Annotated in this window: 50 protein-coding genes and 1 pseudogene (2 of these 51 cut by a window edge); 28 read left to right on the plus strand and 23 right to left on the minus strand. The window is 52.0% G+C overall.

The window, feature by feature from the left end; genetic code table 11:
* The 9 genes and pseudogenes from yhdJ to QZF50_RS00095 form a co-directional block, all read right to left on the minus strand.
* Nucleotides 1–35: pseudogene (yhdJ, locus tag QZF50_RS00055) on the minus strand (adenine-specific DNA-methyltransferase) (it extends 836 nt beyond the left edge of the window).
* A gap of 85 nt (nucleotides 36–120) precedes the next feature.
* Complete coding sequence (fis, locus tag QZF50_RS00060) at nucleotides 121–417, minus strand: DNA-binding transcriptional regulator Fis (protein WP_000462905.1); 297 nt, start codon at nucleotides 415–417, stop codon at nucleotides 121–123.
* A gap of 25 nt (nucleotides 418–442) precedes the next feature.
* Nucleotides 443–1,408 (minus strand): tRNA dihydrouridine synthase DusB, encoded by a 966-nt coding sequence (dusB, locus tag QZF50_RS00065; RefSeq protein ID WP_001219652.1) that lies wholly within the window; start codon nucleotides 1,406–1,408, stop codon nucleotides 443–445.
* Between the two features lie 328 nt (nucleotides 1,409–1,736).
* Nucleotides 1,737–2,618, minus strand: coding sequence for a 50S ribosomal protein L11 methyltransferase (gene prmA / locus QZF50_RS00070; RefSeq protein WP_001145827.1), 882 nt, complete (start codon nucleotides 2,616–2,618; stop codon nucleotides 1,737–1,739).
* Nucleotides 2,619–2,629: 11 nt separating this feature from the next.
* Nucleotides 2,630–4,081, minus strand: coding sequence for a sodium/pantothenate symporter (gene panF, locus QZF50_RS00075; protein ID WP_001175728.1), 1,452 nt, complete (start codon nucleotides 4,079–4,081; stop codon nucleotides 2,630–2,632).
* Complete coding sequence (locus QZF50_RS00080; protein ID WP_000381170.1) at nucleotides 4,071–4,313, minus strand: YhdT family protein; 243 nt, start codon at nucleotides 4,311–4,313, stop codon at nucleotides 4,071–4,073. Before QZF50_RS00080 ends, panF begins: the two co-directional genes overlap by 11 nt.
* Before the next feature lie 108 nt (nucleotides 4,314–4,421).
* Entirely contained in the window at nucleotides 4,422–5,771 is a 1,350-nt protein-coding gene (accC, locus tag QZF50_RS00085) for an acetyl-CoA carboxylase biotin carboxylase subunit (protein WP_000884620.1), read from the minus strand.
* Nucleotides 5,772–5,781: 10 nt separating this feature from the next.
* Nucleotides 5,782–6,252 carry an acetyl-CoA carboxylase biotin carboxyl carrier protein gene (gene accB, locus QZF50_RS00090; protein ID WP_000354622.1) on the minus strand — a complete coding sequence of 157 codons (471 nt, stop codon included), beginning with the start codon at nucleotides 6,250–6,252 and terminating at the stop codon, nucleotides 5,782–5,784.
* 977 nt (nucleotides 6,253–7,229) lie between these two features.
* On the minus strand, nucleotides 7,230–8,204 hold the full coding sequence (locus tag QZF50_RS00095) for an MDR family oxidoreductase (protein WP_001148478.1): 975 nt from the start codon (nucleotides 8,202–8,204) through the stop codon (nucleotides 7,230–7,232).
* A gap of 151 nt (nucleotides 8,205–8,355) precedes the next feature.
* On the opposite strand from QZF50_RS00095, the gene csrD reads away from it, so the two are divergent.
* From csrD to tldD, 8 genes are all read left to right on the plus strand, one after another.
* A complete protein-coding gene (csrD, locus tag QZF50_RS00100) occupies nucleotides 8,356–10,296 on the plus strand; it encodes an RNase E specificity factor CsrD (protein WP_001241436.1) in 1,941 nt (646 codons plus the stop codon).
* Between the two features lie 304 nt (nucleotides 10,297–10,600).
* Nucleotides 10,601–11,644: a rod shape-determining protein MreB gene (gene mreB, locus QZF50_RS00105; RefSeq protein WP_000913396.1), complete on the plus strand. Its 1,044-nt coding sequence runs from the start codon at nucleotides 10,601–10,603 to the stop codon at nucleotides 11,642–11,644.
* Between the two features lie 65 nt (nucleotides 11,645–11,709).
* Complete coding sequence (gene mreC / locus QZF50_RS00110; protein WP_000802516.1) at nucleotides 11,710–12,813, plus strand: rod shape-determining protein MreC; 1,104 nt, start codon at nucleotides 11,710–11,712, stop codon at nucleotides 12,811–12,813.
* Nucleotides 12,813–13,301 carry a rod shape-determining protein MreD gene (gene mreD / locus QZF50_RS00115; RefSeq protein WP_000179409.1) on the plus strand — a complete coding sequence of 163 codons (489 nt, stop codon included), beginning with the start codon at nucleotides 12,813–12,815 and terminating at the stop codon, nucleotides 13,299–13,301. Before mreC ends, mreD begins: the two co-directional genes overlap by 1 nt.
* Before the next feature lie 8 nt (nucleotides 13,302–13,309).
* Complete coding sequence (yhdE, locus tag QZF50_RS00120) at nucleotides 13,310–13,903, plus strand: nucleoside triphosphate pyrophosphatase YhdE (RefSeq protein ID WP_000203096.1); 594 nt, start codon at nucleotides 13,310–13,312, stop codon at nucleotides 13,901–13,903.
* Entirely contained in the window at nucleotides 13,893–15,362 is a 1,470-nt protein-coding gene (rng, locus tag QZF50_RS00125) for a ribonuclease G (RefSeq protein WP_000123197.1), read from the plus strand. Before yhdE ends, rng begins: the two co-directional genes overlap by 11 nt.
* Before the next feature lie 67 nt (nucleotides 15,363–15,429).
* On the plus strand, nucleotides 15,430–19,230 hold the full coding sequence (gene yhdP / locus QZF50_RS00130) for an AsmA2 domain-containing protein YhdP (RefSeq protein ID WP_001253559.1): 3,801 nt from the start codon (nucleotides 15,430–15,432) through the stop codon (nucleotides 19,228–19,230).
* 155 nt (nucleotides 19,231–19,385) lie between these two features.
* Nucleotides 19,386–20,831: a metalloprotease TldD gene (gene tldD / locus QZF50_RS00135; protein ID WP_000055909.1), complete on the plus strand. Its 1,446-nt coding sequence runs from the start codon at nucleotides 19,386–19,388 to the stop codon at nucleotides 20,829–20,831.
* 127 nt (nucleotides 20,832–20,958) lie between these two features.
* Here tldD and aaeR read toward each other — a convergent pair whose 3' ends face one another.
* Nucleotides 20,959–21,888, minus strand: coding sequence for an HTH-type transcriptional activator AaeR (gene aaeR, locus QZF50_RS00140; protein WP_000440317.1), 930 nt, complete (start codon nucleotides 21,886–21,888; stop codon nucleotides 20,959–20,961).
* Between the two features lie 182 nt (nucleotides 21,889–22,070).
* On the opposite strand from aaeR, the gene aaeX reads away from it, so the two are divergent.
* The 4 genes from aaeX (at nucleotide 22,071) to QZF50_RS00160 (ending at nucleotide 25,551) form a co-directional block, all read left to right on the plus strand.
* On the plus strand, nucleotides 22,071–22,274 hold the full coding sequence (gene aaeX / locus QZF50_RS00145; protein ID WP_000051841.1) for a p-hydroxybenzoic acid efflux pump operon protein AaeX: 204 nt from the start codon (nucleotides 22,071–22,073) through the stop codon (nucleotides 22,272–22,274).
* 7 nt (nucleotides 22,275–22,281) lie between these two features.
* Nucleotides 22,282–23,214, plus strand: a complete 933-nt coding sequence (gene aaeA / locus QZF50_RS00150; protein WP_000854033.1) for a p-hydroxybenzoic acid efflux pump subunit AaeA — start codon at nucleotides 22,282–22,284, stop codon at nucleotides 23,212–23,214.
* Nucleotides 23,215–23,219: 5 nt separating this feature from the next.
* Entirely contained in the window at nucleotides 23,220–25,187 is a 1,968-nt protein-coding gene (gene aaeB / locus QZF50_RS00155; protein WP_290388807.1) for a p-hydroxybenzoic acid efflux pump subunit AaeB, read from the plus strand.
* Nucleotides 25,188–25,278: 91 nt separating this feature from the next.
* Nucleotides 25,279–25,551, plus strand: a complete 273-nt coding sequence (locus QZF50_RS00160; protein WP_001029013.1) for a barstar family protein — start codon at nucleotides 25,279–25,281, stop codon at nucleotides 25,549–25,551.
* A 55-nt stretch (nucleotides 25,552–25,606) separates the two neighbouring features.
* Here QZF50_RS00160 and yhcN read toward each other — a convergent pair whose 3' ends face one another.
* Complete coding sequence (gene yhcN / locus QZF50_RS00165; RefSeq protein WP_000695690.1) at nucleotides 25,607–25,870, minus strand: peroxide/acid stress response protein YhcN; 264 nt, start codon at nucleotides 25,868–25,870, stop codon at nucleotides 25,607–25,609.
* A 364-nt stretch (nucleotides 25,871–26,234) separates the two neighbouring features.
* Nucleotides 26,235–26,705, minus strand: a complete 471-nt coding sequence (gene argR / locus QZF50_RS00170) for a transcriptional regulator ArgR (RefSeq protein ID WP_001257846.1) — start codon at nucleotides 26,703–26,705, stop codon at nucleotides 26,235–26,237.
* Between the two features lie 434 nt (nucleotides 26,706–27,139).
* Here argR and mdh point away from each other — a divergent pair, with 434 nt between their 5' ends.
* Entirely contained in the window at nucleotides 27,140–28,078 is a 939-nt protein-coding gene (mdh, locus tag QZF50_RS00175; protein WP_001297453.1) for a malate dehydrogenase, read from the plus strand.
* A 62-nt stretch (nucleotides 28,079–28,140) separates the two neighbouring features.
* Here mdh and degS read toward each other — a convergent pair whose 3' ends face one another.
* The 3 genes from degS to zapG form a co-directional block, all read right to left on the minus strand.
* Nucleotides 28,141–29,208, minus strand: a complete 1,068-nt coding sequence (degS, locus tag QZF50_RS00180) for an outer membrane-stress sensor serine endopeptidase DegS (RefSeq protein ID WP_000497723.1) — start codon at nucleotides 29,206–29,208, stop codon at nucleotides 28,141–28,143.
* An 89-nt stretch (nucleotides 29,209–29,297) separates the two neighbouring features.
* Entirely contained in the window at nucleotides 29,298–30,665 is a 1,368-nt protein-coding gene (degQ, locus tag QZF50_RS00185; RefSeq protein ID WP_001295271.1) for a serine endoprotease DegQ, read from the minus strand.
* Between the two features lie 153 nt (nucleotides 30,666–30,818).
* Entirely contained in the window at nucleotides 30,819–31,217 is a 399-nt protein-coding gene (gene zapG, locus QZF50_RS00190; protein ID WP_001295270.1) for a Z-ring associated protein ZapG, read from the minus strand.
* Between the two features lie 193 nt (nucleotides 31,218–31,410).
* Between zapG and zapE the strand changes: the two genes are divergently transcribed.
* From zapE to sspB, 5 genes are all read left to right on the plus strand, one after another.
* Nucleotides 31,411–32,538 (plus strand): cell division protein ZapE, encoded by a 1,128-nt coding sequence (gene zapE / locus QZF50_RS00195; RefSeq protein ID WP_001192340.1) that lies wholly within the window; start codon nucleotides 31,411–31,413, stop codon nucleotides 32,536–32,538.
* A 218-nt stretch (nucleotides 32,539–32,756) separates the two neighbouring features.
* Nucleotides 32,757–33,185 carry a 50S ribosomal protein L13 gene (gene rplM, locus QZF50_RS00200; protein WP_000847559.1) on the plus strand — a complete coding sequence of 143 codons (429 nt, stop codon included), beginning with the start codon at nucleotides 32,757–32,759 and terminating at the stop codon, nucleotides 33,183–33,185.
* A gap of 15 nt (nucleotides 33,186–33,200) precedes the next feature.
* Nucleotides 33,201–33,593 carry a 30S ribosomal protein S9 gene (rpsI, locus tag QZF50_RS00205; RefSeq protein WP_000829818.1) on the plus strand — a complete coding sequence of 131 codons (393 nt, stop codon included), beginning with the start codon at nucleotides 33,201–33,203 and terminating at the stop codon, nucleotides 33,591–33,593.
* 394 nt (nucleotides 33,594–33,987) lie between these two features.
* The gene (gene sspA / locus QZF50_RS00210) at nucleotides 33,988–34,626 is read left to right on the plus strand and encodes a stringent starvation protein SspA (RefSeq protein WP_000257293.1); all 639 of its coding nucleotides are present in this window, start codon (nucleotides 33,988–33,990) and stop codon (nucleotides 34,624–34,626) included.
* A 5-nt stretch (nucleotides 34,627–34,631) separates the two neighbouring features.
* A complete protein-coding gene (sspB, locus tag QZF50_RS00215) occupies nucleotides 34,632–35,129 on the plus strand; it encodes a ClpXP protease specificity-enhancing factor (protein WP_000366129.1) in 498 nt (165 codons plus the stop codon).
* A 42-nt stretch (nucleotides 35,130–35,171) separates the two neighbouring features.
* On the opposite strand, the gene dcuC is transcribed toward sspB, so the two are convergent.
* Nucleotides 35,172–36,539 carry an anaerobic C4-dicarboxylate transporter DcuC gene (gene dcuC / locus QZF50_RS00220; protein WP_000467002.1) on the minus strand — a complete coding sequence of 456 codons (1,368 nt, stop codon included), beginning with the start codon at nucleotides 36,537–36,539 and terminating at the stop codon, nucleotides 35,172–35,174.
* 379 nt (nucleotides 36,540–36,918) lie between these two features.
* On the opposite strand from dcuC, the gene nanR reads away from it, so the two are divergent.
* From nanR to nanQ, 6 genes are all read left to right on the plus strand, one after another.
* A complete protein-coding gene (gene nanR / locus QZF50_RS00225; protein ID WP_000523844.1) occupies nucleotides 36,919–37,710 on the plus strand; it encodes a transcriptional regulator NanR in 792 nt (263 codons plus the stop codon).
* A 121-nt stretch (nucleotides 37,711–37,831) separates the two neighbouring features.
* On the plus strand, nucleotides 37,832–38,725 hold the full coding sequence (gene nanA / locus QZF50_RS00230) for an N-acetylneuraminate lyase (protein ID WP_000224721.1): 894 nt from the start codon (nucleotides 37,832–37,834) through the stop codon (nucleotides 38,723–38,725).
* A gap of 108 nt (nucleotides 38,726–38,833) precedes the next feature.
* Nucleotides 38,834–40,324 (plus strand): sialic acid transporter NanT, encoded by a 1,491-nt coding sequence (gene nanT, locus QZF50_RS00235; RefSeq protein ID WP_000108459.1) that lies wholly within the window; start codon nucleotides 38,834–38,836, stop codon nucleotides 40,322–40,324.
* A 47-nt stretch (nucleotides 40,325–40,371) separates the two neighbouring features.
* Complete coding sequence (locus QZF50_RS00240) at nucleotides 40,372–41,061, plus strand: N-acetylmannosamine-6-phosphate 2-epimerase (protein WP_000054239.1); 690 nt, start codon at nucleotides 40,372–40,374, stop codon at nucleotides 41,059–41,061.
* Nucleotides 41,058–41,933 (plus strand): N-acetylmannosamine kinase, encoded by an 876-nt coding sequence (gene nanK / locus QZF50_RS00245; RefSeq protein WP_000209003.1) that lies wholly within the window; start codon nucleotides 41,058–41,060, stop codon nucleotides 41,931–41,933. Before QZF50_RS00240 ends, nanK begins: the two co-directional genes overlap by 4 nt.
* Nucleotides 41,930–42,394, plus strand: a complete 465-nt coding sequence (gene nanQ, locus QZF50_RS00250; RefSeq protein WP_000979882.1) for an N-acetylneuraminate anomerase — start codon at nucleotides 41,930–41,932, stop codon at nucleotides 42,392–42,394. Before nanK ends, nanQ begins: the two co-directional genes overlap by 4 nt.
* A 59-nt stretch (nucleotides 42,395–42,453) precedes the next feature.
* On the opposite strand, the gene QZF50_RS00255 is transcribed toward nanQ, so the two are convergent.
* From QZF50_RS00255 to gltB, 3 genes are all read right to left on the minus strand, one after another.
* Nucleotides 42,454–43,581, minus strand: a complete 1,128-nt coding sequence (locus QZF50_RS00255; protein WP_000445144.1) for a PDDEXK nuclease domain-containing protein — start codon at nucleotides 43,579–43,581, stop codon at nucleotides 42,454–42,456.
* A 183-nt stretch (nucleotides 43,582–43,764) separates the two neighbouring features.
* Nucleotides 43,765–45,183 (minus strand): glutamate synthase subunit GltD, encoded by a 1,419-nt coding sequence (gene gltD, locus QZF50_RS00260; RefSeq protein ID WP_000081674.1) that lies wholly within the window; start codon nucleotides 45,181–45,183, stop codon nucleotides 43,765–43,767.
* A 12-nt stretch (nucleotides 45,184–45,195) separates the two neighbouring features.
* Entirely contained in the window at nucleotides 45,196–49,656 is a 4,461-nt protein-coding gene (gene gltB, locus QZF50_RS00265) for a glutamate synthase large subunit (protein WP_001364217.1), read from the minus strand.
* Between the two features lie 674 nt (nucleotides 49,657–50,330).
* Here gltB and QZF50_RS00270 point away from each other — a divergent pair.
* The 4 genes from QZF50_RS00270 to mtgA all read left to right on the plus strand — a co-directional run bounded on the left by QZF50_RS00270 (nucleotide 50,331) and on the right by mtgA (nucleotide 55,300).
* Entirely contained in the window at nucleotides 50,331–51,260 is a 930-nt protein-coding gene (locus QZF50_RS00270; protein WP_001176896.1) for a TIGR01212 family radical SAM protein, read from the plus strand.
* Between the two features lie 95 nt (nucleotides 51,261–51,355).
* Complete coding sequence (gene arcB, locus QZF50_RS00275; RefSeq protein ID WP_061892546.1) at nucleotides 51,356–53,692, plus strand: aerobic respiration two-component sensor histidine kinase ArcB; 2,337 nt, start codon at nucleotides 51,356–51,358, stop codon at nucleotides 53,690–53,692.
* A gap of 229 nt (nucleotides 53,693–53,921) precedes the next feature.
* Entirely contained in the window at nucleotides 53,922–54,575 is a 654-nt protein-coding gene (gene elbB / locus QZF50_RS00280; RefSeq protein ID WP_001299134.1) for an isoprenoid biosynthesis glyoxalase ElbB, read from the plus strand.
* Nucleotides 54,572–55,300, plus strand: coding sequence for a monofunctional biosynthetic peptidoglycan transglycosylase (mtgA, locus tag QZF50_RS00285; protein ID WP_000047091.1), 729 nt, complete (start codon nucleotides 54,572–54,574; stop codon nucleotides 55,298–55,300). The genes elbB and mtgA overlap by 4 nt, the downstream gene beginning before the upstream one ends.
* Here the strand turns inward: mtgA and yrbL are convergent.
* From yrbL to ptsN, 4 genes are all read right to left on the minus strand, one after another.
* On the minus strand, nucleotides 55,297–55,929 hold the full coding sequence (gene yrbL / locus QZF50_RS00290; protein ID WP_000620387.1) for a PhoP regulatory network protein YrbL: 633 nt from the start codon (nucleotides 55,927–55,929) through the stop codon (nucleotides 55,297–55,299). The two genes, mtgA and yrbL, sit on opposite strands and share 4 nt — an antisense overlap.
* Before the next feature lie 213 nt (nucleotides 55,930–56,142).
* Nucleotides 56,143–56,415: a PTS phosphocarrier protein NPr gene (gene npr, locus QZF50_RS00295; RefSeq protein ID WP_000216791.1), complete on the minus strand. Its 273-nt coding sequence runs from the start codon at nucleotides 56,413–56,415 to the stop codon at nucleotides 56,143–56,145.
* A complete protein-coding gene (rapZ, locus tag QZF50_RS00300; protein WP_000243741.1) occupies nucleotides 56,412–57,266 on the minus strand; it encodes an RNase adapter RapZ in 855 nt (284 codons plus the stop codon). The genes npr and rapZ overlap by 4 nt, the downstream gene beginning before the upstream one ends.
* A 45-nt stretch (nucleotides 57,267–57,311) precedes the next feature.
* Nucleotides 57,312–57,671: the 3' portion of a PTS IIA-like nitrogen regulatory protein PtsN gene (gene ptsN, locus QZF50_RS00305; protein ID WP_000183676.1), read on the minus strand. The gene runs 132 nt beyond the window's last position; the window shows 360 of its 492 coding nt (coding positions 133–492); its start codon lies beyond the right edge, outside the window — the gene reads right to left on this strand; it ends in the stop codon at nucleotides 57,312–57,314.

Genomic DNA, 57,671 nt, shown 5'->3' on the forward strand with positions numbered 1-57,671 from the left:
TTACCAAACCGGGTCGGTTCACATCCTGTTCTCATGGTCACTCCCTTTGTGACACCTATAAAAAAGGCGCTTCCCCATGCCGAGTAGCGCCTTTTTAATCAAGCATTTAGCTAACCTGAATTAGTTCATGCCGTATTTTTTCAATTTTTTACGCAGCGTACCACGGTTGATGCCCATCATCAGCGCAGCACGGGTCTGGTTACCACGGGTGTATTGCATCACCATGTCCAACAGGGGCTGTTCTACTTCAGCCAGTACCAGCTCATAGAGGTCATTCACATCCTGACCATTCAGTTGAGCAAAATAGTTCTTCAGTGCCTGTTTAACCGAGTCACGCAGGGGTTTTTGGGTTACCTGATCCTGAGAGTTAACGGTAGAAACGGTCAGTACGTCAGAATTTACGCGTTGTTCGAACATAGTTCTGTCAGCTCTTTATTTCTGTTTACGCAAAATTTTCGAAGTATGCCTCCAACGCCTCCAGCTGTTCGCTGGCATCCTCAATGGCGTTGAATGTGCGCCGAAACTGGTCATTTGGAGCGTGTTCCTGGAGATACCAGGAAACGTGTTTACGTGCAATTCGGTACCCTTTTGCCGGACCATAAAAGTCATGCAGTTCCCGAACGTGCGCGCAAAGCAAGCGCTTAACCTCTGCCAAAGGCAGCGGGGGCAGCAACTCCCCAGTGTCCAGATAATGCTGGATTTCCCGAAAGATCCAGGGTCTTCCCTGAGCTGCGCGGCCTATCATCAGGGCATCCGCCCCTGTATAGTCGAGCACAGCTCTGGCTTTAAGCGGGTCAGTAATGTCGCCATTCGCGATAACCGGAATGGAAACTTTCTGCTTAACTGCCCGAATACTGTCGTACTCAGCTTCTCCATTGAACAAACAGGCGCGTGTACGGCCATGAATGGTCAGAGCCTGAATGCCACAGTCTTCAGCCAGTTGGGCAATCTCTTCGCAGTTACGGTGTTCCGGTGCCCAGCCGGTGCGAATCTTCAGGGTAACAGGAACGTCCACTGCATTGACGACCTCGGTAAGGATCGATTTAACGACATCCGGGTACTGCAAGAGGGCTGAACCTGCGAGCTTGCGATTCACTTTTTTAGCCGGGCAACCCATATTGATATCAATAATCTGGGCACCGCTTTCCACGTTAATACGTGCTGCATCTGCCATTTCTTTCGGATCGCTACCAGCAATTTGCACGGTGCGAATACCGGGTTCATCAATGTGCACCATCCGTAAACGAGATTTGTCGCTTTCCCAAACCTGTGGGTTAGAAGACATCATCTCGGATACTGTCAATCCGGCTCCCATCTCGTAGCACAACGTCCGAAAAGGTCTGTCTGTAATGCCAGCCATGGGCGCTGCGATCAGGCGATTTCTGAGCTGATATTGTCCGATGCGCATGAGTTAAGAAATGACCATACTGTGACTGCAAGGCGGCGTATATTACGCATTTTTTGCACGAGATGAAAGGCCAAACTTTGACCAATCCTCTGAGATGGATCAAAGAATTGCATTTAAAATGAGCGTGGTGCGATAATTACTCATAAAAATCATCATATTAGAAAATAGTGACTAAAATTTACACTCAAAGAAATTTGAGTAAGTTCTCAATTTTTCTTTATGAATGAAAATTTTGGCACGCAAATTTGCGTAAATAACCGGCAAATTTACGTGCCTTTTGTGAGCTTGCTCGCACTTCGCCCCGCGTCACCCTACGGCGATGCGAAGGTTAATTCTTACGACCGGTAATACGGCACCACTCTTCTTTTTCCACGACCGGGTCCAGTGCGAAGCTATCGGCATAAGCTTCACAAACGCTCTCTGCCTGGCTTGCCAGAATACCGGAAAGGCCCAGCAAACCGCCTGAAACCGGCAGGACGCTGATTAACGGTGCCAGTTCACGTAATGGGCCTGCAAGGATGTTAGCGACCACCACGTCGGCTTTCATTTCTTCTGGCTGATCTTTCGGTAAGTAGAGTTCCAGACGGTCAGAAACGCCATTACGTTCGGCGTTGTCGCGGCTGGCCTGAATCGCCTGCGGATCGATATCAATACCAATGGCTTTTGCTGCACCCAGTTTCAGCGCCGCGATCGCCAGAATGCCGGAACCACAGCCAAAGTCGATGACTGTTTTACCGGTTAAATCGAGGCTGTCGAGCCATTGCAGGCACAGAGAGGTGGTTGGATGGGTACCCGTACCAAACGCCAGCCCTGGATCTAACATCACGTTGACGGCGTTTTCGTCCGGCACATCACGCCAGCTAGGGCAGATCCACAGTCGTTCACCAAAGCGCATCGGGTGGAAATTATCCATCCATTCGCGCTCCCAGTCTTTATCTTCTAGTTGTTCGATTTTATGCGCGAAGCCTGCGCCGAGCAGCGGATGGTTTTCCAGAATCGCCACCACGTCGTTCATATCGGTTTCAGCGTCGAACAGACCAATCACATCGGTGTCGCCCCACAGGCGCGTTTCGCCCGGCAGCGGCTCAAATACTGGCGTATCGTGGGTATCCTGAAAAGTGATAGAAACGGCACCCGCTTCCATCAGCGCATCGCTAAGATCTTCCGCGTTCGCGCCGGTGGTGTTCAGTTTCAGTTGGATCCAAGGCATGGCAAAACTCTTTATTTATCAGTAGTCAAAACGGTAGCTTGCGGGACGGATGTACCGAAACGGTTTCCGACCAGGAAAGCCAGCAAACTTAGTAGTAACGAGGGCACAATAGGGTGGAAGCCCAGGTACTGAATATTCAGCGTCGCGAGTACGGCATACAGCACGCCGCCAACGATCATCGCACTTAGCGCGCCTTTGGCGTTGGCGCGTTCCCAGTAAAGACCCAGCACCAGCGGCCACAGGAAAACGGCTTCCAGCCCACCGAAGGCCAGCAAATTCAGCCAGATGATCATTTCTGGCGGCTTCCAGGCGGCAAGCAGCAGCAACGCGCCGAGAACTAACGTAATTACCGCCGACATCCGCTTCAGACGCGTCTCGTTTTGCATTTGATCCGGACGGATATTCAGATAGAGATCTTTAATGATCGTAGCGGAACTTTGCAGCAGTTGGGCGTTAATTGTCGACATGATCGCAGCCATAGGTGCAGCCAGAAAGATCCCGGCAGCAAAAGGTGGCAGCACTTTTACCATTAACGTCGGGATCACCAGATCCGGTACGGTGAGATCGGGGATCACTGCACGACCTAACGCTCCGGCCAGGTGCATACCGAACATCAGGATTGCGACTACAATCGTACCGATGATGATCCCCCGGTGTACTGCTTTGCTGTCTTTATAAGAGATACAGCGCACCGCAGTATGCGGCAGGCCAATCACGCCAAAGCACACCAGTACCCAGAACGACGTCATAAAGGCAGGCGACAGAATATCGTCAGCGCCTTGTGGCGTAACCAGTTGCGGATCGATGGTTTGCAAGGTCTGTACTGCGTTGCTTAAGCCGCCAGCGGCATGTACCACGCCAATAAGCAGCACAACGGTGCCAATCAGCATCACAAGCCCTTGCATGGTGTCGTTCAGCACGCTGGCGCGAAAGCCACCAAAGGCGGTATATAACGCAATGCTGATACCAAAAATCAGCAGCCCGGTTTCATAAGGAATACCCGCCGCGGTTTCCAGCAGGCGCGCACCGCCGATAAACTGCACGGTCATCGCACCAACGAACGCAACCAGCAAACTCAAACTCGCCAGCCACACCAGAAGACGACTCTGGTAGCGGGCAAACAGCATATCGTTCAGCGTCACTGCATTGTAGCGGCGCGCAAGAATCGCAAACTTCTTGCCGAGAATACCGAGTGAAAGCCAGACTGCAGGAAGCTGAATCATCGCCAGCAATACCCAGCCCAGGCCGTATTTATAAGCAGCTCCTGGCCCGCCGATAAACGAACTGGCACTGATATAGGTCGCGGTGAGCGTCATCGCCAGCACAATACCGCCCATAGAGCGGCTGCCGAGGAAATACTCATTAAGGAAGGTGCCGGTGCTCCGTTTACGCATCGCATAAACAGAGATACCGAACACCACCACCAGATAGGCGACCAGCGGTAGAATTACTTCAAGCTGCATCGTCATCCTCCAGTGGGATATCGCGATAGATAAATTTCACCATCGCCCAGCACAGTCCAATAAACAGTAGCGGCGTCAGGATGCAGGCCATCTCAAACCAGCGCGGAAAGCCGGTAAAACCGGGGGCAACGCCAGGTAAGTAAGCGGCTACTAACCAAACTGCCAGATACAAAAGGGTCAGCCCCAGCGCCCAGCGCGCCTCTTTATGGGCCTGAACAAAACGAGTGTCCATTTTTTGTCCCTGATGGGTGAAGAAAGCGAGGATTGTACCTTATGGGGGTTGTCGATCCCCAGTAATAAAAAAGGCCGGAAAATCCGGCCTTTTGACGCTTTTGCAGTCTTATTTTTCCTGAAGACCGAGTTTTTTCTCCAGATAGTGGATGTTAGTGCCACCATGCTGGAAGTTCTCGTCATTCATGATGCGGATCTGCAGATCAACGTTGGTTTTGATACCGTCGATGATCAGCTCCTGCAGCGCATTCTTCATGCGAGCAATCGCCACGTCACGGTTTTCACCGTAGCAAATCAGCTTACCGATCATTGAGTCATAGTACGGCGGTACGGTGTAGCCCGCGTAGATATGAGACTCCCAACGCACTCCAAAACCGCCAGGTGCGTGGAAACGGGTGATTTTGCCTGGGCTTGGCAGGAAGGTGTTCGGATCTTCGGCGTTGATACGACATTCCACCGCATGGCCGCGAACGTGAACTTCTTCTTGCTTGATCGACAGCGGTTGACCGGCAGCGATACGCAGCTGTTCTTTGATCAGGTCAACGCCGGTGATCATTTCTGTAACCGGGTGTTCTACCTGAATACGGGTGTTCATTTCGATGAAATAGAACTCGCCGTTTTCGAACAGGAACTCGAAAGTACCTGCACCGCGATAGCCGATATCAACACACGCTTTAGCACAACGTTCGCCGATGTAGCGACGCAGTTCCGGTGTAATTCCCGGTGCTGGTGCTTCTTCGACCACTTTCTGGTGACGACGCTGCATAGAGCAGTCACGTTCCGCCAGATAGATAGCGTTGCCCTGACCGTCAGCCAGTACCTGAATCTCGACGTGGCGAGGATTTTCCAGGTATTTCTCCATGTAAACCATATCGTTATTGAATGCGGCTTTCGCTTCCGCACGGGTCATGGAGATGGATTGTGCCAGTTCAGCGTCGCCGCGCACTACACGCATACCACGACCGCCGCCGCCGCCGGAGGCTTTGATAATCACCGGATAACCTATGCGTTTAGCAATGGCACGGTTTTTATCCATATCGTCGCCCAGCGGGCCGTCAGAACCTGGTACGCAAGGAACGCCCGCTTTTTTCATCGCCGCGATTGCCGACACTTTGTCACCCATCAGGCGAATAGTGTCTGCTTTCGGGCCAATGAAGATAAAGCCGGAGCGTTCAACCTGCTCGGCAAAGTTGGCGTTCTCGGAGAGGAAGCCGTAACCCGGATGGATTGCTACTGCGCCGGTGATTTCAGCGGCGCTTATGATTGCCGGGATGTTCAGATAACTTTTTACTGACGGAGCAGGGCCAATACAGACCGTTTCATCTGCCAGTAATACGTGTTTTAGATCGCGATCCGCGCTGGAGTGCACAGCGACAGTCTTGATGCCCAGTTCTTTACAGGCACGAAGAATACGCAATGCAATCTCGCCGCGGTTGGCAATAACAATTTTATCCAGCATGTTCGCCTCGTTACTCGATGACGACCAGCGGCTCGTCAAATTCTACCGGTTGTCCACTTTCGACCAGAATTGCTTTCACGGTACCGGATTTGTCCGCTTCGATCTGGTTCATCATTTTCATGGCTTCAACGATGCACAGGGTATCGCCCACGTTGACTTTCTGACCCACTTCGATGAACGCTTTTGCGTCCGGGCTTGGGGTGCGGTAGAAAGTACCAACCATCGGGGAGCGTACGATGTGACCACTGATTTCCGCTGCTGCTGGCGCTTCCATGGAAGGAACGGTCGCCGGAGCGGCTGCGTTAGATTGAGCTGGCTGCTGCATCATTGGTGCAGCGTAAGCTTGTTGCATCACAGGGAAACTTGCGGCAGGAGCTGCACGGCTGATGCGTACTGACTCTTCGCCTTCGGAGATTTCCAGTTCGGAGATGCCTGATTCTTCAACCAGCTCGATCAGTTTTTTAATCTTACGAATATCCATGAGTGGGTTCCGTACTCTTTGTTTAGTGTGATTGTGACAGGCGTTTCACCGCCGTCTGTAAAGCGTATGCCCCGACAGCTGTATGCATAGCGATAAATTCCAGCAGGCCGGGACGCCGGTCTATTTTGCCCCAGAGTGTCAATGTTAGACTTGACGGACATTGTGCAGCGATCTGCTGCTATCCTCCGGCAAAAAACAAAATATACCTTCGTTGCGCCAATGTCACCTTTTCCGCAGCGCAAAAACTGCGTCAGGGAGGACGAGGTCGCACATTATAACGATTTCGTAGCAATTGGCAGCTAAATACTGGTCTTATCAGGGAAGATAATCAACAGCTAACATGTAAATAACCTTCAACACCGTGTAATTTGCAACAAGCCGCACAATTCACGAAATTAGCGCCATCATCGACGGAACTTCTTATAACGTAAGGTGAAAAGCTGAAAAGCCAGCCCTGCGAAGATGAGGGGCTGCAATGAGATAATCTTCACAGACCACAAATAATGTAGGGATGCCAGGATCGCGACAAGATAGACGACATTACGCAGCGGTTGCTGGGGATTACCCAATTTTCACTGCATCGTCTGGATAGATGTGAATGCTAAAGCACGCAAAATCAACCGACTGACAATTCTCAGCATTAAATAGGTTCGAGTGGTTAATTTGTAGTCAAATAAAATCAGATTATTCACCCCATGGGACCAGAAATCAGTAACAGGTTAAGCGTAGTGTCGCCCAGGCAAAGCACCATAAACCTAACAGGCGACGGAGGCATATCAATAATGGCTGTTTAGAGGAGTATCAATGCGCATCAATTTGTGGTCAGTCGAAATCATGACTTTCCAGTTTGGATGATGTTGTACAACTTCCTGACCAAGGTGTTCGACGAAAGCTGTCCGGCTAACCGCTTTTCCCGTTAACCGATTGAATAATGATGTCAAAATGAGTTCCCTCTCTTATTATTCCTTGCTAAATGGTTAGTTAACCTTCACCAGCGTGCGACCCTGGATCTGGTTATTAATGATGGCCTCGGCAAAGTTCGGTGCCTCTGACAGAGATATCTCTTTTGCCGCCTGGGTATAGAATGATTCCGGTAAATCGGCGACCAGTCGCTGCCAGGCTTGTGCGCGGCGTTCTGGTGGCGTCATTACTGAATCCACCCCTTGCAAACGGACATTACGCAGAATAAATGGCATGACCGTGGTTGGCAGAGTAAAACCACCCGCCAGACCACAGGCCGCCACGCAGCCGCCGTAATTCATTTGCGCCAGCACTTTTGCCAGCACTTTGTCGCCAACAGTGTCAATTGCCCCAGCCCAGACTTGTTTTTCCAGAGGACGGGATTCGGCAAACTCATCACGAGGGAGAATACGACTGGCACCTAAACTTTTCAGATATTCATGGGTACTTTCGCGACCGGAAACGGCAACGACCTGATAACCCAACTTATGCAGCAGCGCCACGGCGGTACTGCCGACGCCACCACTGGCACCCGTCACGACAATCTCCCCGTCCTGCGGGCGAACACCGGCATCTTCCAGCGCCATCACACACAGCATGGCGGTAAAACCGGCAGTACCGATAATCATTGCTTTACGCGCGTCCAGCCCTTGCGGCATGGCAACCAGCCAGTCACCTTTCACTCGCGCCTGCTCCGCCAGCCCACCCCAGTGGTTTTCACCAACGCCCCAGCCAGTGAGTAACACCTCCTGACCGGCATGAAAACGCGGATCTTCGCTGGTGCGTACAGTTCCGGCAAAATCGATCCCAGGAATCATCGGAAAATTACGGATGATTTTTCCCTTACCGGTAATCGCCAGCGCATCTTTATAGTTCAGGCTCGACCAGTGAACATCAACCGTGACATCGCCCTCCGGCAGGCGACTTTCGTCAAGTGTCTGTACCGATGCGAGAGTTTTGCCGTCCTGCTGTTCTAAAAGTAACGCCTGCATAAGTGGTCCTCATGTGCATGATGGATTGGAAAATAATTTCTGAAGACTATACTCGCTAATGGAAAAGCAAAGCCGATGAAGCGCAATAAATTGCGAGATAAATCTGATTTGCTAGTATGCCCGCTTCCTCACTATCGGAGTTAACACAAGGATGAGATTAACGACGAAATTTTCGGCCTTTGTTACGCTGCTCACCGGGTTAACAATTTTTGTGACTTTGCTGGGCTGTTCGCTAAGTTTCTACAACGCAATTCAGTATAAGTTTAGTCATCGCGTTCAGGCGGTGGCGACGGCGATTGATACCCACCTTGTGTCGAATGACTTCAGCACATTAAGGCCACAAATTACCGAATTAATGATGTCGGCAGATATCGTTCGTGTAGACCTGCTCCATGGTGATAAACAGGTTTATACCCTGGCCAGAAATGGTAGTTATCGTCCGGTTGGCTCCAGCGATCTGTTTCGCGAACTGAGTGTTCCGTTGATAAAGCATCCGGGGATGTCGCTGCGTCTGGTTTATCAGGATCCGATGGGCAACTATTTCCATTCTTTAATGACTACCGCGCCGCTCACGGGGGCGATTGGCTTTATCATTGTTATGCTCTTTCTGGCGGTACGCTGGTTACAACGGCAACTTGCCGGGCAAGAATTGCTGGAAACCCGGGCTACTCGTATCTTAAACGGTGAGCGTGGCTCTAATGTGTTGGGAACCATCTATGAATGGCCGCCCAGAACCAGCAGTGCGCTAGATACGCTGCTTCGTGAAATTCAGAACGCACGCGAACAACACAGCCGTCTTGATACGCTGATCCGCTCTTATGCCGCCCAGGACGTGAAAACCGGCCTCAATAACCGACTCTTTTTCGATAATCAGTTAGCAACGTTACTGGAAGATCAGGAGAAAGTAGGTACCCACGGGATCGTGATGATGATTCGTCTGCCGGATTTCAATATGTTGAGCGATACTTGGGGGCACAGCCAGGTTGAAGAACAGTTCTTCACTCTGACGAATCTGCTGTCGACATTTATGATGCGCTACCCTGGCGCACTGCTGGCGCGTTACCACCGCAGTGATTTTGCTGCGCTGTTACCGCACCGGACGTTAAAAGAGGCAGAGAGCATCGCCGGTCAGTTAATCAAAGCCGTCGATACCTTGCCGAACAATAAAATGCTCGATCGCGACGATATGATCCACATTGGTATCTGCGCCTGGCGTAGTGGTCAGGATACCGAGCAGGTAATGGAACATGCAGAGTCTGCCACGCGTAATGCGGGATTGCAGGGCGGCAATAGCTGGGCTATTTACGATGACTCGTTGCCTGAAAAAGGACGCGGTAATGTTCGCTGGCGTACGCTTATCGAGCAAATGCTCAGTCGCGGCGGCCCGCGCCTTTATCAAAAACCGGCGGTTACTCGCGAAGGTCAGGTTCATCATCGCGAACTCATGTGCCGCATCTTCGATGGTAATGAAGAGGTTAGCTCGGCGGAGTATATGCCGATGGTCTTGCAGTTTGGCTTATCGGAAGAGTATGACCGTCTGCAAATCAGCCGTCTTATTCCACTATTGCGTTACTGGCCAGAGGAAAATCTGGCGATTCAGGTTACCGTTGAGTCGCTGATTCGCCCGCGTTTTCAGCGTTGGCTGCGCGATACGTTAATGCAATGTGAAAAATCACAACGAAAACGCATAATTATTGAACTTGCAGAGGCCGATGTAGGTCAACATATCAGTCGTTTACAACCTGTTATTCGTTTAGTGAATGCTTTAGGGGTACGGGTAGCCGTCAACCAGGCTGGTTTGACGCTGGTAAGCACCAGTTGGATCAAAGAACTTAATGTTGAGTTACTCAAGCTCCATCCGGGGCTGGTCAGAAACATTGAGAAGCGAACGGAGAACCAGCTGCTGGTTCAAAGCCTGGTGGAAGCCTGCTCCGGGACCAGCACCCAAGTTTACGCCACCGGTGTGCGTTCGCGAAGCGAGTGGCAGACCCTGATTCAGCGCGGTGTTACAGGCGGGCAAGGGGATTTTTTCGCGTCCTCACAGCCACTTGATACTAACGTGAAAAAATATTCACAAAGATACTCGGTTTAACCTGCCGTTTAATCTGTTTTCACGTAGAATAACGCGCGCTGCGTCTCATGGGAGTGTGCTTGTCTGCTCGCCAGATTGTTGCAGCACATATGCAGATGAATGACCTTACGCGGTTGCAAACAGGCGAGGAATGCTGCTGATGCATTAAGCCTTTCTGGACTCAGGCAGAGATTTGTAACAAAGGAAACGAACTGCACTAATTTTCACCGTAGCAGATGATTTTTGCGCCTTGTCGCTGCTGCGTGTGGTTGGTAAAGTAAGCGGATTTTCTTTTCCGCCCCAGCTTTCAGGATTATCCCTTAGTATGTTGAAAAAATTTCGTGGCATGTTTTCCAATGACTTGTCCATTGACCTGGGTACTGCGAATACCCTCATTTATGTAAAAGGACAAGGCATCGTATTGAATGAGCCTTCCGTGGTGGCCATTCGTCAGGATCGTGCCGGTTCACCGAAAAGCGTAGCTGCAGTAGGTCATGACGCGAAGCAGATGCTGGGCCGTACGCCGGGCAATATTGCTGCCATTCGCCCAATGAAAGACGGCGTTATCGCCGACTTCTTCGTGACTGAAAAAATGCTCCAGCACTTCATCAAACAAGTGCACAGCAACAGCTTTATGCGTCCAAGCCCGCGCGTTCTGGTTTGTGTACCGGTTGGCGCGACCCAGGTTGAACGCCGCGCAATTCGTGAATCCGCGCAGGGCGCTGGTGCCCGTGAAGTCTTCCTGATTGAAGAACCGATGGCTGCCGCAATTGGTGCTGGCCTGCCGGTTTCTGAAGCGACCGGTTCTATGGTGGTTGATATCGGTGGTGGTACCACTGAAGTTGCTGTTATCTCCTTGAACGGCGTGGTTTACTCCTCTTCCGTGCGCATTGGTGGTGATCGTTTCGACGAAGCTATCATCAACTATGTGCGTCGTAATTACGGTTCTCTGATCGGTGAAGCCACCGCAGAACGTATCAAGCACGAAATCGGTTCGGCTTACCCGGGCGATGAAGTCCGTGAAATCGAAGTTCGTGGCCGTAACCTGGCAGAAGGTGTTCCACGCGGTTTTACCCTGAACTCCAACGAAATCCTCGAAGCACTGCAGGAACCGCTGACCGGTATTGTGAGCGCGGTAATGGTTGCACTGGAACAGTGCCCGCCGGAACTGGCTTCCGACATCTCCGAGCGCGGCATGGTGCTCACCGGTGGTGGCGCACTGCTGCGTAACCTTGACCGTTTGTTAATGGAAGAAACCGGCATTCCAGTCGTTGTTGCTGAAGACCCGCTGACCTGTGTGGCGCGCGGTGGCGGCAAAGCGCTGGAAATGATCGACATGCACGGCGGCGACCTGTTCAGCGAAGAGTAATCGGATGCAGGCAGGGGAAATGTCTGTTTACCCTGCCTGGTCTGATACGAGAATACGCATAACTTATGAAGCCAATTTTTAGCCGTGGCCCGTCGCTACAGATTCGCCTTATTCTGGCGGTGCTGGTGGCGCTCGGCATTATTATTGCCGACAGCCGCCTGGGGACGTTCAGTCAAATCCGTACTTATATGGATACCGCCGTCAGTCCTTTCTACTTTGTTTCCAATGCTCCTCGTGAATTGCTGGATGGCGTATCGCAGACGCTGGCCTCGCGTGACCAACTAGAACTTGAAAACCGGGCGTTACGTCAGGAACTGTTGCTGAAAAACAGTGAACTGCTGATGCTTGGACAATACAAACAGGAGAACGCGCGTCTGCGCGAGCTGCTGGGTTCCCCGCTGCGTCAGGATGAGCAGAAAATGGTGACTCAGGTTATCTCCACGGTTAACGATCCTTATAGCGATCAAGTTGTTATCGATAAAGGTAGCGTTAATGGCGTTTATGAAGGCCAGCCGGTCATCAGCGACAAAGGTGTTGTTGGTCAGGTGGTGGCCGTCGCTAAACTGACCAGTCGCGTGCTGCTGATTTGTGATGCGACCCACGCGCTGCCAATCCAGGTGCTGCGCAACGATATCCGCGTAATTGCAGCCGGTAACGGTTGTACGGATGATTTGCAGCTTGAGCATCTGCCAGCGAATACGGATATTCGTGTTGGTGATGTGCTGGTGACCTCCGGTCTGGGCGGTCGTTTCCCGGAAGGCTATCCGGTCGCGGTTGTCTCTTCCGTAAAACTCGATACCCAGCGCGCTTATACTGTGATTCAGGCGCGTCCGACTGCAGGACTGCAACGTTTGCGTTATCTGCTGCTGCTGTGGGGCGCGGATCGTAACGGCGCTAACCCGATGACGCCGGAAGAGGTGCATCGTGTTGCTAATGAACGTCTGATGCAGATGATGCCGCAGGTATTGCCTTCGCCAGACGCGATGGGGCCAAAGTTACCTGAACCGGCAACGGGGATCGCTCAGCCGACTCCGCAGCAACCGACGACAGGAAATGCAGCTACTGCGCCTGCTGCGCCCACACAGCCTGCTGCTAATCGCTCTCCACAAAGGGCTACGCCGCCGCAAAGTGGTGCTCAACCGCCTGCGCGTGCGCCGGGAGGGCAATAGTGGCGAGCTATCGTAGCCAGGGACGTTGGGTAATCTGGCTCTCTTTCCTCATTGCGCTGTTGCTGCAAATCATGCCCTGGCCGGATAACCTGATTGTTTTCCGGCCAAACTGGGTGTTACTCATCTTGTTGTATTGGATCCTGGCCTTGCCTCATCGCGTAAATGTGGGCACAGGTTTTGTGATGGGTGCCATACTGGATCTGATCAGCGGCTCGACGCTTGGCGTACGCGTATTGGCGATGAGCATCATTGCTTACCTGGTGGCGCTGAAATACCAGCTTTTCCGCAACCTCGCATTATGGCAGCAGGCGCTGGTCGTCATGTTGCTTTCGCTGGTGGTGGATATTATTGTTTTCTGGGCAGAGTTTTTAGTGATTAACGTCTCTTTCAGACCGGAAGTGTTCTGGAGTAGTGTAGTCAATGGGGTGCTCTGGCCGTGGATTTTCTTGCTGATGCGTAAAGTCCGTCAGCAGTTTGCAGTGCAATAAAGGTTTCTATGACTTCTCTGTATTTAGCTTCCGGTTCTCCGCGTCGTCAGGAGTTACTTGCGCAACTTGGCGTGACCTTTGAACGTATTGTTACAGGCATTGAGGAGCAGCGTCAGCCGCAGGAGAGCGCGCAGCAGTATGTTGTGCGTCTGGCGCGCGAGAAAGCACAGGCGGGTGTCGCGCAAACGGCGCAGGATCTCCCGGTGCTGGGTGCGGATACTATCGTTATCCTGAATGGAGAAGTGCTGGAGAAACCGCGCGACGCAGAGCATGCGGCGCAGATGTTGCGCAAATTATCGGGTCAGACCCATCAGGTGATGACGGCAGTGGCGTTGGCCGACAGCCAGCACATTCTCGATTGCCTGGTGGTCACCGATGTGACTTTCAGAACGTTAACAGACGAAGACATCGCGGGCTATGTCGCCAGCGGTGAACCGTTAGATAAAGCAGGTGCATACGGTATTCAGGGGCTGGGTGGCTGTTTTGTCAGGAAGATAAATGGCAGCTATCACGCCGTAGTCGGCTTACCGCTGGTTGAAACGTATGAATTATTAAGTAATTTTAACGCACTGCGTGAGAAAAGGGATAAACATGACGGCTGAATTGTTAGTAAACGTAACGCCTTCGGAAACGCGAGTGGCGTATATTGATGGCGGTATTCTGCAGGAAATTCATATTGAACGTGAGGCGCGACGCGGAATAGTAGGCAATATCTACAAGGGTCGTGTAAGTCGTGTACTTCCGGGTATGCAGGCGGCTTTTGTAGATATTGGGCTGGATAAAGCCGCGTTTCTTCATGCATCCGATATCATGCCGCACACCGAATGTGTGGCGGGTGAAGAACAAAAGCAATTCACGGTGCGCGACATCTCGGAACTGGTTCGTCAGGGGCAAGATCTGATGGTGCAGGTGGTGAAAGATCCGCTTGGCACTAAAGGTGCGCGCCTGACCACCGATATCACGCTGCCTTCTCGCTATCTGGTGTTTATGCCAGGGGCTTCTCACGTTGGGGTTTCCCAACGTATTGAAAGCGAATCAGAACGTGAACGCCTGAAAAAAGTGGTCGCAGAGTATTGCGACGAGCAGGGCGGGTTTATCATCCGTACCGCAGCGGAAGGGGTTGGCGAGGCTGAACTGGCCTCCGATGCCGCTTATCTGAAACGCGTCTGGACCAAAGTTATGGAGCGTAAAAAACGCCCGCAGACCCGTTATCAGCTGTACGGCGAACTGGCGCTGGCGCAGCGTGTTCTGCGTGATTTCGCCGACGCCGAACTGGACCGCATTCGCGTTGACTCACGCCTGACTTACGAAGCATTGCTGGAGTTTACCTCGGAGTACATTCCCGAGATGACCAGCAAGCTGGAGCATTACACCGGACGCCAGCCGATTTTCGATCTCTTTGATGTCGAAAACGAAATCCAGCGAGCGCTGGAACGCAAAGTAGAACTGAAATCCGGTGGTTATCTGATTATCGACCAGACCGAAGCGATGACCACCGTGGACATCAATACCGGGGCGTTTGTCGGTCATCGCAATCTGGACGACACCATTTTCAATACCAATATTGAAGCGACGCAGGCTATCGCTCGCCAGTTACGGTTGCGCAATCTGGGCGGGATTATCATTATTGATTTCATCGATATGAATAATGAAGATCACCGCCGACGCGTGCTGCACTCGCTGGAGCAGGCATTGAGCAAAGACCGGGTGAAAACTAGCGTTAATGGTTTTTCGGCGCTGGGGCTGGTGGAGATGACGCGTAAACGCACCCGCGAAAGCATTGAGCACGTACTGTGTAACGAATGCCCAACCTGCCACGGTCGCGGAACGGTGAAAACCGTGGAAACGGTATGCTATGAAATCATGCGCGAGATTGTTCGTGTCCACCATGCTTACGACTCCGACCGTTTCCTGGTCTATGCTTCTCCGGCAGTAGCTGAAGCCTTGAAAGGCGAAGAGTCACACTCGCTGGCGGAAGTGGAAATTTTCGTTGGTAAACAGGTTAAAGTACAAATTGAACCGCTCTATAACCAGGAGCAGTTTGACGTCGTAATGATGTAAACAGATGCTGGGCCGCCATCCGGCAAAGGGTTTTTGAGTCACATTTTTAGCAGACAAGGAGTGACGGGTGAGGCGATTGCCGGGGATTTTACTGCTTACTGGAGCCGCGCTCGTTGTGATCGCTGCCCTGCTGGTTAGCGGCCTGCGTATTGCTTTACCGCATCTTGACGCCTGGCGTCCGGAAATCCTCAACAAAATAGAATCCGCGACTGGCATGCCGGTAGAAGCCAGTCAGCTCTCAGCCAGCTGGCAGAATTTTGGCCCGACGCTTGAAGCACACGACATCCGTGCAGAACTAAAAGATGGCGGCGAATTTTCGGTTAAACGCGTTACTCTGGCGCTGGATGTCTGGCAGAGCTTGTTACATATGCGCTGGCAGTTTCGCGACCTCACTTTCTGGCAGCTGCGCTTTCGCACCAACACTCCTATCACCAGCGGTGGTGGTAATGATAGCCTGGAAGCCAGTCACATCAGCGATCTGTTTCTTCGTCAATTTGACCATTTCGATCTCCGCGACAGTGAAGTCAGTTTTCTGACGCCATCTGGTCAGCGCGCCGAGCTGGCGATCCCACAACTCACCTGGCTGAACGATCCACGTCGACACCGTGCGGAAGGCCTGGTAAGCCTCTCCAGCCTTACCGGACAGCACGGCGTGATGCAGGTGCGCATGGATTTGCGCGATGATGAGGGGTTGTTAAGCAATGGTCGCGTCTGGCTACAGGCGGATGACATCGACCTGAAGCCGTGGCTCGGTAAATGGATGCAGGACAATATTGCTCTGGAAACGGCACAGTTCTCCCTTGAAGGCTGGATGACGATCGACAAAGGCGATGTAACCGGCGGTGACGTCTGGCTGAAACAGGGCGGTGCCAGCTGGTTGGGCGAGAAGCAAACGCATACGCTGTCGGTGGATAATCTGACCGCGCATATTACGCGTGAAAATCCGGGCTGGCAGTTCTCTATTCCCGATACACGGATCACGATGGACGGCAAACCCTGGCCGAGCGGAGCATTGACGCTGGCCTGGATACCGGAACAGGACGTTGGCGGCAAAGACAATAAACGCAGTGACGAACTCCGGATTCGCGCCAGTAATCTGGAGCTGGCAGGCCTGGAGGGCATACGCCCGCTGGCCGCGAAACTTTCACCTGCACTGGGTGATGTTTGGCGCTCCACACAACCGAGCGGCAAGATTAACACTCTGGCGCTGGATATCCCGCTTCAGGCGGCAGACAAGACCCGTTTTCAGGCATCGTGGAGCGATCTGGCCTGGAAGCAATGGAAATTATTACCGGGTGCGGAACACTTCTCCGGGACGCTTTCCGGCAGCGTTGAAAATGGTTTGCTTACCGCGTCGATGAAGCAGGCAAAGATGCCTTACGAAACGGTATTCCGTGCGCCACTGGAAATCGCCGACGGCCAGGCAACTATAAGCTGGCTGAACAATGACAAAGGTTTCCAGCTGGATGGGCGTAATATTGACGTTAAAGCCAAAGCCGTCCATGCGCGCGGCGGTTTTCGTTACCTGCAACCTGCTAACGATGAACCCTGGCTGGGTATTCTGGCTGGCATCAGTACCGATGATGGTTCACAAGCCTGGCGCTATTTCCCGGAAAACTTGATGGGTAAAGACCTGGTTGATTACTTAAGTGGCGCGATTCAGGGCGGTGAAGCGGATAACGCGACGCTGGTTTATGGTGGCAATCCGCAACTCTTCCCCTATAAACACAACGAAGGTCAGTTTGAAGTGCTGGTGCCGCTGCGCAACGCGAAGTTTGCCTTCCAGCCGGACTGGCCTGCATTAACTAACCTTGATATTGAACTGGACTTTATTAACGACGGTTTATGGATGAAAACCGATGGCGTTAATCTGGGCGGCGTGCGCGCGAGTAATCTCACCGCAGTGATCCCTGACTACTCGAAAGAAAAACTGCTGATTGACGCTGACATTAAAGGTCCGGGTAAAGCCGTTGGCCCTTACTTTGATGAGACACCGCTGAAAGATTCTCTGGGTGCGACCCTGCAAGAACTCCAGCTCGACGGCGATGTGAATGCTCGCTTACATCTTGATATCCCGCTGAACGGCGAACTGGTAACCGCGAAAGGTGAAGTGACGCTGCGTAATAACAGTCTGTTTATCAAACCACTCGACAGCACCCTGAAAAATTTGAGCGGTAAATTCAGCTTTATCAATGGCGATCTGCAAAGTGAACCACTGACAGCAAGCTGGTTTAATCAGCCGTTGAACGTGGATTTTTCCACCAAAGAAGGGGCAAAAGCCTACCAGGTTGCGGTGAATCTCAACGGTAACTGGCAACCGGCGAAAACCAGCGTTCTGCCTGAAGCGGTGAACGAAGCATTGAGTGGCAGCGTGGCGTGGGATGGTAAAGTGGGCATTGATCTGCCTTATCATGCTGGCGCGACCTATAACGTAGAGATGAACGGCGATCTGAATAATGTGAGTAGTCACTTACCTTCACCGTTAGCCAAACCTGCGGGTGAACCACTAGCGGTAAACGTTAAGGTTGATGGCAATCTCAACAGCTTTGAATTAACCGGACAGGCTGGTGCGGATAACCATTTCAATAGCCGCTGGTTGCTTGGTCAAAAGCTGACGCTCGATCGTGCTATTTGGGCGGCAGACAGTAAAACGCTCCCGCCGTTGCCGGAACAAAGTGGCGTTGAACTCAATATGCCGCCGATGAATGGTGCCGAGTGGCTGGCCCTGTTCCAGAAAGGCGCTGCGGAGAGTGTCGGTGGTGCAGCGAGTTTCCCACAACACATAACGTTACGTACGCCTATGTTGTCACTGGGAAATCAGCAATGGAATAACCTGAGTATTGTTTCGCAACCGACGGCAAATGGCACCCTGGTTGAGGCGCAAGGGCGTGAAATCAACGCCACGCTAGCGATGCGTAATAACGCGCCGTGGCTGGCGAATATCAAATATCTTTATTACAACCCGAGCGTGGCGAAAACTCGTGGTGATTCAACGCCGTCATCACCTTTCCCGACAACGGAGCGCATTAACTTCCGTGGCTGGCCGGACGCACAAATACGATGCACAGAGTGCTGGTTCTGGGGGCAAAAATTCGGTCGCATTGACAGTGATATCACCATTTCTGGCGATACGTTAACGCTGACCAATGGACTGATTGATACTGGTTTCTCGCGGCTTACTGCCGATGGTGAATGGGTTAATAATCCGGAGAATGAACGTACCTCGCTGAAAGGAAAACTGCGCGGGCAGAAAATTGATGCCGCCGCAGAATTTTTTGGTGTCACGACGCCCATACGCCAGTCGTCATTTAATGTGGATTACGATTTACACTGGCGCAAAGCACCCTGGCAACCAGATGAGGCGACGTTGAATGGCATCATTCATACTCAACTGGGTAAAGGCGAAATTACCGAAATCAATACCGGACATGCCGGGCAATTGCTGCGCTTATTGAGCGTTGATGCCCTGATGCGTAAGCTGCGTTTTGATTTCAGAGACACTTTTGGCGAAGGGTTCTATTTTGACTCCATTCGCAGCACCGCGTGGATTAAAGACGGGGTTATGCACACCGACGACACGCTGGTGGATGGCCTGGAGGCGGATATCGCCATGAAAGGGTCGGTAAATCTGGTACGTCGCGACCTGAATATGGAAGCGGTTGTCGCACCAGAGATTTCTGCGACGGTGGGCGTGGCTGCGGCTTTTGCGGTTAACCCCATTGTTGGCGCGGCAGTATTTGCAGCCAGTAAAGTGCTGGGGCCGCTGTGGAGCAAAGTCTCCATTTTGCGCTATCACATTTCGGGTCCGCTGGACGATCCGCAAATCAACGAAGTGTTGCGCCAACCGCGTAAAGAAAAAGCGCAATGATTTGACGAGGGCGCGTAATTGCCCCAATCTCATATGATAATCGTTGCCAAAGGCCAACGAGCCGGAACATAACTGTAGGCCGGATAGGGCGTTCACGCCGCATCCGGCAGCCGTAAAAAATCCTCTACTGCAGTAACTAACGAGTAGCAAAAACGATGAGTCTGAACCTGGTAAGTGAACAATTGCTAGCGGCGAACGGCCTGAAACATCAGGACTTGTTCGCGATCCTCGGTCAACTGGCCGAACGTCGCCTTGATTATGGCGATCTCTATTTTCAGTCGAGCTATCACGAATCCTGGGTTTTAGAAGACCGCATTATTAAAGATGGTTCTTACAACATCGATCAGGGCGTTGGTGTGCGTGCAATCAGTGGTGAAAAAACCGGATTTGCTTACGCTGACCAAATCAGCCTGCTGGCGCTGGAACAGAGTGCGCAAGCGGCGCGCACCATCGTCCGTGATAGTGGTGATGGCAAAGTACAGACGCTGGGCGCGGTAGAGCATAGCCCGTTGTATACCTCGGTAGATCCGCTGCAAAGCATGAGCCGTGAAGAGAAGCTGGATATCCTGCGTCGCGTCGATAAGGTTGCCCGCGAAGCGGACAAGCGCGTACAAGAAGTGACTGCCAGCCTCAGCGGCGTTTATGAATTAATTCTGGTTGCGGCCACCGACGGCACGCTGGCGGCGGATGTTCGTCCGCTGGTGCGTCTTTCCGTGAGCGTTCTGGTCGAAGAAGATGGCAAACGCGAACGCGGTGCCAGTGGCGGCGGCGGTCGTTTTGGTTATGAGTTCTTCCTTGCCGATCTTGACGGCGAAGTCCGTGCGGATGCATGGGCAAAAGAAGCAGTGCGTATGGCGCTGGTCAATCTTTCTGCCGTTGCTGCACCAGCGGGCACCATGCCGGTAGTACTTGGCGCAGGTTGGCCGGGCGTGCTGTTGCATGAAGCGGTAGGTCACGGTCTGGAAGGCGACTTCAACCGCCGCGGCACTTCAGTATTTAGTGGGCAGGTCGGGGAGCTGGTGGCTTCAGAACTGTGTACCGTGGTTGATGACGGCACGATGGTCGATCGCCGTGGTTCGGTGGCGATTGATGACGAAGGTACGCCAGGCCAGTACAACGTGCTGATTGAGAACGGCATTCTGAAAGGCTACATGCAGGATAAACTCAACGCGCGTTTGATGGGGATGACGCCGACTGGCAACGGTCGCCGTGAATCCTACGCCCATCTGCCCATGCCGCGTATGACCAACACCTATATGCTGCCGGGTAAATCGACCCCGCAGGAAATTATTGAATCCGTTGAGTACGGTATCTATGCACCGAACTTTGGTGGCGGTCAGGTGGATATTACATCCGGCAAATTCGTTTTCTCCACTTCAGAAGCGTATCTGATTGAAAACGGTAAAGTAACGAAGCCGGTGAAAGGCGCGACGTTGATTGGTTCCGGTATCGAAACCATGCAGCAGATTTCGATGGTTGGCAACGACCTGAAACTGGATAACGGCGTGGGTGTCTGCGGTAAAGAAGGGCAAAGTTTGCCGGTTGGCGTGGGCCAGCCAACGCTGAAAGTTGATAACCTGACTGTTGGCGGTACTGCGTAATAATTTCATTATTTTCAGAAGGATAATTAATCTTTCTACGTGCACGAACGGTCCCCTCGCTCCTCTGGGGTTAGGGTGAGGGGAACCCGTTGGCACAGGTTTGAACAACGTAACAGTACAATATGAATTACTTCTCTTTCCCGCGCCCATGCATCTCCTGAAACAATTTACCGACCTCAACAAAATAATCCGTCAGCGAGTTGATCACGACCTGTACCTTCAGCGGCAGTTTATCTTTTTCGGTATACAACGCATAAACCGGGCGTGGATCTGACTGGTAACGCGGCAGCAGGATCTCCAGCTCCCCACGATTGATCTCGTTGATCACCCACATCAGCGGCACGTAGGCGATCCCGGCACCCGCCGTCAGCCAGCGCACCAGCGTCATCGGATCATTAGTCACAAATCTTCCTTGTGGGATCAGGCGAGTCGAGATCCCTTCCGGTGCGATCAGTTCAAATTCATTGTCGGGCCGCACGCTGTATTCAAGCCATGAATGACTACTCAAATCGGCGGGTTTTTCCGGTATGCCGTATTGTGTGAGATAGCTTTTCGCGGCGCACACCACCATCGGCATCGCGCCCAGACGGCGGGAAAACAGGCTGGAATCCTGCAACGCGCCGACGCGGATTACCACATCCAGACCATCGGCAATCAGGTCGGGGGCAGGAATTCCGGTAACCAGATTGACGCTCAAACCTGGGTATTCTTTCAGCATTTTTGCTGTCAGCCCGGCGAGAACATTTTGTGCCATAGTTGAAGAACAGCCAATGCGCAGCGTCCCGATGGGGGTGTTATTGAAGGCATACAGTTGCTCATGAACATCCTGCACTTCATGGAGCATCCGACGGCAGCCCTGGTAGTAAATTCTGCCGGCTTCAGTCAGACCAATGCTGCGTGTACTACGGTTTAACAGCTTTACCTGCAACTCATCTTCCAGTTTTGACACCGTCTGACTGATGGACGAAACGCTCATCTGTAGCTGTCTGGCGGCGGCGGTAAAAGAGCCAAATTCAACTACTTTGGCAAACACCGACATGCGTTTTAGTCGTTCCATTATTCACTCTGACTTAAAAGTGATTTAGATCACATAATATAGATAACAGCATAACAGTTACGCTAATATATTAAATATCAATCTACAGCAATGTTGCTCTCGCCCGGCTTTCCATGCCCTTCTCTGCGGCGACAGATGCTGAAAATAATAACGCCTGCTCTCTCTATACAACCAAGGTCGACATGAGTCTGTTTCCCGTTATCGTGGTGTTTGGGCTGTCCTTCCCACCGATATTTTTTGAATTGCTTTTATCACTGGCGATTTTCTGGCTGGTGCGCCGGGTACTTGTGCCAACAGGTATCTACGACTTTGTCTGGCATCCGGCGTTGTTCAACACCGCGCTCTATTGCTGCTTGTTTTATTTGATATCGCGACTGTTCGTTTGAGGTTGAAGTGAAAACACTAATAAGAAAATTCTCCCGTACGGCCATCACGGTCGTATTAGTCATTCTGGCCTTCATCGCAATTTTTAATGCCTGGGTCTATTACACCGAATCCCCGTGGACGCGTGACGCGCGCTTTAGCGCTGATGTCGTTGCGATCGCGCCGGACGTTTCTGGACTCATTACCCAGGTGAATGTTCATGATAACCAGCTGGTGAAAAAAGGACAGGTACTGTTCACCATCGACCAGCCGCGCTATCAAAAGGCGCTTGAGGAAGCGCAAGCCGATGTTGCTTATTATCAGGTACTGGCACAGGAGAAACGCCAGGAGGCCGGACGTCGTAATCGTCTCGGTGTGCAGGCGATGTCTCGCGAAGAGATCGACCAGGCCAACAACGTACTACAAACGGTTCTGCATCAGTTAGCGAAAGCGCAGGCGACCCGCGATCTGGCAAAACTGGATCTTGAACGCACGGTGATCCGCGCGCCAGCGGATGGCTGGGTGACCAACCTCAACGTCTATACCGGTGAGTTTATTACTCGTGGATCAACGGCGGTTGCGCTGGTGAAACAGAACTCTTTCTATGTACTGGCCTATATGGAAGAAACTAAGCTGGAAGGGGTGCGCCCTGGGTATCGTGCAGAGATCACGCCGCTTGGCAGTAACAAAGTGCTGAAAGGGACTGTTGATAGTGTTGCCGCTGGGGTCACCAACGCCAGCAGCACGCGTGACGACAAAGGGATGGCGACCATCGACTCTAACCTTGAATGGGTGCGTTTGGCGCAACGTGTTCCGGTTCGTATTCGTCTCGACAACCAGCAAGAGAACATCTGGCCTGCGGGCACCACTGCTACAGTGGTGGTCACTGGCAAACAAGATCGCGACGAAAGCCAGGATTCGTTCTTCCGTAAAATGGCCCATCGCCTGCGTGAGTTTGGTTAATCACGATGGGTATTTTCTCCATTGCTAACCAACATATTCGCTTTGCGGTAAAACTGGCGACCGCCATTGTACTGGCGCTGTTTGTTGGCTTTCACTTCCAGCTGGAAACGCCACGCTGGGCGGTACTGACAGCGGCGATTGTTGCTGCCGGTCCGGCCTTTGCTGCGGGAGGTGAACCGTATTCTGGCGCTATTCGCTATCGTGGCTTTTTGCGCATCATCGGCACATTTATTGGCTGTATTGCCGGACTGGTGATCATCATTGCGATGATCCGCGCACCATTATTGATGATTCTGGTGTGCTGTATCTGGGCCGGTTTTTGTACCTGGATATCCTCGCTGGTACGAATAGAAAACTCGTATGCGTGGGGGCTGGCCGGTTATACCGCGCTGATCATTGTGATCACCATTCAGCCTGAACCATTGCTTACGCCGCAGTTTGCCGTCGAACGTTGTAGCGAGATCGTTATCGGTATTGTGTGTGCAATTATGGCGGATTTGCTCTTTTCTCCGCGATCGATCAAACAAGAAGTGGATCGAGAGCTGGAAAGTTTGCTGGTCGCGCAATATCAATTAATGCAACTCTGTATCAAGCATGGCGATGGTGAAGTTGTCGATAAAGCCTGGGGCGACCTGGTTCGACGCACCACGGCGCTACAAGGTATGCGCAGCAACCTGAATATGGAATCTTCCCGCTGGGCGCGGGCCAATCGACGTTTAAAAGCGATCAATACGCTATCGCTGACGCTGATTACCCAATCCTGCGAAACTTATCTTATTCAGAATACGCGCCCGGAATTGATCACTGATACTTTCCGCGAATTTTTTGACACACCGGTAGAAACCGCGCAGGACGTCCACAAGCAGCTCAAACGCCTGCGAAGAGTTATCGCCTGGACCGGGGAACGGGAAACGCCTGTCACCATTTATAGCTGGGTCGCGGCGGCAACGCGTTATCAGCTTCTCAAGCGCGGCGTTATCAGTAACACAAAAATCAACGCCACCGAAGAAGAGATCCTGCAAGGCGAACCGGAAGTAAAAGTAGAGTCAGCCGAACGTCATCATGCAATGGTTAACTTCTGGCGAACCACACTTTCCTGCATTCTGGGAACGCTTTTCTGGCTGTGGACGGGCTGGACTTCCGGTAGTGGTGCAATGGTGATGATTGCGGTCGTGACGTCACTGGCAATGCGTTTGCCGAATCCACGCATGGTGGCGATCGACTTTATCTACGGGACGCTGGCCGCGCTGCCGTTAGGGCTGCTCTACTTTTTGGTGATTATCCCTAATACCCATCAGAGCATGTTGCTGCTGTGCATTAGCCTGGCAGTGCTGGGATTCTTCCTCGGTATAGAAGTACAGAAACGGCGACTGGGCTCGATGGGGGCACTGGCCAGCACCATAAATATTATCGTGCTGGATAACCCGATGACTTTCCATTTCAGTCAGTTTCTCGACAGCGCATTAGGGCAAATCGTCGGCTGTGTGCTCGCGTTCACCGTTATTTTGCTGGTGCGGGATAAATCGCGCGACAGGACTGGACGTGTACTGCTTAATCAGTTTGTTTCTGCCGCTGTTTCCGCGATGACTACCAATGTGGCACGTCGTAAAGAGAACCACCTCCCGGCACTTTATCAGCAGCTGTTTTTGCTGATGAATAAGTTCCCAGGGGATTTGCCGAAATTTCGCCTGGCGCTGACGATGATTATCGCCCACCAGCGCCTGCGTGATGCGCCGATCCCGGTTAACGAGGATTTATCGGCGTTTCACCGACAAATGCGCCGCACAGCAGACCATGTGATATCTGCCCGTAGCGATGATAAACGTCGTCGGTACTTTGGTCAGTTGCTGGAAGAACTGGAAATCTACCAGGAAAAGCTACGCATCTGGCAAGCTCCACCGCAGGTGACGGAACCGGTTCATCGGCTGGCGGGGATGCTCCATAAGTATCAACATGCGTTGACCGATAGTTAAGTCAAAACCGACGCCAAAAGCGTCGGTTTTTTCATGGCTATACTTAGCGATGCACGGCAGAACTCGCCGCGAAACGTGACGGTGGCAACAGATGAATATTTATACCTTTGATTTTGATGAGATTGAGAGTCAGGAGGATTTTTATCGTGACTTTAGCCAAACCTTTGGTCTGGCGAAAGATAAGGTACGCGATCTCGACTCACTATGGGATGTGTTAATGAACGATGTCCTGCCGCTACCACTTGAGATTGAATTTGTTCATCTGGGAGAGAAAACGCGTCGCCGTTTTGGCGCGTTAATATTGCTGTTTGATGAGGCAGAGGAAGAGCTGGAAGGGCATTTGCGTTTTAATGTTCGTCATTAGCGCAAAAAAAAGCCCCCGAACCGGGGGCAATATCGTCGGACAAGACGATGAGGGTTTATTTGTACAGTTCAGCCGTAGCGTGCCAGGTGTCACCGCTACGAGCTTCAGTAATCTGGTAGGCCGTTGCGCCTTTCTCTTCCGCTTTTTTGTTCAGCATTTCACGCATATCCATTGGCGAAGACGCCACACCACTTACGGATACGGTCCCGATTGCTTCACGATTTTGTGCTTGTGCAGCATCAATGGAGTCGGCAGCGAATGCACCGAAAGAGAGAACAGAAAGTACGCTTAATGCAGCAACAGTGGTTTTGATTTTCATGATTTTTACCTCGACATAATCTTTTAGCTGGGCCTTTGTTTCGTGACCCATATCACAAAATCAAGTATACACTAATTATTGAACTAATTAATACCACGCTAACTGTTTCAGTTGATACTAAGTGTTAAAAATGTGAATTTTAATAACAAAAAAGTATTAAAAACACGGTTATTTATTATAAATACCAGTTTTTTCAATCAGATAATGAATTTTGCATAATGTGCTTTTTTTACCGTATGTATTCATTGTGTGAATGATATGTCGCGGTAAAACGCACTATTCGTTAAATGAATCGCAGGGGAAAGCAGGGGATTGAGAGGGATAAGCAACATTTTCCCCGCCGTCAGAAACGACGGGGCAGAGATTAAAGCTCCTGGTCGAACAGCTCTAAAATCGCTTCGTACAGGTCTTTGACGGTGAAACCGTTAGCAGGGGTGGTAAAGATGGTGTCATCGCCAGCGATGGTGCCCAGAATACCTTCTGCTTTGCCCAGTGAGTCCAGCAGGCGAGCAATTAACTGCGCCGCGCCAGGGCTGGTATGAATCACGACAACTGCATCGTTGTAGTCGATATCCAGCACCAGATTCTTCAATGGACTGGAGGTGGTTGGTACACCCAGTTCAGCTGGCAGGCAGTAAACCATTTCCATTTTGGCATTGCGTGTACGTACAGCACCAAACTTGGTCAACATCCGCGAGACTTTAGACTGATTAATATTGTCAAAGCCTTGCTCCTGCAACGCGGCGACGATTTCGCCCTGGGAGCTAAATTTCTCTTCTTTAAGTAATGCTTTAAATGCTTTAACTAGTTCTTCTTGCTTAGCCGAGCTTCGCATAAGTCACCCGATATGGTGGTTGATACAACATTATTGTGCATACAGATGAATTTTTATGCAAACAGTCAGCCCTGAAGAAGGCTGAAATAATGTTATGAAAGAGCGGGATTTTATCAAATTTCGTTATTGAGAAACATGCCTGCGTCACGGCATGCAAATTCTGCTTAAAAGTAAATTAATTGTTATCAAATTGATGTTGTTTTGGCTGAACGGTAGGGTATATTGTCACCACCTGTTGGAATGTTGCGCTAATGCATAAGCGACTGTTAATTACGTAAGTTAGGTTCCTGATTACGGCAATTAAATGCATAAACGCTAAACTTGCGTGACTACACATTCTTGAGATGTGGTCATTGTAAACGGCAATTTTGTGGATTAAGGTCGCGGCAGCGGAGCAACATATCTTAGTTTATCAATATAATAAGGAGTTTAGGATGAAAGTCGCAGTCCTCGGCGCTGCTGGCGGTATTGGCCAGGCGCTTGCACTACTGTTAAAAACCCAACTGCCTTCAGGTTCAGAACTCTCTCTGTATGATATCGCTCCAGTGACTCCCGGTGTGGCTGTCGATCTGAGCCATATCCCTACTGCTGTGAAAATCAAAGGTTTTTCTGGTGAAGATGCGACTCCGGCGCTGGAAGGCGCAGATGTCGTTCTTATCTCTGCAGGTGTAGCGCGTAAACCGGGTATGGATCGTTCCGACCTGTTTAACGTTAACGCCGGCATCGTGAAAAACCTGGTACAGCAAGTTTCGAAAACCTGCCCGAAAGCGTGCATTGGTATTATCACTAACCCGGTTAACACCACAGTTGCGATTGCTGCTGAAGTGCTGAAAAAAGCCGGTGTTTATGACAAAAACAAACTGTTCGGCGTTACCACGCTGGATATCATTCGTTCCAACACCTTTGTTGCGGAACTGAAAGGCAAACAGCCAGGCGAAGTTGAAGTGCCGGTTATTGGCGGTCACTCTGGTGTTACCATTCTGCCGCTGCTGTCACAGGTTCCTGGCGTTAGTTTTACCGAGCAGGAAGTGGCTGATCTGACCAAACGTATCCAGAACGCAGGTACTGAAGTGGTTGAAGCGAAAGCCGGTGGCGGGTCTGCAACCCTGTCTATGGGCCAGGCAGCTGCACGTTTTGGTCTGTCTCTGGTACGCGCACTGCAGGGCGAACAAGGCGTTGTCGAATGTGCCTATGTTGAAGGCGACGGTCAGTACGCACGTTTCTTCTCTCAACCGCTGCTGCTGGGTAAAAACGGCGTGGAAGAGCGTAAATCTATCGGTACCCTGAGCGCATTTGAACAGAGCGCACTGGAAGGTATGCTGGATACGCTGAAGAAAGATATCGCCCTGGGCGAAGAGTTCGTTAATAAGTAATTAATTAGCGAATAATAAAAAACCGGAGCACAGACTCCGGTTTTTTGTTTTGAGCACTCGACTTAATTGGTTGCCGGATATTCCTGAATGGTGACCTGCAGCGTTAACTGCTTATCATCACGCATCACTACAACCGGGATCACCGAACCAGGGCGAATTTCTGCCACCTGATCCATCGTCTCCAGAGCAGAGATGGCCGGTTTGTTATCCACCGAAATAATCAGATCGTTGACCTGAATACCCGCATTCGCCGCCGGGCCGTCAGGTGACACTTCATTAACCACGATCCCTTGCAGTTGATCTATACCACCGCCCTGCGCGTGCAGTGGTGCGATCTCGCGTCCGCCGATACCAATGTAGCCGCGGATCACGCGACCATCGCGGATCAGCTTATCCATAATTTTGGTTGCTAACTGGAAAGGAATCGCAAAGCCGATACCTTCCGGCGTTTCGCCATCGTTACTCTTATCAAACGACAGCGTGTTAATGCCCATCAGTTCTCCCAGCGAGTTCACCAGCGCGCCGCCAGAGTTACCGTGGTTAATGGAAGCATCGGTTTGCAGGAAGTTTTGCCGCCCGGTCGGGTTCAGACCGATTCGACCCGTAGCACTAATAATCCCCTGGGTAATGGTCTGCCCGAGGTTGTACGGGTTACCGATCGCCAGTACCACGTCGCCAATGTGCGGTACGCGACGTGCATTGATCGGAATGGTAGGTAAACCGCCAGTGGCATTAATTTTAAGTACCGCCAGATCGGTTAGAGAGTCAGATCCCACCAGCAATGCTTCAAATACACGTCCATCCTGTAAGGCGACGATGATCTGATCGGCGTCGTTGATTACGTGTTTATTGGTGATGATATAACCGCGTTGATCCATGATTACACCGGATCCCAGGGTGCGGATCTCAAGCTGGTTGTGAGAGTTGGTGTTCAAACCACGGTTGTAAACGTTAACCACCGCTGGCGCGGCGCGGCGAACCGCCAGATTATAGCTGGCAGGCGTCTCATCGGTACTGTCAAATTGCGGAGTGGAAAGCGGGTTAAGGCTGCGCAGCGAAGGCATGGCAACCAGCAGAATAGCGCCGACAATTAATCCAATCGCAACGGAACGTAAGAGCTTCACAAACATGATGGAGGCGTCATTAAAAAAGGGAACGGCAGCAGCATACCACGAGTTAACCGGACATCACACGTAAGCCTGATGCCCGGTTTACGACATTAACGCATCAGCAGATAGATGCTTTCATTGCCGCGTACAATTTGCAGGGCGATGATGGCCGGTTTTGCCGCCAGCACTTTACGCATTTCAGCAATCGAGTTCACCCGATCGCGGTTGACGCCAATGATCACATCGTCTTTTTGCAAGCCAGCCTGAGCAGCTGGGCTTCCTTTGACAACTTCATCGATTTTAATACCTTTGCCGCCATCTTTTAGCTGACCATCGCTCAACGTTGCACCTTCCAGCGCTGGCGTGATCATTTCAGCGCTGGCCGACGAAGAGGTGCTGGTATCGAGCGTCACTTCTACTTCCAGTGGTTTGCCGTTACGCAGCAGGCCAAGCTTCACTTTCGTGCCCGGCTCGGTGGTCGCGATACGAGAGCGCAACTCAGCAAAGCTATTCAGCGGTTTGCCGTTGAGGCTGGTAATAATATCGCCCGCTTTGACGCCCGCTTTTGCCGAGCCAGAACCTGGCAACACTTCGCTGACAAACGCGCCACGCTGCACGTCAAGGTTGAAGGCTTTGGCGATATCGGCACTCATCTCGGTGCCTTTGATGCCTAACAAACCGCGTTTGATTTCACCAAAGTCGATAAGCTGCTGCGCCAGTGTTCGCGCCATATTACTGGGGATGGCAAATCCAATCCCGACGCTCCCGCCGCCAGGCGCAAGGATTGCAGTGTTGATGCCAATTAACTCACCGTTAAGGTTTAATAGTGCACCGCCGGAGTTACCGCGGTTAATGGAAGCATCTGTCTGGATAAAGTTTTCCAGACCTTCAAGATTCAACCCGCTGCGGCCTAATGCGGAAACAATGCCAGAGGTGGCGGTTTGCCCAAGGCCAAATGGGTTACCGACCGCTACGGCAAAATCACCGACGCGCAATTTATCGGAGTCGGCAATAGCGATTTGCGTTAATTTGCTCGGGTTTTGAATTTGTAACAGGGCGATATCGCTCTGGTCATCGCTACCAATCAGTTTTGCATCAAACTCGCGCCCATCATTGAGCTGAATACTGATTTTCTGTGCCTGATTAATCACATGGTTGTTGGTCAGCACATAGCCTTTACTGGCGTTGATGATGACACCGGAGCCTAAACCTTCGAAGGGTTGTGCAGGTTGATCCGGTAAATCATCACCAAAAAACTTTTTGAATTCTTCCGGGATTTTCTGTCCCTGACTGGCCGTTCCTTCCACCCGTACGCTCACCACTGCCGGAAGCACTTTTTCCAGCATTGGAGCCAGACTGGGGAGAGGGGCCTGATCGGCAACCTGGCCTGGAATCGACGCGACGGCCTGAAATGACGCCGAGAGAGTTAACCCGACACTTAACGCTAATGCACTCAACAGCTGGGTTTGTTTTTTCATTATTCCTGCTCTCGTACCTGAATGATAAGAAAAGAGATTCAAAACAGTTTGATGTTATTGAATTTTCAGACGGCTAACAATGAGACACCAGATTAAATGATAGTCGGGGAGGGAGAGAAGAGGAGGGCGCAATGGCTGCGCCCGAAAAATAAATTAGTCGCGCTTCGCGCCAGTACGCAGCAGGCCGGATGCGCCTTCAGAATAGTCGCGAGGCATCTGCACCGGTGCCTGATCGTTGCTGGCTTCAGACTCTGCCAGACGATTACGGAACGGGTTTGCTTCTGCAGACAGTTCCGGCAGCAGGCTGCTGGAGCTTTTCGCCATGTGCTGATACAGCTGGCGATAGTCGTGCGCCATGGTATCCAGTAATTCCGCGCTGCGGGCAAAGTGGCTAACCAGCTCTTCGCGATACTCGTCCAGTTCAGCTTTATTCTTTTCCAGTTCGTACTGCAACGCCTGTTGCTGGCGTAGTTTACGATTACCAAAACGCATGGCCACAGCACCAATAATGATGCCGACGACTAACCCAATTAGCGCATATTCCCAGGTCATGAACATCTCCCGTTGTCTTTTGTTTCCGTAGGGTGTTGGCTTCAGGCTCCATGCCTGCGGCTGATTATGCCACTATAACCGTTAATTCCACAGAAGTGGAATCCCGACTGCATATCGCGTAGTGTAGAACGGCCTTTTTTTCGTCAACCGTGAACAACGGCGCACCGATTATTCAAGGAATAACAATAAGATCATGCAAAGCGTTACCCCAACATCGCAATACCTGAAGGCGCTCAATGAAGGCAGCCATCAACCCGACGACGTTCAAAAAGAGGCCGTCAGCCGCCTGGAAATTATTTATCAGGAACTCATCAATAGCACGCCACCAGCCCCCAGGACGAGTGGGCTAATGGCGCGGGTCGGTAAGCTGTGGGGTAAACGCGAAGACACAAAGCATACGCCAGTGCGTGGCTTATATATGTGGGGCGGTGTAGGACGCGGGAAAACCTGGCTGATGGACCTTTTCTATCAAAGCCTGCCGGGAGAGCGGAAACAGCGCCTGCACTTTCACCGTTTTATGCTGCGGGTGCATGAAGAGCTAACTGCCTTACAGGGGCAGACCGATCCGCTGGAAATTATTGCCGATCGCTTTAAAGCCGAAACTGACGTGCTCTGTTTTGACGAATTTTTTGTTTCTGATATTACCGACGCCATGCTACTTGGCGGTCTGATGAAAGCCCTGTTCGCCCGCGGCATTACCCTGGTAGCGACGTCAAATATTCCGCCGGATGAACTTTATCGAAATGGCCTGCAACGTGCGCGTTTTCTGCCTGCAATCGATGCCATTAAACAGCATTGTGATGTAATGAACGTGGACGCTGGTGTTGATTATCGACTGCGTACACTCACTCAGGCGCATCTGTGGCTTTCGCCACTCAACGATGAAACCCGGGCGCAGATGGATAAACTATGGTTGGCGCTGGCGGGGGCGAAACGAGAAAATTCACCGACGTTAGAAATCAACCATCGGCCATTGGCGACAATGGGCGTCGAGAACCAGACGCTGGCGGTCTCTTTTACTACGCTGTGCGTCGACGCCCGCAGTCAGCATGACTATATTGCGCTCTCACGTCTCTTTCATACGGTCATGTTGTTTGATGTACCAGTTATGACGCGGTTGATGGAGAGCGAAGCGCGGCGCTTTATTGCGCTGGTGGATGAGTTTTACGAGCGCCATGTCAAATTAGTGGTGAGTGCAGAAGTGCCGCTGTATGAAATTTATCAGGGCGATCGGCTGAAGTTTGAGTTCCAGCGTTGCCTGTCACGTCTGCAAGAGATGCAAAGCGAAGAGTATCTGAAGCGCGAGCATTTGGCGGGTTAAAACCTGTCACAAATCACAAAAAGGGGTCGATCTTTGACCCCGACTTCTCTATAATCCTGCGACCCCACGTTACAAGAAAGTTTTTTTCCCAAAACTTTTTGTGTGCTGGCATAGGCTATTCGAAGGGGTAGGTTTGCCGGACTTTGTCGTGTGAACCTCAACAATTGAAGACGTTTGGGTGTTCACCAACGTGTAACTATTTATTGGGTAAGCTTTTAATGAAAACTTTTACAGCTAAACCAGAAACCGTAAAACGCGACTGGTATGTTGTTGACGCGACCGGTAAAACTCTGGGCCGTCTGGCTACTGAACTGGCTCGTCGCCTGCGCGGTAAGCACAAAGCGGAATACACTCCGCACGTAGATACCGGTGATTACATCATCGTTCTGAACGCTGACAAAGTTGCTGTAACCGGCAACAAGCGTACTGACAAAGTGTACTATCACCACACCGGCCACATCGGTGGTATCAAACAAGCGACCTTTGAAGAGATGATTGCTCGCCGTCCTGAGCGTGTGATTGAAATCGCGGTTAAAGGCATGTTGCCAAAAGGCCCGCTGGGTCGTGCTATGTTCCGTAAACTGAAAGTTTACGCGGGTAACGAGCACAACCACGCGGCACAGCAACCGCAAGTTCTTGACATCTAATCGGGATTATAGGCAATGGCTGAAAATCAATACTACGGCACTGGTCGCCGCAAAAGTTCCGCAGCTCGCGTTTTCATCAAACCGGGCAACGGTAAAATCGTAATCAACCAACGTTCTCTGGAACAGTACTTCGGTCGTGAAACTGCTCGCATGGTAGTTCGTCAGCCGCTGGAACTGGTCGACATGGTTGAGAAACTGGACCTGTACATCACCGTTAAAGGTGGTGGTATCTCTGGTCAGGCTGGTGCGATCCGTCACGGTATCACCCGCGCTCTGATGGAATACGACGAGTCCCTGCGTTCTGAACTGCGTAAAGCTGGCTTCGTTACTCGTGACGCTCGTCAGGTTGAACGTAAGAAAGTCGGTCTGCGTAAAGCACGTCGTCGTCCGCAGTTCTCCAAACGTTAATTGGCTTCTGCTCCGGCAGAAAACAATTTGCGAAAAAACCCGCTTCGGCGGGTTTTTTTATGGTTAAATTCTGAATCAGCGTAAAAATTGGAAAGTTGCTTTTTGCTACCGTCTGACAGACAGGCAAAACAAAAACCACATCGCCAATAAGGGACTAAGTCAACTATTTCAGACTAAAGCGCATCTCTTTTTCCCCATTTCCGGCATCGACTCACCACAAAGGTCGCAAAATCTGGTAAACTATCATCCAATTTTCTGCCCAAATGTCGGGTATTGCTCATTTTTTGTTTGATTTTCGAACAAAGAGAGTCGTTCCTTACTGGGTAACACAACTTCTGACTGGCCACCTGGTGGCTGGTAGCAGTAAAAATTCTGACTATACCTGGAGGTTTTCATGGCTGTCGCTGCCAACAAACGTTCGGTAATGACGCTGTTTTCCGGTCCTACTGACATCTATAGCCATCAGGTCCGCATTGTGCTGGCTGAGAAAGGTGTAAGTTTCGAGATCGAACACGTGGAAAAGGACAATCCGCCTCAGGATCTGATTGACCTCAACCCGAATCAGAGCGTTCCGACCCTGGTGGATCGTGAGCTGACCCTGTGGGAATCTCGCATCATTATGGAATATCTGGATGAGCGTTTCCCGCATCCGCCACTGATGCCTGTTTACCCGGTAGCTCGCGGTGAAAGCCGTCTGTACATGCATCGCATCGAAAAAGACTGGTACACGCTGATGAACACCATCATCAACGGTTCAGCTTCTGAAGCAGATGCCGCACGTAAGCAACTGCGCGAAGAACTGCTGGCGATTGCGCCGGTCTTCGGTCAGAAGCCGTACTTCCTGAGCGATGAGTTCAGCCTGGTCGATTGCTATCTTGCTCCGCTGCTGTGGCGTCTGCCGCAACTGGGCATCGAGTTCAGCGGCCCGGGTGCGAAAGAGCTGAAAGGCTATATGACCCGCGTCTTTGAGCGTGACTCTTTCCTTGCTTCTTTAACTGAAGCAGAACGTGAAATGCGTCTGGGCCGGAGTTAATCTGTATGGATTTGTCACAGCTAACACCACGTCGTCCCTATCTGCTGCGTGCATTCTATGAGTGGTTGCTGGATAACCAGCTCACGCCGCACTTGGTGGTGGATGTGACGCTCCCTGGCGTGCAGGTTCCTATGGAATATGCGCGTGACGGGCAAATCGTACTCAACATTGCGCCGCGTGCTGTCGGCAATCTGGAACTGGCGAATGATGAGGTACGCTTTAACGCGCGCTTTGGCGGCATTCCGCGTCAGGTTTCTGTGCCGCTGGCTGCCGTGCTGGCTATCTACGCCCGTGAAAATGGCGCAGGCACGATGTTTGAGCCTGAAGCTGCCTACGATGAAGATACCAGCATCATGAATGATGAAGAGGCATCGGCAGACAACGAAACCGTTATGTCGGTTATTGATGGCGACAAGCCAGATCACGATGATGACACTCATCCTGACGATGAACCTCCGCAGCCACCACGCGGTGGTCGACCGGCATTACGCGTTGTGAAGTAATACAAAAACAGGCCCTGGTGGCCTGTTTTGTCTTTTAATGGCTTAATAAAATAGCGTGATTGTGGCAATCATATTCACCACGAAACCGACTGCCATGGGGATCGCTGTTCGCTTCACCACCGCAAAAGGCGAAACGCCTGCAATTCCTGACGTAACGACCACCACCGCAGTAATCGGCGAAACCGCGCGCGCTAGCGTCGTGGCAAAATGCATCGGCATAATCATTACAACCGCTGGTACATGTAGTCCGGCTGCGATATTCGGAATAAGACTGGCAAATGACATAAACGGCGCATTGCCAGAGCCCATCACAATGGCACAAATGGCAATGACTAGCGCCATAATAATCATCACGCCAATACCGCCCAGACCAGAATGCTCCGCACCCCTGATAACCGCATCAACAGTGCCAATCGTCGTTAAGCCTTTCGCAAATATTTCACCCGCGACCACCAGCGTTACCACGTTGGCAAACTGCGTACCCATGCCGTCAAAAAACGCCTGCACATCGTCCATTGTTTCGCGCAAGTTATGCTTGCGGAAGAACTCAACAAACATCGTCACCGTCAAACTCAGTAACATCACCACCACCAGATGCAGTTCTGACTGCATCAGCCCGATGTGGGCGAGGAACAGCGAGCCGAGCATCAAGATTAACGGCATCACAGGTAAAATGGCGTAATAGAGCGGCGGGACATTATCGAGAGCTTTTAGCTCTGCCTGTTCGTGATTGATATTTTTATCTTTTTTGTCAAAAGCGCGTTGCACGAAAAAGTGGGAGATCGCCACCGAGATAATGACGCAAGAGGCGACCGGAAGCTGGTAGTGGAAGAAGTAAGTGGCAATTTTCATTCCCGCGACCTGGGCTGCAAAAATGGAGTTCGTTTCCAGAATCCCCCACTCAATGGACATCGTGGTTGCGATAACCGCCACCGCAGAGAGGCGACTTACTCCCAGACTCACCAGCGTCGGAAATAAGGTGACCATCAGCAACATACCCAGGCCGGAGGCGCTGGTAATAAACTGCGCCATGATTTGGCCGATGACGTAAGTTGCCGACAGAATAATATACGGCGAGCGAATGAGTTTTAACGGGCGGCTTAGCAAGCTCACCATCGCGCGACTGGCTCCTGTGCGCTCCATGTAGCGGGCATAACCGCCCACCGCCATAATCGACAGCCCCAATCCGGCAATGCGGTTGGACAGCATGCGCAGGATTTCATTATAAATATCGACGATCAAGTAGCCGCTGCTTTTGGCGGGATCGAGTACACCACCGAACCCTAACCAGACACCGCACATCATCAGGAAGATACCTGCGGCAGCCAGCACCACCTGAGGTTTGTAGTTTTTCAGGATCAAATAGCCCATCGTAATTAATACGATGACAGATATAATTATGCCGAACATTGTTGAACTCCGTGTCAAAAGAAAACGGTCAATCCCATAAACGGCAGATTGAAAACAATGATGTTATATTTTTTGCAAGTCTATTTATGGTGCGGATGTCGTGTTTTTAATTGTAGGTGAGGTGGTTTTTCATTAAAAAATATGCGCTTATGATTATTTTGTAAGAACACATTCATAATATTCATAATGCTCGTGAATAGTCTTATGAATAATTCAAACGGGATGTTTTTATCTGCGTTACATTAATTTTTCGCAATAGTTAATTATTCCGTTAATTATGGTAATGATGAGGCACAAAGAGAAAAACCTGCCATTTTCCCCTACTTTCAATCCTGTGATAGGATGTCACTGATGATGTTAATCACACTGACCTTACAGAATGGGCCTTATGAACGCATTTGATTCGCAAACCGAAGATTCTTCACCTGCAATTGGTCGCAACTTGCGTAGCCGCCCGCTGGCGCGTAAAAAACTCTCCGAAATGGTGGAAGAAGAGCTGGAACAGATGATCCGCCGTCGTGAATTTGGCGAAGGTGAACAATTACCGTCTGAACGCGAACTGATGGCGTTCTTTAACGTCGGGCGTCCTTCTGTGCGCGAAGCGCTGGCAGCGTTAAAACGCAAAGGTCTGGTGCAAATAAACAACGGCGAACGCGCTCGCGTCTCGCGTCCTTCTGCGGACACTATCATCGGTGAGCTTTCCGGCATGGCGAAAGATTTCCTTTCTCATCCTGGTGGGATTGCCCATTTCGAACAATTACGTCTGTTCTTTGAATCCAGCCTGGTGCGCTATGCGGCTGAACACGCCACCGATGAGCAAATCGATTTGCTGGCAAAAGCACTGGAAATCAACAGTCAGTCGCTGGATAACAACGCGGCATTCATTCGTTCAGACGTTGATTTCCACCGCGTGCTGGCGGAGATCCCAGGTAACCCAATCTTCATGGCGATCCACGTTGCCCTGCTCGACTGGCTAATCGCCGCACGTCCAACCGTGGCTGATCAGGCTCTGCACGAGCATAACAACGTTAGCTATCAACAGCATATTGCGATCGTTGACGCGATCCGCCGCCACGATCCTGACGAAGCCGATCGTGCGTTGCAATCGCATCTCAACAGCGTCTCTGCTACCTGGCACGCCTTCGGTCAGACCACCAACAAAAAGAAATAATGCCACTTTAGTGAAGCAGATCGCATTATAAGCTTTCTGTATGGGGTGTTGCTTAATTGATCTGGTATAACAGGTATAAAGGTATATCGTTTATCAGACAAGCATCACTTCAGAGGTATTTATGGCAACGAATTTACGTGGCGTAATGGCTGCACTCCTGACTCCTTTTGACCAACAACAAGCACTGGATAAAGCGAGTCTGCGTCGCCTGGTTCAGTTCAATATTCAGCAGGGCATCGACGGTTTATACGTGGGTGGTTCGACCGGCGAGGCCTTTGTACAAAGCCTTTCCGAGCGTGAACAGGTACTGGAAATCGTCGCCGAAGAGGCGAAAGGTCAGATTAAACTCATCGCCCACGTCGGTTGCGTCAGCACCGCCGAAAGCCAACAACTTGCGGCATCGGCTAAACGTTATGGCTTCGATGCCGTCTCCGCCGTCACGCCGTTCTACTATCCTTTCAGCTTTGAAGAACACTGCGATCACTATCGGGCAATTATTGATTCGGCGGATGGTTTGCCGATGGTGGTGTACAACATTCCAGCCCTGAGTGGGGTAAAACTGACCCTGGATCAGATCAACACACTTGTTACGTTGCCTGGCGTAGGTGCGCTGAAACAGACCTCTGGCGATCTCTATCAGATGGAGCAGATCCGTCGTGAACATCCTGATCTGGTGCTCTATAACGGTTACGACGAAATCTTCGCCTCTGGTCTTCTGGCGGGCGCTGATGGTGGTATCGGTAGTACCTACAACATCATGGGCTGGCGTTATCAGGGGATTGTGAAGGCGCTGAAAGAAGGCGATATCCAGACCGCGCAGAAGCTGCAAACCGAATGTAATAAAGTCATTGATTTACTGATCAAAACGGGCGTATTCCGCGGCCTGAAAACTGTCCTGCATTATATGGATGTCGTTTCTGTGCCGCTGTGCCGCAAACCGTTTGGTCCGGTAGATGAAAAATATCTGCCAGAACTGAAGGCGCTGGCCCAGCAGTTGATGCAAGAGCGCGGGTGAGTTGTTTCCCCTCGCTCGCCCCTACCGGGTGAGGGGAAATAAACGCATCTGTACCCTACAATTTTCATACCAAAGCGTGTGGGCATCGCCCACCGCGGGAGACTCACAATGAGTACTACAACCCAGAATATCCCGTGGTATCGCCATCTCAATCGTGCACAATGGCGGGCATTTTCCGCTGCCTGGTTGGGATATCTGCTTGACGGTTTTGATTTCGTTTTAATCGCCCTGGTACTCACCGAAGTACAGGGTGAATTCGGGCTGACGACGGTGCAGGCGGCAAGTCTGATCTCCGCAGCCTTTATCTCTCGCTGGTTCGGCGGCCTGATGCTCGGCGCTATGGGTGACCGCTACGGGCGTCGTCTGGCAATGGTCACCAGCATCGTTCTCTTCTCGGCCGGGACGCTGGCCTGCGGCTTTGCGCCAGGCTACATCACCATGTTTATCGCTCGTCTGGTCATCGGCATGGGGATGGCGGGTGAATACGGTTCCAGCGCCACCTATGTCATTGAAAGCTGGCCAAAACATCTGCGTAACAAAGCCAGTGGTTTTTTGATTTCAGGCTTCTCTGTGGGGGCCGTCGTTGCCGCTCAGGTCTATAGCCTGGTGGTTCCGGTCTGGGGTTGGCGTGCGCTGTTCTTTATCGGCATTTTGCCAATCATCTTTGCTCTCTGGCTGCGTAAAAACATCCCGGAAGCGGAAGACTGGAAAGAGAAACACGCAGGTAAAGCACCAGTACGCACAATGGTGGATATTCTCTACCGTGGTGAACATCGCATTGCCAATATCGTAATGACACTGGCGGCGGCTACTGCGCTGTGGTTCTGCTTCGCCGGTAACCTGCAAAATGCTGCAATCGTCGCTGTTCTCGGGCTGTTATGCGCCGCAATCTTTATCAGCTTTATGGTGCAAAGTACGGGTAAACGCTGGCCAACGGGCGTAATGCTGATGGTGGTCGTGTTGTTTGCTTTCCTCTACTCATGGCCGATTCAGGCGCTGCTGCCAACGTATCTGAAAACCGATCTGGCTTATAACCCGCATACTGTCGCCAATGTGCTGTTCTTTAGTGGCTTTGGCGCGGCCGTGGGATGCTGCGTAGGTGGCTTCCTCGGTGACTGGCTGGGAACCCGCAAAGCGTACGTTTGTAGCCTGCTGGCCTCGCAGCTGCTGATTATTCCGGTATTTGCGATTGGCGGCGCAAACGTCTGGGTGCTCGGTCTGTTACTGTTCTTCCAGCAAATGCTTGGACAAGGGATCGCCGGGATCTTACCGAAACTGATTGGCGGTTATTTCGATACCGACCAGCGTGCAGCGGGCCTGGGCTTTACCTACAACGTTGGCGCATTGGGCGGCGCACTGGCCCCAATCATCGGCGCGTTGATCGCTCAACGTCTGGATCTGGGTACTGCGCTGGCATCGCTCTCGTTCAGTCTGACGTTCGTGGTGATCCTGCTGATTGGTCTGGATATGCCTTCCCGCGTTCAGCGTTGGCTGCGCCCGGAAGCATTGCGTACTCATGACGCTATCGACGGCAAACCATTTAGCGGTGCCGTGCCATTTGGCAGCGCCAAAAACGATTTAGTCAAAACCAAAAGTTAATCCTGTTGCCCGGTCTATGTACCGGGCCTTTCGCTAAGGGAAGATGTATGTCGTTACTTGCACAACTGGATCAAAAAATCGCTGCTAACGGTGGCCTGATTGTCTCCTGCCAGCCGGTTCCGGACAGTCCGCTCGATAAACCCGAAATCGTCGCCGCCATGGCATTAGCGGCAGAGCAGGCGGGCGCGGTTGCCATTCGCATTGAAGGTGTGGCAAATCTGCAAGCCACGCGTGCGGTGGTGAGCGTGCCAATTATCGGGATTGTGAAACGCGATCTGGAGGATTCTCCGGTACGCATCACGGCCTATATTGAAGATGTCGATGCGCTGGCGCAGGCGGGCGCGGACATTATCGCCATTGACGGCACCGACCGCCCGCGTCCGGTGCCTGTTGAAACGCTGCTGGCACGTATTCACCATCACGGTTTACTGGCGATGACCGACTGCTCAACGCCGGAAGACGGCCTGGCATGCCAAAAGCTGGGAGCCGAAATTATTGGCACTACGCTTTCTGGCTATACCACGCCTGAAACGCCAGAAGAGCCGGATCTGGCGCTGGTGAAAACGTTGAGCGACGCCGGATGTAGGGTGATTGCCGAAGGGCGTTACAACACGCCTGCTCAGGCGGCAGATGCGATGCGCCACGGCGCGTGGGCGGTGACGGTCGGTTCTGCCATTACGCGTCTTGAACACATTTGTCAGTGGTACAACACAGCGATGAAAAAGGCGGTGCTATGACCACGCTGGCGATTGATATCGGCGGTACTAAACTTGCCGCCGCGCTGATTGGCGCTGACGGGCAGATCCGCGATCGTCGTGAACTTCCTACGCCAGCCAGCCAGACACCAGAAGCCTTGCGTGATGCCTTATCCGCATTAGTCTCTCCGTTGCAAGCTCATGCGCAGCGGGTTGCCATCGCTTCAACCGGGATTATTCGCGACGGCAGCTTGCTGGCGCTGAATCCGCATAATCTTGGTGGATTGCTACACTTTCCGTTAGTCAAAACGCTGGAACAACTTACCGATTTGCCGACCATTGCCATTAACGACGCGCAGGCTGCAGCATGGGCGGAGTATCAGGCGCTGGAAGGCGATGTAACCGAGATGGTGTTTATCACCGTTTCCACTGGCGTCGGCGGCGGTGTAGTGAGCGGCGGCAAACTGCTTACCGGCCCTGGCGGTCTGGCGGGGCATATCGGGCATACGCTTGCCGATCCACACGGCCCGGTCTGTGGCTGTGGACGCACAGGTTGCGTGGAGGCGATTGCTTCTGGTCGCGGCATTGCGGCGGCAGCGCAGGGTGAACTGGCGGGCGCGGATGCGAGAACTATTTTCACACGCGCCGGGCAGGGCGACGAGCAGGCGCAGCAGCTGATTCACCGCTCCGCACGTACGCTTGCAAGGCTGATCGCTGATATTAAAGCCACAACTGATTGCCAGTGCGTGGTGGTCGGTGGCAGCGTTGGGCTGGCAGAAGGGTATCTGGCGCTGGTGGAAACGTATCTGGCGCAGGAGCCAGCGGCATTTCATGTTGATTTACTGGCGGCGCACTACCGCCACGATGCAGGTTTACTTGGGGCTGCGCTGTTGGCCCAGGGCGAAAAATTATGATGATGGGTGAAGTACAGTCATTACCGTCTGCTGGGTTACATCCTGCGTTACAGGACGCGTTAACGCTGGCATTAGCTGCCAGACCGCAAGAAAAAGCGCCGGGTCGTTACGAATTACAGGGCGACAATATCTTTATGAATGTCATGACGTTTAACACTCAATCGCCCGTCGAGAAAAAAGCGGAATTGCACGAGCAATACATTGATATCCAACTGTTATTAAACGGTGAGGAACGGATTCTGTTTGGCATGGCAGGCACTGCGCGCCAGTGTGAAGAGTTCCACCATGAGGATGATTATCAGCTTTGCAGCACCATTGATAACGAGCAAGCCATCATCTTAAAACCGGGAATGTTCGCCGTGTTTATGCCAGGTGAACCGCATAAACCAGGATGCGTTGTCGGCGAGCCTGGAGAGATTAAAAAGGTTGTGGTGAAGGTTAAGGCTGATTTAATGGCTTAAAACTTAGTTCGTTTTAAAGATTCTGCAGACACTGTCTGCAGAATTCGAAACCGCTGAAATTAACGGCGTCTATAGCCTTCCTCTAGCACCGCCTGTGTTCGAACGAGTTCATCTGCGAGTCGTTTCTCATCAGGTAGTTGCATCTTATATTCGCTTGCCAGAACGGTGTTAGGCAAACCTGCCAGAGCATAATGTGCTTCTCCGGCTCCTTTCTCTGCACAGAGAACCAGACCGATGGGCGGATTTTCATCCGGTAGCGTCCAGTGCTCTTTGGCGTAGTTGAGATACATATTCATCTGTCCGGCATCGCTATAGCTGAATTTGCCCACTTTTAGATCGACGATTAGTAGGCAGCGTAAACGGCGGTGGAAAAACAGCAGATCGACACGAAACCAGTTGTCATCAATGCGTAATCTTCGCTGCCGACCAACAAAGGCAAAATCATCCCCAAGTTCCAGCATGAAATCCATCAGGTGGTTGATCAGCGCCTCCTCGAAATCAGATTCTGAATATTCATCTTTCAATTCCAGAAATTCGAGCACAAAGGGATCGCGTATCGCCTGTTGCGGAAGAATATGCGTCTCGGTAGGAGCGTGTTGTTGCAGCATGGCTGATTTGTCATGTGACAGTAGTGTTCGCTCATAAAATTGGGTCGCAATTTGCCGTTCTAGCTGGCGAACAGACCAGCCACAGCGGAGCGTCTCTTTTTCATAAAAGCTGCGGGCGTCAGCGTTTTTAACGGAAAGTAAACGGACGTAGGTGGACCAGGGCAGGGGGAAAGATTTGGCAGACAGCGTCTGCCAAATCTTTGCCGATGGGAATTCTGCAGATGGTGTCTGCGGAATTCCCAATGGTGTTAATTCGCCAGACACTGTCTGGCGAATTTCAACATGTTGAAAAAAGAGGTAAAAAAGCCTCATTTGGCGTAAGTTTTTTGCAGAGAACCCACGCTTATACCTTAGACTTAAATCCTTTGATAGTCGCTTGATTAGCTGCGCACCATACGCAGCCCTGGCCTCGCCACCTTGTTCAAATTCGACAATTCGTCGGCCAATTTCCCAGTATGTCGCGGTCATCAGCGCGTTAACGCTACGTACCGTTTCCGTCCGGGCGCTATCGACCAGATGAATAATACCGTCGTGGATTTGCTGGTAGCCTGTTGAGGTTCTCTCTGAGAGCGATTCCATTATCTGTCCCTTTATATGGCGCTGCGTTGAATAATGGAATCAGCTATACGCCGGGCATCTACCGGTAACAATCCAGATGAGCGTATTACATTGGTTTTCTTCAGATTATGCGAGGCGCTTTCCAGAAAGAAAGGAGAATTTCAGCGCCGACTCTTTTCTGAGGAGGCGGCGCTGGGACAGAGCTTAAACTTCCAGCCAGTTCATAATACCGTCTGCCGCCTTACGACCTTCGGCAATAGCGGTTACCACCAGATCGGAACCACGGACGATATCGCCGCCAGCAAAGATTTTCGGGTTGCTGGTCTGGAAGGCGTTGTCGCTGCCTTCCGGGGCGATGATGCGGCCTTGTGAATCCAGCTCGACGCTGTGTTTTGCCAGCCATTCCATGTTGTGTGGACGGAAACCAAACGCCATGATCACTGCATCTGCCGGAACGATATGTTCGGAACCTGCAACGATCTCCGCGCGGCGACGGCCTTTGGCATCCGGTTCGCCCATTTCGGTACGTACCATTTTTACGCCGCTGACTTTACCGTTACCGTTCACTTCAATCCCCAGTGGCTGGACGTTGAATTTGAACTCTACGCCTTCTTCCCGCGCGTTTTTCACTTCGCGGCGGGAACCCGGCATGTTCTCTTCATCACGACGATAGGCACAGGTAACGTGCTTCGCTCCCTGGCGCACGGACGTACGCACGCAGTCCATCGCAGTGTCGCCACCGCCAAGGACCACCACGCGTTTGCCTTCCATGCTGACGAACGGTTCGTCGCGGGTTTCACCAAAGCCCATTAACTGTTTGGTGTTGGCGATAAGGAACGGCAGCGCTGCGTACACGCCATCGGCGTCTTCGTTTTCCAGCCCGCCGCGCATTGACTGATAAGTCCCGACGCCAAGGAAGACGGCATCGTAATCACTCAGCAGATCGTCCAGCTGCACGTCGCGGCCCACTTCGGTATTGAGTTTGAATTCAATACCCATGCCGGTGAAGATTTCACGGCGACGCGTCATTACCTCTTTTTCCAGCTTGAAGGCCGGAATACCGAAGGTCAGCAGCCCGCCAATTTCTGGATGACGGTCGAAGACAACGGCTTTTACGCCGTTACGCGTCAGGACATCCGCACACGCCAGACCTGCCGGGCCTGCGCCGATAATCGCCACTTTTTTACCGGTTTGCTTCACGCCGGACATATCCGGACGCCAGCCCATTTCGAACGCTTTATCATTGATATAACGCTCAATGTTGCCGATGGTCACCGCGCCAAACTCATCGTTCAGAGTGCAGGAACCTTCGCACAGACGGTCTTGCGGGCAGACTCGTCCGCAAACTTCCGGCAGGGTGTTGGTCTGGTGCGACAGTTCCGCCGCTTCAAAAATACGCCCCTCGTTGGCGAGCTTCAGCCAGTTCGGGATGTAGTTGTGTACCGGACATTTCCACTCGCAGTATGGGTTGCCGCACGACAGGCAGCGGTCAGCCTGCGCTTTGGCCTGGCCTTCGGAAAACGGCTCGTAAATTTCAACAAACTCAATTTTGCGGATCTTCAGCGGTTTCTTTGGCGGATCAACGCGCTGCAGGTCGATAAATTGATAAACATTCTGACTCATTGTTGCTACCCCTTACTGCGCCTGCACGCGCAACTCTGCTGCGCTACGACTACGATGACCCAGCAGTGCTTTTACATCACTGGACTTCGGTTTAACCAGCGCAAATTTAGTGGCGAAGGTTGACCAGTTCGCCAGAATCTCTTCACCGCGCTGAGAGCCAGTATGCTGAACATGCTCGGTGATAAGACCGCGCAGATGCTCTTCATGGATCGCCAGATCGTCAACGCTTAAGACCTCGACCAGTTCCGGGTTAACGCGTTTGCGGAAATCACCGCTTTCATCGAGAACGTAAGCGAAGCCGCCGGTCATGCCCGCACCGAAGTTAACGCCGGTTTTACCCAGAATACAGACAATACCGCCCGTCATATATTCACAGCCGTTGTCGCCAATGCCTTCTACCACGGTGATAGCACCGGAGTTCCGCACGCCGAAACGTTCACCCGCGCGGCCTGCGGCATACAGACGACCACCGGTCGCGCCATACAGGCAGGTGTTGCCGATAATACTTGCTTCATGGCTGCGGAAGGCGGAACCAACCGGAGGACGAATGGCGATTAAGCCGCCCGCCATGCCTTTACCGACATAGTCGTTGGCATCCCCGGTCAGGTACAGTTCCACGCCGCCCGCGTTCCACACACCGAAACTCTGGCCTGCGGTGCCGTTGAAGTACGCTTTGATAGGATCGGCTGCCAGCCCCTGATCGCCGTGCGTCTGGGCGATATAGCCTGAAAGCGACGCGCCGACAGAACGGTCGGTGTTGCGAATATCGAACCAGAAGGTTTTGCTCTGGCGTTCATCGACAAACGGTTTCGCCTGTTGCAGCAACTGCGCGTTCAGCAGGCCGTTATCAAACGGTGGGTTGTTTTCGGTGCAGTAGAGTGCCTTACCTGGATGCGGTTCGGCGGTCTCCAGCAGCTTCGACAGCGCCAGTTTTTGCTGTTTGGCGGTGAAACCGTCCAGTTCTTTCAGCAGGTCGGTGCGACCAATCAGATCCACCAGACGCGTTACACCCAGCTGTGCCATCAGCTCGCGGGTTTCACGGGCAATAAATTCAAAGTAATTGGTAACCTTGAACGGCAGGCCGTGATAGTGGTTCTTACGCAGTTTGTCATCCTGAGTTGCTACACCCGTTGCGCAGTTGTTCAGATGGCAAATACGTAGATATTTACAGCCGAGCGCCACCATCGGGCCAGTGCCGAAGCCGAAGCTTTCTGCGCCGAGAATCGCCGCTTTGATGATATCAACACCGGTTTTCAGGCCGCCATCGACCTGCAAACGGATCTTATGACGCAGACCATTGGCAACCAGCGCCTGCTGGGTTTCAACAAGCCCCAGCTCCCACGGGCAACCTGCGTATTTCACTGACGACAGCGGGCTTGCGCCGGTGCCACCGTCATAGCCTGCGATGGTGATTAAATCGGCATAAGCTTTTGCCACGCCAGTCGCGATGGTGCCTACGCCCGGTTCGGAAACCAGCTTCACGGAGATCATCGCTTTCGGGTTAACCTGCTTGAGGTCGAAAATGAGCTGCGCTAAGTCCTCGATAGAGTAGATATCGTGGTGCGGCGGCGGGGAGATCAGCGTCACTCCGGGCACCGAATAGCGCAGTTTGGCGATGTAAGGAGTGACTTTGTCGCCCGGCAACTGACCGCCTTCGCCCGGCTTCGCGCCCTGGGCGACTTTAATCTGAATGACGTCGGCATTGACCAGATACGCCGGAGTAACGCCGAAGCGACCAGAAGCCACCTGCTTGATGCGCGACACTTTGTTAGTGCCATAGCGCGCCGGGTCTTCGCCGCCTTCACCGGAGTTCGAGTTACCGCCGATGCTATTCATCGCTTCCGCCAGCGCCTCGTGGGCTTCCGGGCTTAACGCGCCGATAGACATCGCGGCGGTATCAAAGCGTTTAAACAGTTCGCTTGCCGGTTCAACATCAGCAATGTTGACCGCGTTTTCACCCGGCGTAATTGCCAGCAGATCGCGCAGCGTGGTTGCCGGACGCTCATTAACCAGCTTCGCGTATTCCTGATAGTCGCTGTACTCGCCGCTTTGTACCGCCTGTTGCAGCGTGCGCACCACGTCCGGGTTGTAAGCGTGGTATTCGCCGCCGTGGACGTATTTCAGCAGGCCGCCCTGGCTGATGGGCTTACGCGCCAGCCAGGCACGTTTCGACAGGTTCAGCAGATCCTGCTGGAAGTCTTCAAAGCTCGCCCCACCAATGCGGCTGACCGCCCCCTGGAAGCACAGGCCCACTACATCATCGTGCAGACCGACCGCTTCAAACAGTTTCGAGCAGCGGTAAGAGGCGATGGTGGAGATGCCCATTTTGGACATGATTTTGTACAAGCCTTTGTTGATGCCGTTACGGTAGTTGAGCATCACGGTACGATAATCTTTGGCAATCGCATGGGTGTCTACCAGGCGGCCCAGCGTTTCATAGGCAAGGTATGGATAAATAGCCGTCGCGCCGAAGCCCAGCAACACGGCGAAGTGGTGCGGATCGCGGGCGCTGGCGGTTTCGACGATGATGTTGGCATCGCAACGCAGGCTTTGATCGACCAGACGGGTCTGGATCGCGCCAACCGCCATCGGGGCTGGAACCGGCAGGCGATCTTTAGCGATATTCCGGTCGGAGAGCACCAGCAGCACGGTGCCGCTACGTACCATTTTTTCGGCTTTGTCGCACAGCTCTTTGACTGTCGCTTCGAGCGTGGTTTTAGTGACGTCAAAGGTGATATCCAGCGTATCTGCGCGGTAGTGCTCCTCTTTCATCGTCGTGAGCTGTTTGAAATCGGAGTAGAGCAGAATCGGCGATTTAAAGCTTAAACGGTGCGCCTGGCCCTCTGCTTCGCAAAAGACGTTCATTTCACGACCGATACTGGTGGCGAGCGACATAACATGCGCTTCACGCAGCGGGTCGATTGGCGGGTTAGTCACCTGGGCAAACTGCTGGCGGAAGTAGTCGTAAATAATGCGCGGCTGACTGGAGAGCACGGCGAATGGGGTATCATCGCCCATCGAACCGACCGCTTCCTGACCGTTTTCGCCCAGTACGCGAATTACGGAGTCCAGCTCTTCCGCGCTGTAGTTAAACTGTTTCTGGTAGCTGGCAAGCGTGTCGTCGTCCAGTTCGCGGCTACCCACTTCTTCATCGGGCAGATCTTCAAACGGTACCAGTCGGCGGACGTTTTTCTCCATCCACTCTTTATATGGATGGCGGCTTTTCAGATCGTCATCGGTTTCTGCCGAGTGCAGAATACGCCCACTGCGGGTGTCGATCACCATCAGTTCGCCTGGCCCGACGCGGCCTTTTTCGACCACTTCGTCAGGCTGATAATCCCAGATACCGACTTCAGAGGCGCAGGTGATGAGCTTGTCTTTGGTAATGACGTAGCGTGCCGGACGCAGACCGTTACGGTCGAGGTTACAGGCAGCGAAGCGACCATCGGACATCACGATGCCCGCCGGGCCATCCCACGGCTCCATATGCATGGAGTTAAAGTCAAAGAAGGCACGCAGTTCCGGGTCCATATCCGGGTTGTTCTGCCAGGCGGGTGGTACTAATAGACGCATGGCGCGGATGATATCCATCCCGCCTGCCAGCAGCAGTTCCAGCATGTTATCCATCGAACTGGAGTCAGAACCGGTTTCGTTGACGAACGGTGCGGCGTCGTGCAGATCAGGGATCAGCGGCGTCTGGAATTTATAGGTACGCGCACGCGCCCATTGGCGGTTACCGGTGATGGTGTTGATTTCACCGTTATGCGCCAGGTAGCGGAACGGCTGCGCCAGCGGCCAGCGCGGTACGGTGTTAGTGGAGAAGCGCTGGTGGAACAGGCAGATGGCCGATTCCAGACGCAGGTCCGCAAGATCCAGATAAAAGCGCGGCAGATCCGCCGGCATACACAGACCTTTATAGATGTTCACCAGATTCGACAGGCTACAGACGTAGAAGTCTTTGTCGGCTTCGAGACGCTTTTCAATGCGGCGGCGGGCGATAAACAGACGGCGCTCCATATCGCGCGGACGCCAGCCTGCCGGAGCGTTAACGAAAATTTGCTCAATGTGGGGCAGAGAGGAGAGGGCGATTTCACCCAGCACGCCTTCGTTAGTGGGGACATCACGCCAGCCCACAATCGACAAGGTTTCGCGTTGCAGCTCTTCTTCAACGATGCGGCGTGCGGCAGCGGCGAGTTCAGGATCTTTATTCAGGAAGAGCATCCCGACAGCGTAGTTTTTTGCTAAACGCCAGCCGCGCTCCTGCGCAACGATGCGAAAAAAGCGATCCGGTTTTTGTAACAGCAAGCCGCAACCGTCGCCGGTTTTACCATCGGCGAGAATCGCGCCACGGTGCTGCATGCGGGCCAGTGCGTGTATTGCAGTACGCACTACCTTGTGGCTAGGTTCGCCTTCTATGTGGGCGATCAGGCCGAAACCACAGTTATCCCTCTCAAGGGATTTATCGTACAACATATCGTGAACCTCCCCCAGGCTCTGCGGGAACCCCACTTCCGAACCGCTGCGCACGGGCACAGAAAGAGCGTGGCGACGGGGTTTGCGTGTCATACGCGCGCCTCGCATTCGCCCCCTTGTTGTCCTTTTCGCATCGGTTAATACGGTGAAGAGGGGATCTCAATTACTGCATAAATATGATGAGCAGGCTGCTCATCCAGAAAGCTTCCAGCGGATTTCCAACTTATCGGGAAAGCTGATACAGGTCAAATGGCAAGCTTATTGATACAGAAATGTGCTTTAGCGCAAAATTCTTTATTAAATTACTGAAATTAAAATGGATTTTATCTTTAAGGCTAAAAGGGAAGTCGTTAGAGAAACAGTCAATTCCTGACTGTCATAAAGGCGTGTTAACCCTTATCCTGCCTTGAACTGACGAGAAAACCAGCATTTTATACTGCCTTAATTGGTAATGACGTTTCATGCTACTGTTTTTGCCTAAAATCCATAAGGAGATAAAAAAATCTGACACAAGATAAGCAAAAGTGATTTATGTGATTATGCATGAAATTTCGGTAATTTTGATTGATTATGCAGTTGATAAAAGCAGGCCGGGACGATTGATCCAGGTCATCGCCGAATTGAGCTAAAAATGGCAGGCTTTGGCCTCTTTTCAAGGCGCGGTCTATCAGATTATGCAGTTACAGAAATTAGTCAATATGTTTGGTGGTGATCTCACCCGTCGTTATGGGCAAAAGGTGCATAAGCTGACGCTACACGGCGGTTTTAGCTGCCCTAACCGTGACGGTACCATCGGGCGTGGTGGCTGCACATTCTGTAATGTTGCCTCGTTTGCCGATGAAGCGCAGCAGCATCGTTCCATTGCCGAGCAACTGGCGCACCAGGCGAATTTAGTTAACCGCGCTAAACGCTATCTGGCCTACTTTCAGGCGTATACCAGCACCTTTGCGGAAGTTCAGGTGCTGCGTTCTATGTATCAGCAGGCGGTGAGCCAGGCCAATATTGTCGGTTTGTGTGTTGGTACCCGCCCGGACTGCGTGCCGGATGCGGTGCTGGATCTGCTTTGCGAATATAAGGACCAGGGTTACGAAGTGTGGCTGGAGCTGGGGCTACAAACCGCCCACGACAAAACACTGCATCGCATCAACCGCGGCCATGATTTTGCCTGTTATCAGCGTACAACCCAGCTGGCACGTCAGCGCGGGCTGAAGGTGTGTTCCCACTTAATTGTCGGCCTGCCTGGCGAAGGGCAGGCTGAATGTTTGCAAACGCTGGAGCGAGTGGTTGAAACCGGCGTGGACGGCATAAAGCTGCATCCGCTGCATATTGTGAAAGGCAGCATTATGGCGAAAGCCTGGGAAGCGGGGCGTTTGAACGGTATTGAACTGGAGGATTACACGCTCACTGCCGGAGAAATGATTCGCCATACGCCACCGGAAGTGATCTACCACCGCATTTCCGCCAGCGCCCGTCGCCCGACGCTGCTTGCTCCTCTGTGGTGCGAAAATCGATGGACGGGAATGGTCGAGCTGGATCGCTATCTGAATGAACATGGCGTACAGGGATCGGCGCTGGAACGTCCGTGGATACCTCCAACGGAGTAGGTCGTTGAGGGGAATTCCGCATTTCTCACACAATTTATAACGTAACTGTCAGAATTGGGTATTATTGGGGCAGGTTGTCGTGAAGGAATTCCCTAATGAAGCAAATTCGTCTGCTGGCGCAGTATTATGTTGACCTGATGATGAAGTTAGGTCTGGTGCGCTTCTCAATGTTGCTGGCGCTGGCCCTCGTCGTTCTTGCCATTGTGGTACAAATGGCGGTAACCATGGTGCTGCATGGTCAGGTCGAAAGCATTGATGTTATTCGTTCTATCTTCTTTGGTTTGCTGATTACGCCGTGGGCGGTCTACTTTATATCGGTGGTCGTCGAGCAACTGGAGGAGTCACGACAACGTCTGTCACGGCTGGTGCAAAAACTGGAGGAGATGCGCGAGCGCGATTTGAGCCTCAACGTTCAGTTAAAAGATAATATTGCCCAGCTAAATCAGGAAATCGCCGTTCGTGAAAAAGCGGAAGCAGAACTGCAGGAAACCTTCGGCCAACTGAAAATTGAAATCAAAGAGCGCGAAGAGACACAAATTCAGCTCGAGCAGCAATCCTCATTCTTACGTTCCTTCCTTGATGCTTCACCCGACCTGGTTTTTTATCGTAACGAAGATAAAGAGTTTTCCGGCTGTAACCGCGCGATGGAGCTGCTGACCGGAAAAAGCGAAAAACAACTGGTTCACCTGAAACCTGCTGATGTTTACTCACCGGAAGCCGCCGCAAAAGTCATTGAAACCGATGAAAAAGTGTTCCGTCATAATGTGTCACTGACCTATGAACAGTGGCTGGATTACCCGGACGGGCGCAAAGCCTGCTTTGAAATCCGTAAAGTGCCGTACTACGACCGCGTGGGTAAACGTCACGGTTTGATGGGCTTTGGTCGCGACATTACCGAGCGTAAGCGGTATCAGGATGCGCTTGAACGGGCCAGCCGCGACAAAACGACGTTTATCTCCACCATCAGTCACGAATTGCGTACACCGCTGAACGGTATCGTCGGCCTGAGCCGTATTCTGCTGGATACCGAACTCACCGCCGAGCAGGAAAAATATCTCAAGACCATCCATGTTTCGGCCGTCACGCTGGGGAATATCTTTAACGATATTATCGACATGGATAAGATGGAACGGCGCAAGGTCCAGCTTGATAATCAACCGGTTGATTTCACCAGCTTCCTTGCCGATCTGGAAAATCTCTCCGCATTGCAGGCGCAACAAAAAGGATTGCGCTTTAACCTGGAGCCGACGCTGCCATTACCGCATCAGGTCATTACCGACGGGACGCGTTTACGGCAGATCCTGTGGAACCTCATCAGTAACGCCGTCAAATTCACCCAGCAAGGCCAGGTTACCGTGCGCGTGCGCTACGATGAAGGCGATATGCTGCATTTTGAAGTGGAAGACTCTGGTATCGGCATTCCGCAGGATGAGCTGGATAAAATTTTCGCCATGTATTACCAGGTGAAAGACAGTCATGGCGGTAAACCTGCCACCGGCACCGGTATTGGTCTGGCCGTTTCTCGTCGTCTGGCGAAAAATATGGGCGGCGATATTACGGTTACCAGCGAACAGGGCAAAGGTTCAACCTTTACGTTGACGATCCACGCACCGTCGGTAGCAGAAGAGGTCGATGATGCGTTTGATGAAGACGATATGCCTTTACCGGCGCTGAATGTGCTGCTGGTGGAAGACATTGAACTGAACGTGATTGTTGCGCGTTCTGTGCTGGAAAAATTAGGTAACAGCGTTGATGTCGCCATGACCGGCAAGGCGGCGCTGGAGATGTTTAAACCGGGCGAATACGACCTGGTGTTGCTGGATATTCAGTTGCCAGATATGACCGGGCTGGATATCTCTCGTGAACTGACGAAGCGTTATCCGCGCGAGGATTTACCGCCGCTGGTGGCCTTAACCGCTAACGTGCTGAAAGACAAACAAGAGTACCTCAATGCTGGAATGGATGATGTGCTGAGTAAGCCGCTTTCGGTTCCGGCGCTAACCGCGATGATCAAGAAATTCTGGGATACCCAGGATGATGAGGAGAGTACGGTGACGACAGAAGAGAACAGTAAATCAGAAGCATTGCTCGATATTCCCATGCTGGAACAGTATCTCGAACTTGTAGGACCGAAGCTGATCACCGACGGGTTAGCGGTGTTTGAGAAGATGATGCCGGGCTATGTCAGCGTGCTGGAGTCGAATCTGACGGCGCAGGATAAAAAAGGCATTGTAGAGGAAGGACATAAAATTAAAGGTGCGGCGGGGTCAGTGGGGTTACGCCATCTGCAACAGCTGGGTCAGCAAATTCAGTCTCCGGACCTTCCTGCCTGGGAAGATAACGTCGGTGAATGGATTGAAGAGATGAAAGAAGAGTGGCGTCACGACGTAGAAGTGCTGAAAGCGTGGGTGGCAAAAGCCACTAAAAAATGACCCCGGCTAGACCGGGGTGCGCGAATACTGCGCCAACACCAGGGAAATCTTGGCTGCGCCGTAAATTATTATGATGAGTTACAAGGGCACAGCACTGTTTTTCAGGCCGCACGCAGTTAAGATAGCAAAACTTAAATGATTTGTTACATGAATCAGTTAAATGTGTGATGCGTACCATTTTTATTAAAAAAATTAATGTGTTTCAGTCAATTGCGAAAGGATGATCACAATGAAGAAAATTGGCGTAATTCTGAGCGGATGCGGCGTCTATGACGGTTCTGAAATTCATGAAGCGGTGTTGACGTTGTTAGCTATTTCACGCAGCGGTGCGCAGGCGGTCTGCTTTGCACCGGATAAGCAGCAGGTTGATGTTATCAACCATTTAACTGGCGAAGCGATGACGGAAACGCGCAACGTGCTGATTGAAGCGGCACGAATAACGCGCGGTGAAATCCGTCCTCTGGCCCAGGCCGATGCCGCTGAACTGGATGCGTTGATTGTGCCGGGGGGGTTTGGCGCGGCGAAGAATTTAAGCAATTTTGCCACTCTTGGTAGCGAATGCACCGTTGACCGTGAATTAAAGGCGCTGGCACAAGCGATGCATCAGGCCGGAAAACCGCTTGGTTTTATGTGTATTGCCCCAGCGATGCTGCCGAAAATTTTCGATTTCCCGCTGCGTTTGACCATCGGTACTGATATCGATACCGCAGAAGTGCTGGAAGAGATGGGCGCGGAGCATGTGCCCTGTCCTGTCGATGATATCGTGGTTGATGAAGACAATAAGATTGTCACCACCCCAGCATATATGCTGGCGCAGAACATTGCAGAAGCGGCGAGCGGCATTGATAAGCTGGTTTCCCGCGTGCTGGTTCTGGCTGAATGAGTAAAAGCCGCTTAACGGTGTTTAGTTTCGTTCGCCGTTTTCTTTTGCGGTTAATGGTTGTCCTCGCCGTTTTCTGGGGCGGGGGCATCGCGTTGTTTAGTGTTGCGCCTGTTCCCTTCTCAGCGGTAATGGTCGAGCGACAGGTCAGCGCCTGGCTGCATGGCAATTTTCGTTACGTGGCACATTCTGACTGGGTCAGTATGGATCAAATCTCGCCGTGGATGGGACTGGCGGTGATTGCCGCAGAAGATCAGAAATTTCCTGAGCACTGGGGCTTTGATGTCGCTTCCATTGAGAAAGCCCTGGCGCACAACGAGCGCAATGAAAACCGTATTCGCGGTGCTTCAACGATTTCTCAGCAGACGGCCAAAAATCTCTTTTTATGGGATGGGCGTAGCTGGGTACGAAAAGGGCTGGAAGCTGGATTAACGCTGGGGATAGAAACAGTCTGGAGCAAAAAGCGTATCCTGACGGTTTACCTGAATATCGCCGAATTTGGCGACGGTGTGTTTGGCGTCGAAGCTGCGGCACAACGTTATTTCCACAAACCCGCGAGCAAACTTACCCGGTCGGAAGCTGCATTACTGGCAGCTGTATTACCTAATCCACTTCGTTTCAAAGTCTCCTCGCCATCGGGCTACGTGCGTAGCCGTCAGGCGTGGATTTTACGGCAGATGTATCAGTTAGGCGGTGAGCCGTTTATGCAACAACACCAGCTGGATTAAGCTTCGCGCGAAGTGAGGGCCAGCGTTTTGCTCTCACGAGGTTGCAGATCTTTCTGCAGGGCAATAGCCAGCGCCGGTTGGGCGATAAATCGTTTCCATAACCGCTCTTGCTTACGCAGACAACACCACTTCGACCAGGTCGCCAGTGGAATCAATGTGCTTTCACCAATGTTGTCGCAGACGACCGGGATAACCTCTGACTCACTGATGCGGTGACAGAGGATATTCTGCGGCTTCAGCGACATCGTCACGATACGGTTATCCTGCAAATAACGCTTCAGCTGTTTCAGTAGCTGGCGCAGTTGTGCAATGTCTTCTTCGTAACGGCATTGCTCAGCAAATTCGGTCAGCGTAATGGAGGGTTTGCCGTCAAAATCTGCAATCACATCGTAGACATAACCGGTTCCGCAATCCGTCTCAACGGTACCGTGATAGCGCGGTATTCCACTCCAGTCTTTTAACCGGCGACCAAGATGCGCGTAGTACTTTAACTCACGGCGGATCTCTTTATCGCCACCATCGCCACGATGGTAGACAATCTTGATACAGCGTTGGGCATCTTCCGGATGCGCATAACATTTCCGATGTCTTCCGGTGCCCAGGGGATTTTGTTCAGATAAGCGAATCATGCCATCTCCTGGAAATATTTTCTGACGATCTCCAGTATGGTCGATTAACTTAAACAAAACCTAAACAATGCCTCTTAAGGTTTTCTTAAGGTTCTTCTGAAAGTGAAAAGCGCACAAAATGTACAAATGACGTTGATTGAGAACGATTTCAGTACGTGATTTTCTTATTGTCGGGGGGAGTTTGAAGGGAGTTGTATGTCAAAGTGATGAAGATTAATCTTCATCAAAACCAGAGTTAAAGAGGGCGATAACGGCTGCCAGTGCTTCCTCTTCCTGTGGGCCGGTCGCTTCAACTTCAATCTGCCGTCCTTTGGCAGAATCTAACATCAGCAGCGCAATAACGCTGTTGGCTTCGGCCTCGGTGCCTTCGTCATTACGTAACAGCACTTCAGCGTCAAAACCCTGCATTAATTCAAACAGCTTCATTGCAGGCCGGGCATGCATGCCCAGCTTGTTTGTGATTTCAACAGTTTGCTTGACGGTCATGGTTTACGTTTTTCCAGCGTACGATGGCGTGACTGGACGTTTTTACCGCGCGAGCGGAAGTAGTCTGCCAGTTGCTCTGCAATATACACCGAACGGTGCTTCCCGCCGGTACAACCAATGGCGACCGTCAGGTAGCTACGGTTGTTGGTTTCCAGCATAGGTAACCATAGCTCAAGATAGCTTCGCGTCTGGTAGATAAAATTGTGTACTTCTGTGTGGCGGTCGAGGAACGCGGCGACGGGCTTATCAAGACCTGTCATTGGACGCAGTTTCGGATCCCAGTGCGGGTTCGGCAAGAAGCGCACGTCAAAGACGTAATCTGCATCGATAGGGATACCGTGTTTGAAGCCGAAAGACTCAAAGACCATTGTCAGTTCGCGTTCACGTTTACCCAGCAGACGGGTACGCAGCATTTCAGCCAGCTCGTGAACGGACATTTCTGAGGTATCGACAATCAGATCCGCTCGCGAACGCAGAGGCTCCAGCAAATCGCTTTCTTTGTCGATAGCACTTTCCAGCGACAGGTTTTTGCTGGAAAGCGGATGCAGTCGGCGCGTGTCACTGTAACGACGAATTAAGGTATTACGGTCGGCATCCAGGAACAGTAGTTGCGGTGAGAAAGCGTCAGGCAGGTTACTCATCGCCTGTTCGAATATTTCTGGTGACTCCGGCATATTACGAACATCAATGCTGACGGCGGCAGAAATCTCGCGATCGGCCAGGGTTCGAGCCAGATCGGGTAACAACACTACGGGAAGGTTATCCACGCAGTAAAAACCCATATCTTCCAGCGCACGCAGGGCGACAGATTTACCTGAACCTGAACGTCCGCTGACGATCATCAGTACCATGTACTGTTTCTCCTCACAACGTCTAAAAGAGACATTACCGAATAACTACGCTTCATCCGGAGTACCTTCGGTATCCGTAATGATTTGATACAGCTCTTCATCGCTCTGGGCTGCGCGTAAACGGCGGCAGATGGTTTTGTCCGCCAGACGTTTCGCCACCAGCGACAGAGTATGCAGGTGCGTTTTAGTTTGGTCTGCCGGCACCAGCAGGGCAAAAAGTAAGTCCACCGGTTGGTTGTCGATGGCATCGAAAGCTATAGGCGTTTCGAGCTGAACGAAAACGCCAACGGCACGCAGAGTATCTTCTTCCAGTTTGCCATGCGGAATTGCAATACCATTGCCGATACCGGTACTGCCCATTTTTTCCCGCGTCAGGATAGCTTCAAAAACCACCTGAGGCGGCAG

This window comes from uncultured Escherichia sp. (assembly GCF_948475835.1).
Taxonomy (GTDB): Bacteria; Pseudomonadota; Gammaproteobacteria; order Enterobacterales; family Enterobacteriaceae; genus ECMA0423.

Bases quoted from the DNA above. Each gene is read 5' to 3' on its own strand.
- accC (WP_000884620.1), bottom strand. From the start codon at position 5,771: ATGCTGGATAAAATTGTTATTGCCAACCGCGGCGAGATTGCATTGCGT.
- arcB (WP_061892546.1), top strand. From the start codon at position 51,356: ATGAAGCAAATTCGTCTGCTGGCGCAGTATTATGTTGACCTGATGATG.
- nanA (WP_000224721.1), top strand. From the start codon at position 37,832: ATGGCAACGAATTTACGTGGCGTAATGGCTGCACTCCTGACTCCTTTT.
- nanR (WP_000523844.1), top strand. From the start codon at position 36,919: ATGGGCCTTATGAACGCATTTGATTCGCAAACCGAAGATTCTTCACCT.
- QZF50_RS00160 (WP_001029013.1), top strand. From the start codon at position 25,279: ATGAATATTTATACCTTTGATTTTGATGAGATTGAGAGTCAGGAGGAT.
- mreB (WP_000913396.1), top strand. From the start codon at position 10,601: ATGTTGAAAAAATTTCGTGGCATGTTTTCCAATGACTTGTCCATTGAC.
- nanQ (WP_000979882.1), top strand. From the start codon at position 41,930: ATGATGATGGGTGAAGTACAGTCATTACCGTCTGCTGGGTTACATCCT.
- npr (WP_000216791.1), bottom strand. From the start codon at position 56,415: ATGACCGTCAAGCAAACTGTTGAAATCACAAACAAGCTGGGCATGCAT.
- argR (WP_001257846.1), bottom strand. From the start codon at position 26,705: ATGCGAAGCTCGGCTAAGCAAGAAGAACTAGTTAAAGCATTTAAAGCA.
- mtgA (WP_000047091.1), top strand. From the start codon at position 54,572: ATGAGTAAAAGCCGCTTAACGGTGTTTAGTTTCGTTCGCCGTTTTCTT.
- sspB (WP_000366129.1), top strand. From the start codon at position 34,632: ATGGATTTGTCACAGCTAACACCACGTCGTCCCTATCTGCTGCGTGCA.
- elbB (WP_001299134.1), top strand. From the start codon at position 53,922: ATGAAGAAAATTGGCGTAATTCTGAGCGGATGCGGCGTCTATGACGGT.
- degS (WP_000497723.1), bottom strand. From the start codon at position 29,208: ATGTTTGTGAAGCTCTTACGTTCCGTTGCGATTGGATTAATTGTCGGC.
- zapE (WP_001192340.1), top strand. From the start codon at position 31,411: ATGCAAAGCGTTACCCCAACATCGCAATACCTGAAGGCGCTCAATGAA.
- csrD (WP_001241436.1), top strand. From the start codon at position 8,356: ATGAGATTAACGACGAAATTTTCGGCCTTTGTTACGCTGCTCACCGGG.
- mdh (WP_001297453.1), top strand. From the start codon at position 27,140: ATGAAAGTCGCAGTCCTCGGCGCTGCTGGCGGTATTGGCCAGGCGCTT.
- yrbL (WP_000620387.1), bottom strand. From the start codon at position 55,929: ATGATTCGCTTATCTGAACAAAATCCCCTGGGCACCGGAAGACATCGG.
- yhdE (WP_000203096.1), top strand. From the start codon at position 13,310: ATGACTTCTCTGTATTTAGCTTCCGGTTCTCCGCGTCGTCAGGAGTTA.
- fis (WP_000462905.1), bottom strand. From the start codon at position 417: ATGTTCGAACAACGCGTAAATTCTGACGTACTGACCGTTTCTACCGTT.
- aaeR (WP_000440317.1), bottom strand. From the start codon at position 21,888: ATGGAACGACTAAAACGCATGTCGGTGTTTGCCAAAGTAGTTGAATTT.
- dcuC (WP_000467002.1), bottom strand. From the start codon at position 36,539: ATGTTCGGCATAATTATATCTGTCATCGTATTAATTACGATGGGCTAT.
- sspA (WP_000257293.1), top strand. From the start codon at position 33,988: ATGGCTGTCGCTGCCAACAAACGTTCGGTAATGACGCTGTTTTCCGGT.
- QZF50_RS00080 (WP_000381170.1), bottom strand. From the start codon at position 4,313: ATGGACACTCGTTTTGTTCAGGCCCATAAAGAGGCGCGCTGGGCGCTG.
- rplM (WP_000847559.1), top strand. From the start codon at position 32,757: ATGAAAACTTTTACAGCTAAACCAGAAACCGTAAAACGCGACTGGTAT.
- accB (WP_000354622.1), bottom strand. From the start codon at position 6,252: ATGGATATTCGTAAGATTAAAAAACTGATCGAGCTGGTTGAAGAATCA.
- zapG (WP_001295270.1), bottom strand. From the start codon at position 31,217: ATGACCTGGGAATATGCGCTAATTGGGTTAGTCGTCGGCATCATTATT.
- aaeB (WP_290388807.1), top strand. From the start codon at position 23,220: ATGGGTATTTTCTCCATTGCTAACCAACATATTCGCTTTGCGGTAAAA.
- nanT (WP_000108459.1), top strand. From the start codon at position 38,834: ATGAGTACTACAACCCAGAATATCCCGTGGTATCGCCATCTCAATCGT.
- panF (WP_001175728.1), bottom strand. From the start codon at position 4,081: ATGCAGCTTGAAGTAATTCTACCGCTGGTCGCCTATCTGGTGGTGGTG.
- QZF50_RS00095 (WP_001148478.1), bottom strand. From the start codon at position 8,204: ATGCAGGCGTTACTTTTAGAACAGCAGGACGGCAAAACTCTCGCATCG.
- gltD (WP_000081674.1), bottom strand. From the start codon at position 45,183: ATGAGTCAGAATGTTTATCAATTTATCGACCTGCAGCGCGTTGATCCG.
- rapZ (WP_000243741.1), bottom strand. From the start codon at position 57,266: ATGGTACTGATGATCGTCAGCGGACGTTCAGGTTCAGGTAAATCTGTC.
- mreC (WP_000802516.1), top strand. From the start codon at position 11,710: ATGAAGCCAATTTTTAGCCGTGGCCCGTCGCTACAGATTCGCCTTATT.
- gltB (WP_001364217.1), bottom strand. From the start codon at position 49,656: ATGTTGTACGATAAATCCCTTGAGAGGGATAACTGTGGTTTCGGCCTG.
- rpsI (WP_000829818.1), top strand. From the start codon at position 33,201: ATGGCTGAAAATCAATACTACGGCACTGGTCGCCGCAAAAGTTCCGCA.
- prmA (WP_001145827.1), bottom strand. From the start codon at position 2,618: ATGCCTTGGATCCAACTGAAACTGAACACCACCGGCGCGAACGCGGAA.
- QZF50_RS00255 (WP_000445144.1), bottom strand. From the start codon at position 43,581: ATGGAATCGCTCTCAGAGAGAACCTCAACAGGCTACCAGCAAATCCAC.
- dusB (WP_001219652.1), bottom strand. From the start codon at position 1,408: ATGCGCATCGGACAATATCAGCTCAGAAATCGCCTGATCGCAGCGCCC.
- tldD (WP_000055909.1), top strand. From the start codon at position 19,386: ATGAGTCTGAACCTGGTAAGTGAACAATTGCTAGCGGCGAACGGCCTG.
- rng (WP_000123197.1), top strand. From the start codon at position 13,893: ATGACGGCTGAATTGTTAGTAAACGTAACGCCTTCGGAAACGCGAGTG.
- QZF50_RS00270 (WP_001176896.1), top strand. From the start codon at position 50,331: ATGCAGTTACAGAAATTAGTCAATATGTTTGGTGGTGATCTCACCCGT.
- nanK (WP_000209003.1), top strand. From the start codon at position 41,058: ATGACCACGCTGGCGATTGATATCGGCGGTACTAAACTTGCCGCCGCG.
- QZF50_RS00240 (WP_000054239.1), top strand. From the start codon at position 40,372: ATGTCGTTACTTGCACAACTGGATCAAAAAATCGCTGCTAACGGTGGC.
- degQ (WP_001295271.1), bottom strand. From the start codon at position 30,665: ATGAAAAAACAAACCCAGCTGTTGAGTGCATTAGCGTTAAGTGTCGGG.
- aaeX (WP_000051841.1), top strand. From the start codon at position 22,071: ATGAGTCTGTTTCCCGTTATCGTGGTGTTTGGGCTGTCCTTCCCACCG.
- yhcN (WP_000695690.1), bottom strand. From the start codon at position 25,870: ATGAAAATCAAAACCACTGTTGCTGCATTAAGCGTACTTTCTGTTCTC.